Source organism: Xanthomonas sp. WHRI 7065 (genome assembly GCF_040203115.2).
GTDB classification, from domain to species: domain Bacteria; phylum Pseudomonadota; class Gammaproteobacteria; order Xanthomonadales; family Xanthomonadaceae; genus Xanthomonas; species Xanthomonas arboricola.
Map to the genome: position 1 here is coordinate 4,912,501 of NZ_CP168194.1, position 57,671 is coordinate 4,970,171.

43 protein-coding genes and 3 pseudogenes (1 of these 46 running past the window's edge) are annotated in these 57,671 nt (G+C 66.2%); 21 read left to right on the forward strand and 25 right to left on the reverse strand.

Annotated features, from left to right (window positions below):
• Positions 1-69: 69 nt before the first annotated feature.
• Positions 70-1,245 (forward strand): benzoate/H(+) symporter BenE family transporter, encoded by a 1,176-nt coding sequence (locus ABQY64_RS20430; RefSeq protein ID WP_349779552.1) that lies wholly within the window; start codon positions 70-72, stop codon positions 1,243-1,245.
• A 172-nt stretch (positions 1,246-1,417) separates the two neighbouring features.
• Here ABQY64_RS20430 and bphP read toward each other — a convergent pair whose 3' ends face one another.
• The 6 genes from bphP to ABQY64_RS20460 form a co-directional block, all read right to left on the reverse strand.
• The gene (bphP, locus tag ABQY64_RS20435) at positions 1,418-3,319 is read right to left on the reverse strand and encodes a bacteriophytochrome BphP (RefSeq protein ID WP_349779553.1); all 1,902 of its coding nucleotides are present in this window, start codon (positions 3,317-3,319) and stop codon (positions 1,418-1,420) included.
• Positions 3,316-3,909, reverse strand: a complete 594-nt coding sequence (locus ABQY64_RS20440) for a biliverdin-producing heme oxygenase (RefSeq protein ID WP_016904736.1) — start codon at positions 3,907-3,909, stop codon at positions 3,316-3,318. The genes bphP and ABQY64_RS20440 overlap by 4 nt, the downstream gene beginning before the upstream one ends.
• Before the next feature lie 99 nt (positions 3,910-4,008).
• Positions 4,009-5,274, reverse strand: coding sequence for a TCR/Tet family MFS transporter (locus tag ABQY64_RS20445; RefSeq protein ID WP_349779554.1), 1,266 nt, complete (start codon positions 5,272-5,274; stop codon positions 4,009-4,011).
• Between the two features lie 380 nt (positions 5,275-5,654).
• A complete protein-coding gene (locus tag ABQY64_RS20450) occupies positions 5,655-7,814 on the reverse strand; it encodes a lytic murein transglycosylase (RefSeq protein WP_374151325.1) in 2,160 nt (719 codons plus the stop codon).
• Positions 7,815-8,129: 315 nt separating this feature from the next.
• Entirely contained in the window at positions 8,130-8,336 is a 207-nt protein-coding gene (locus tag ABQY64_RS20455) for a hypothetical protein (RefSeq protein ID WP_039518438.1), read from the reverse strand.
• Positions 8,337-8,600: 264 nt separating this feature from the next.
• Positions 8,601-9,473, reverse strand: a complete 873-nt coding sequence (locus tag ABQY64_RS20460) for a LysR family transcriptional regulator (RefSeq protein WP_102585275.1) — start codon at positions 9,471-9,473, stop codon at positions 8,601-8,603.
• A gap of 96 nt (positions 9,474-9,569) precedes the next feature.
• Between ABQY64_RS20460 and ABQY64_RS20465 the strand changes: the two genes are divergently transcribed.
• Positions 9,570-10,328: an SDR family oxidoreductase gene (locus ABQY64_RS20465; RefSeq protein ID WP_349779556.1), complete on the forward strand. Its 759-nt coding sequence runs from the start codon at positions 9,570-9,572 to the stop codon at positions 10,326-10,328.
• Between the two features lie 172 nt (positions 10,329-10,500).
• Here ABQY64_RS20465 and ABQY64_RS20470 read toward each other — a convergent pair whose 3' ends face one another.
• The gene (locus tag ABQY64_RS20470; protein ID WP_065033326.1) at positions 10,501-10,890 is read right to left on the reverse strand and encodes a YchJ family protein; all 390 of its coding nucleotides are present in this window, start codon (positions 10,888-10,890) and stop codon (positions 10,501-10,503) included.
• A 90-nt stretch (positions 10,891-10,980) separates the two neighbouring features.
• On the opposite strand from ABQY64_RS20470, the gene ABQY64_RS20475 reads away from it, so the two are divergent.
• Positions 10,981-11,760 carry a TSUP family transporter gene (locus ABQY64_RS20475; RefSeq protein ID WP_181098469.1) on the forward strand — a complete coding sequence of 260 codons (780 nt, stop codon included), beginning with the start codon at positions 10,981-10,983 and terminating at the stop codon, positions 11,758-11,760.
• Here ABQY64_RS20475 and ABQY64_RS20480 read toward each other — a convergent pair.
• From ABQY64_RS20480 to folE, 5 genes and pseudogenes are all read right to left on the reverse strand, one after another.
• Positions 11,757-13,817, reverse strand: a complete 2,061-nt coding sequence (locus ABQY64_RS20480) for a TonB-dependent siderophore receptor (RefSeq protein WP_349779557.1) — start codon at positions 13,815-13,817, stop codon at positions 11,757-11,759. The two genes, ABQY64_RS20475 and ABQY64_RS20480, sit on opposite strands and share 4 nt — an antisense overlap.
• An 822-nt stretch (positions 13,818-14,639) precedes the next feature.
• Positions 14,640-18,032 (reverse strand): annotated as a pseudogene (locus ABQY64_RS20485) (ATP-binding protein); the annotation flags it as partial.
• A gap of 387 nt (positions 18,033-18,419) precedes the next feature.
• Positions 18,420-19,121, reverse strand: a complete 702-nt coding sequence (locus ABQY64_RS20490; protein ID WP_016902175.1) for a DUF4194 domain-containing protein — start codon at positions 19,119-19,121, stop codon at positions 18,420-18,422.
• Positions 19,108-20,577 carry a DUF3375 domain-containing protein gene (locus ABQY64_RS20495; RefSeq protein ID WP_016902174.1) on the reverse strand — a complete coding sequence of 490 codons (1,470 nt, stop codon included), beginning with the start codon at positions 20,575-20,577 and terminating at the stop codon, positions 19,108-19,110. Before ABQY64_RS20495 ends, ABQY64_RS20490 begins: the two co-directional genes overlap by 14 nt.
• 19 nt (positions 20,578-20,596) lie before the next feature.
• A complete protein-coding gene (gene folE / locus ABQY64_RS20500) occupies positions 20,597-21,199 on the reverse strand; it encodes a GTP cyclohydrolase I FolE (RefSeq protein WP_016902173.1) in 603 nt (200 codons plus the stop codon).
• A 131-nt stretch (positions 21,200-21,330) separates the two neighbouring features.
• Here folE and ABQY64_RS20505 point away from each other — a divergent pair, with 131 nt between their 5' ends.
• From ABQY64_RS20505 to ABQY64_RS20525, 5 genes are all read left to right on the forward strand, one after another.
• Complete coding sequence (locus tag ABQY64_RS20505) at positions 21,331-21,786, forward strand: MarR family winged helix-turn-helix transcriptional regulator (RefSeq protein ID WP_047129764.1); 456 nt, start codon at positions 21,331-21,333, stop codon at positions 21,784-21,786.
• A 102-nt stretch (positions 21,787-21,888) separates the two neighbouring features.
• Positions 21,889-22,107 carry a DUF1656 domain-containing protein gene (locus ABQY64_RS20510; protein ID WP_024939640.1) on the forward strand — a complete coding sequence of 73 codons (219 nt, stop codon included), beginning with the start codon at positions 21,889-21,891 and terminating at the stop codon, positions 22,105-22,107.
• Entirely contained in the window at positions 22,104-23,024 is a 921-nt protein-coding gene (locus ABQY64_RS20515; RefSeq protein WP_349779559.1) for an efflux RND transporter periplasmic adaptor subunit, read from the forward strand. Before ABQY64_RS20510 ends, ABQY64_RS20515 begins: the two co-directional genes overlap by 4 nt.
• A complete protein-coding gene (locus ABQY64_RS20520) occupies positions 23,021-24,481 on the forward strand; it encodes an efflux transporter outer membrane subunit (RefSeq protein ID WP_349779560.1) in 1,461 nt (486 codons plus the stop codon). The genes ABQY64_RS20515 and ABQY64_RS20520 overlap by 4 nt, the downstream gene beginning before the upstream one ends.
• A complete protein-coding gene (locus tag ABQY64_RS20525) occupies positions 24,478-26,679 on the forward strand; it encodes an FUSC family protein (RefSeq protein ID WP_349779561.1) in 2,202 nt (733 codons plus the stop codon). The genes ABQY64_RS20520 and ABQY64_RS20525 overlap by 4 nt, the downstream gene beginning before the upstream one ends.
• A 234-nt stretch (positions 26,680-26,913) precedes the next feature.
• Here ABQY64_RS20525 and ABQY64_RS20530 read toward each other — a convergent pair whose 3' ends face one another.
• On the reverse strand, positions 26,914-28,275 hold the full coding sequence (locus ABQY64_RS20530) for an MFS transporter (RefSeq protein ID WP_024939637.1): 1,362 nt from the start codon (positions 28,273-28,275) through the stop codon (positions 26,914-26,916).
• 392 nt (positions 28,276-28,667) lie between these two features.
• Between ABQY64_RS20530 and ABQY64_RS20535 the strand changes: the two genes are divergently transcribed.
• Positions 28,668-29,216 (forward strand): RNA 2'-phosphotransferase, encoded by a 549-nt coding sequence (locus tag ABQY64_RS20535; protein ID WP_166769277.1) that lies wholly within the window; start codon positions 28,668-28,670, stop codon positions 29,214-29,216.
• Positions 29,217-29,394: 178 nt separating this feature from the next.
• Positions 29,395-30,660 carry a phosphatidylserine/phosphatidylglycerophosphate/cardiolipin synthase family protein gene (locus ABQY64_RS20540; protein WP_016902165.1) on the forward strand — a complete coding sequence of 422 codons (1,266 nt, stop codon included), beginning with the start codon at positions 29,395-29,397 and terminating at the stop codon, positions 30,658-30,660.
• Between the two features lie 64 nt (positions 30,661-30,724).
• Here the strand turns inward: ABQY64_RS20540 and ABQY64_RS20545 are convergent, their stop codons facing one another.
• Positions 30,725-31,231 carry a hypothetical protein gene (locus tag ABQY64_RS20545; protein ID WP_104599849.1) on the reverse strand — a complete coding sequence of 169 codons (507 nt, stop codon included), beginning with the start codon at positions 31,229-31,231 and terminating at the stop codon, positions 30,725-30,727.
• Positions 31,232-31,520: 289 nt separating this feature from the next.
• Here ABQY64_RS20545 and ABQY64_RS20550 point away from each other — a divergent pair, with 289 nt between their 5' ends.
• Positions 31,521-31,727, forward strand: coding sequence for a hypothetical protein (locus ABQY64_RS20550; protein ID WP_016902163.1), 207 nt, complete (start codon positions 31,521-31,523; stop codon positions 31,725-31,727).
• Positions 31,714-32,826, forward strand: coding sequence for a type II toxin-antitoxin system RelE/ParE family toxin (locus ABQY64_RS20555; protein WP_102582217.1), 1,113 nt, complete (start codon positions 31,714-31,716; stop codon positions 32,824-32,826). The genes ABQY64_RS20550 and ABQY64_RS20555 overlap by 14 nt, the downstream gene beginning before the upstream one ends.
• 272 nt (positions 32,827-33,098) lie before the next feature.
• Here ABQY64_RS20555 and ABQY64_RS20560 read toward each other — a convergent pair whose 3' ends face one another.
• Positions 33,099-33,659 (reverse strand): hypothetical protein, encoded by a 561-nt coding sequence (locus ABQY64_RS20560; protein WP_080715755.1) that lies wholly within the window; start codon positions 33,657-33,659, stop codon positions 33,099-33,101.
• Positions 33,660-33,850: 191 nt separating this feature from the next.
• On the opposite strand from ABQY64_RS20560, the gene ABQY64_RS20565 reads away from it, so the two are divergent.
• From ABQY64_RS20565 to ABQY64_RS20575, 3 genes are all read left to right on the forward strand, one after another.
• Complete coding sequence (locus ABQY64_RS20565) at positions 33,851-34,708, forward strand: DUF6393 family protein (RefSeq protein ID WP_349779562.1); 858 nt, start codon at positions 33,851-33,853, stop codon at positions 34,706-34,708.
• Between the two features lie 16 nt (positions 34,709-34,724).
• Positions 34,725-35,657 (forward strand): XVIPCD domain-containing protein, encoded by a 933-nt coding sequence (locus ABQY64_RS20570; RefSeq protein WP_349779563.1) that lies wholly within the window; start codon positions 34,725-34,727, stop codon positions 35,655-35,657.
• Between the two features lie 630 nt (positions 35,658-36,287).
• Complete coding sequence (locus ABQY64_RS20575) at positions 36,288-37,913, forward strand: alpha/beta hydrolase-fold protein (RefSeq protein ID WP_349779564.1); 1,626 nt, start codon at positions 36,288-36,290, stop codon at positions 37,911-37,913.
• Between the two features lie 69 nt (positions 37,914-37,982).
• Here ABQY64_RS20575 and ABQY64_RS20580 read toward each other — a convergent pair whose 3' ends face one another.
• A complete protein-coding gene (locus ABQY64_RS20580; protein WP_026064237.1) occupies positions 37,983-38,384 on the reverse strand; it encodes an antitoxin Xre/MbcA/ParS toxin-binding domain-containing protein in 402 nt (133 codons plus the stop codon).
• A 302-nt stretch (positions 38,385-38,686) separates the two neighbouring features.
• On the opposite strand from ABQY64_RS20580, the gene ABQY64_RS20585 reads away from it, so the two are divergent.
• Together ABQY64_RS20585 and ABQY64_RS20590 are read left to right on the forward strand one after the other, a co-directional pair.
• The gene (locus ABQY64_RS20585; RefSeq protein WP_024939627.1) at positions 38,687-39,142 is read left to right on the forward strand and encodes a hypothetical protein; all 456 of its coding nucleotides are present in this window, start codon (positions 38,687-38,689) and stop codon (positions 39,140-39,142) included.
• Between the two features lie 19 nt (positions 39,143-39,161).
• Positions 39,162-39,563, forward strand: a complete 402-nt coding sequence (locus tag ABQY64_RS20590) for a hypothetical protein (RefSeq protein ID WP_146011427.1) — start codon at positions 39,162-39,164, stop codon at positions 39,561-39,563.
• Positions 39,564-39,620: 57 nt separating this feature from the next.
• Here the strand turns inward: ABQY64_RS20590 and ABQY64_RS20595 are convergent.
• The 3 genes and pseudogenes from ABQY64_RS20595 to ABQY64_RS20605 all read right to left on the reverse strand — a co-directional run bounded on the left by ABQY64_RS20595 (position 39,621) and on the right by ABQY64_RS20605 (position 41,780).
• A pseudogene (locus ABQY64_RS20595) lies at positions 39,621-40,320 on the reverse strand (DUF2306 domain-containing protein).
• A gap of 115 nt (positions 40,321-40,435) precedes the next feature.
• Positions 40,436-40,765 carry a hypothetical protein gene (locus ABQY64_RS20600; protein WP_349779565.1) on the reverse strand — a complete coding sequence of 110 codons (330 nt, stop codon included), beginning with the start codon at positions 40,763-40,765 and terminating at the stop codon, positions 40,436-40,438.
• 118 nt (positions 40,766-40,883) lie between these two features.
• Positions 40,884-41,780: an RluA family pseudouridine synthase gene (locus ABQY64_RS20605; RefSeq protein WP_349779566.1), complete on the reverse strand. Its 897-nt coding sequence runs from the start codon at positions 41,778-41,780 to the stop codon at positions 40,884-40,886.
• 359 nt (positions 41,781-42,139) lie between these two features.
• Between ABQY64_RS20605 and ABQY64_RS20610 the strand changes: the two genes are divergently transcribed.
• A complete protein-coding gene (locus ABQY64_RS20610) occupies positions 42,140-42,976 on the forward strand; it encodes a restriction endonuclease (protein ID WP_349779567.1) in 837 nt (278 codons plus the stop codon).
• Between the two features lie 24 nt (positions 42,977-43,000).
• Here ABQY64_RS20610 and ABQY64_RS20615 read toward each other — a convergent pair whose 3' ends face one another.
• Positions 43,001-46,549: an SIR2 family protein gene (locus tag ABQY64_RS20615; RefSeq protein ID WP_349779568.1), complete on the reverse strand. Its 3,549-nt coding sequence runs from the start codon at positions 46,547-46,549 to the stop codon at positions 43,001-43,003.
• A gap of 260 nt (positions 46,550-46,809) precedes the next feature.
• Between ABQY64_RS20615 and ABQY64_RS20620 the strand changes: the two genes are divergently transcribed.
• The 3 genes and pseudogenes from ABQY64_RS20620 to ABQY64_RS20630 all read left to right on the forward strand — a co-directional run bounded on the left by ABQY64_RS20620 (position 46,810) and on the right by ABQY64_RS20630 (position 48,147).
• Positions 46,810-47,142, forward strand: coding sequence for a hypothetical protein (locus tag ABQY64_RS20620; protein WP_104599840.1), 333 nt, complete (start codon positions 46,810-46,812; stop codon positions 47,140-47,142).
• Positions 47,143-47,721: 579 nt separating this feature from the next.
• Positions 47,722-47,977 (forward strand): annotated as a pseudogene (locus ABQY64_RS20625) (antitoxin).
• Positions 47,977-48,147, forward strand: coding sequence for a type II toxin-antitoxin system RelE/ParE family toxin (locus tag ABQY64_RS20630; RefSeq protein ID WP_164741631.1), 171 nt, complete (start codon positions 47,977-47,979; stop codon positions 48,145-48,147). Before ABQY64_RS20625 ends, ABQY64_RS20630 begins: the two are co-directional and overlap by 1 nt.
• Here the strand turns inward: ABQY64_RS20630 and ABQY64_RS20635 are convergent.
• The 5 genes from ABQY64_RS20635 to recC all read right to left on the reverse strand — a co-directional run.
• Positions 48,085-48,459, reverse strand: coding sequence for a hypothetical protein (locus tag ABQY64_RS20635; RefSeq protein ID WP_225874229.1), 375 nt, complete (start codon positions 48,457-48,459; stop codon positions 48,085-48,087). The genes ABQY64_RS20630 and ABQY64_RS20635 overlap by 63 nt on opposite strands.
• A 351-nt stretch (positions 48,460-48,810) precedes the next feature.
• Positions 48,811-49,866 (reverse strand): virulence RhuM family protein, encoded by a 1,056-nt coding sequence (locus ABQY64_RS20640; RefSeq protein ID WP_047126549.1) that lies wholly within the window; start codon positions 49,864-49,866, stop codon positions 48,811-48,813.
• 138 nt (positions 49,867-50,004) lie between these two features.
• Positions 50,005-52,155, reverse strand: coding sequence for an exodeoxyribonuclease V subunit alpha (gene recD / locus ABQY64_RS20645; protein ID WP_349779569.1), 2,151 nt, complete (start codon positions 52,153-52,155; stop codon positions 50,005-50,007).
• Positions 52,156-52,508: 353 nt separating this feature from the next.
• Positions 52,509-56,573: an exodeoxyribonuclease V subunit beta gene (locus ABQY64_RS20650; protein ID WP_349779570.1), complete on the reverse strand. Its 4,065-nt coding sequence runs from the start codon at positions 56,571-56,573 to the stop codon at positions 52,509-52,511.
• Positions 56,570-57,671: the 3' end of an exodeoxyribonuclease V subunit gamma gene (recC, locus tag ABQY64_RS20655; RefSeq protein WP_349779571.1), read on the reverse strand. The gene runs 2,303 nt beyond the window's last position; only the last 1,102 of its 3,405 coding nucleotides appear in the window; its start codon lies beyond the right edge, outside the window; the stop codon is at positions 56,570-56,572. The genes ABQY64_RS20650 and recC overlap by 4 nt, the downstream gene beginning before the upstream one ends.

The window sequence follows — 57,671 nt, forward strand, 5'->3', positions numbered from 1 at the left end:
CGCAAGGTGCTGCGCTATCGATCATCGGCGCGCTCGGTAAGAATGCATGCACTAGATAGAGAGCTCCCGATGTCTCCTTCCCGCAGCCTGCTTCGCGATCTGTCCCTGCCTGCGATTGCTGCGGGCTTTGTCACGGTGCTGGTGGGCTTTGCCAGTTCTGCAGTGATCGTGTTCGAGGCGGCGCGTCACCTGGGCGCGGACCAGGCGCAGATCGCCTCGTGGATGTGGGCGCTCGGCATCGGCATGGGCGTGACCTGCATCGGCCTGTCGTTGCGCTACCGGGTGCCGGTGGTGACGGCCTGGTCCACGCCGGGTGCGGCGATGTTGATCGGCAGTGCGGCCGGGGTGCCGTTGCGCGAAGCGGTCGGCGCGTTTGTGCTGGCGGCGGTGCTTGGCATGCTGGCCGGCTTCTCGGGCTTGTTTGAGAAGGCGATGCGGCGCATTCCGATCTCGCTGGCCTCGGGCATGTTGGCCGGGGTGTTGTTGCATTTCGGGCTGGACCTATTCGTGGCGATGCAGAGCCAGGTGTGGCTGGCACTGGCGATGCTGGCGGCCTATCTGGCCGGGCGGCGCTGGTTTGCGCGCTATGCGGTGATCGCGACCTTGTTGGTCGGCGTGGCGATTGCGGCCGGCAGCGGGTTGATGCAGTGGAAGAGCGTGCAGCTTGAACTGGCCCGGCCGGTGCTGGTGGTGCCGTCGTTGTCGTGGGCGGCGTTGTTCGGGCTGGCGATTCCGTTGCTCGTGGTCACCATGGCCTCGCAGAACGTGCCGGGCGTGGCGGTGATCCGCGCTTCCGGCTACGCGGTACCGATCTCGCCGACGATCGGCTGGATCGGGGTGGTCAATACGCTGCTGGCACCGTTCGGTGGCTATGCCTTGAACCTGGCGGCCATCACCGCGGCGATCTGCATGGGCCGCGAGGCGCACGAGGATCCGGCGCGGCGTTACACCGCCGCGGTGAGCGCGGGCGTGTTCTATGTGCTGATCGGCGTGTTCGGCGCGACCGTGGCGGCGGTGTTTGCCGCCTTTCCGCGCGAGCTGGTGATGGCCATCGCCGGGATCGCCTTGCTGGGCACGATCGGCAACAGCCTGGCGGCCGCCTTGCAGCAGGACAGCGAGCGCGAAGCGGCCTTGATCACCTTCCTGGTGACCGCATCGGGACTGACGCTGGGCGGGATCGGCGCCTCGTTCTGGGGCCTGGTGGCCGGGACGATCACCTTGCTGGTGTTGCGACCGCGCGCCTAGGGCAGCGATCAAAACGACGGCGCGCACCGCCAGGCGGGCGCGGCCGATGCGCGGAGTCCTCAACACTGCGGTACTTCCGCTCCGTCCGCTCCGTCCGCACCCCGCTGGCGACTGCTCGCGACGTTTGCCAACCACTCCTGGCCGCGCCAGACGATTCGGTTGCGGGCCGCGCTTATTCCGGGTCGCGTAGCTGCAGCAGCCAATGGGCAGTGACGCCATTGGGGCTGGGCAGCGGTTCGAGGTGGAACTGGCGATAGACCGGCGCGCCCCCCTGCGAGCGCAGCGGCAGGGTGACATAGGCGGCGCGTCCTTGCCGCAGCGCGTCTTCGAGCAGCTCTACCTTGGACGGGGCGGCATCGCTGGCCAGCAGGGACAGGATGTCGCAACCGATCAGGTCGGCCACTTCGGTCTGGCTGAGTTCTGCGAAGGCCGGATTGACGAACATCAGCCGGTGCGCGTCCGCGCTGCCGCGTTCGATGATGGCCACGCCATCGCGCAGGCGCGAAAGCGAGGCTTCGAGCAAGGTGAAATCCTGCTGGAAGCGCTTGCGCTCCATCAGTTCGATCAGCACGCGCAGGCTGCGCGCCGATTCCAGGTGCAGCGGCGACCAGCGTCGCGCGCGACCGCGCACGGTTTCCTGCCACAGGTCGAAGCTCTTGCGTGGCGACAAGCGCGAATTGGGAATGTCCTGCAGCTTGGCCAGCTGCGGATTGCCGGCCCATTTGACCTGCTGAACCTGCTCGCGGCGGGTCCACAGCAAGGCGCTGCGCGACTGCGGCATCAGCGGCACGAAAATGAAACCGGCCGCCAGCGGGGCGAGGTCGGCCAGCTCGGGGAACACCTCGCCGATCGCATCCACATGCAGGGCGCCGACCGCATCTTCGCGCAGGGCATCGTGGTGTTCGGATTCGATGTGGTCGCGGATGCGGCGCAGCGCGGCCGCGTCCGGGGTGCTGCCATGCCGGCTGATCTCGCCGCCATGGAAGATCGCCACGCCGTCGGCGTCGACCACGTCCATCAGGTCGGGCGCCATGTCGGCGAGCATTTCCACGGTCATCTGGTCGGCGTCATTGAAGTCGGTGATCAGCTTCTCGCGCACGGTGAGCAGCACCGATTCCATGTGCGCACGCGCCACCGCCTGCAATCCGCCGATGCGCCCGGCCAGCGCGCGGGTCACCGCATCGGTGGCATCACGCATGGCGTGGCTGGTGAAGTGCGGGCTGTAGTGGTGGCAGGCGATCAGCCCCCACAGCGCGTCGTTGACAACAATCGAGGACACCAGCGTGGCGGTCACGCCCATGTTGGCCAGGTATTCCAGATGCACCGGCGAGACGCTGCGCAGGCTGACATCGCTCAGGTCCACCGGGGTGCCCAGGCGCGGATGCAGGGTGGGTTCGATCGGCGAGGCCCGATAGCCGACGTCGGCGATCTGGCGGACGCGGTTGCGCAGGTACAGCGCGCGCGCCTGGGCCGGGATGTCGGTGGCCGGGTAATGCAGGCCGAGATAGGCATCCAGCTCGGGCTGGCGCGCTTCGGCGATGATGTCGCCATTCCACTCTTCGTCGAAGCGGTACACCATCACCCGGTCGAAGCCGATCATGCTGCGCAGCCCCTTGGCGGCGCGCACGGCGGCTTCGGCGATGCCGGGATCGCGCTCGATGCTGCGCAGCAGCGGCAGCGCTTCGCGCAGGGTGACGTCCATCAGGCGTGCGTCGCGCGGCTCGATTTCCACCAGCCACTGCTCCGGATACAGATGCCAGGCGGCCACCCAGGGGTGGTCGGTGGGTGCTGCACGCAAGGGAAAGCGCACGTCGGCATGCAGCAGGTGCTGCGCCTGGTCCTCGACCGCGAATGGCTGCTCGCCGGGCAGTTCCAGCACGTGGGTGTAGACCATGCCCAGCAGCTCGGCCAGCGGCACGCCGAGCAGGTCGGCGGCGGTGGTGCTGGCCTGCACGATGCGGCCGTCGGCCGGCTCGATCACCAGCAGCACGCCGTACGGCTGGATCAGGCCGGGGATATGGATCGGCTCACGCGCACAGACATCCATATCCAGGGGTTCGGTGGGCTGATTCACGGGCGCGGCTCCGCTGCAAGACAGGTGTGGAAGTGGGCAAACATGCGCTGCGCACCGTCGATGGCGGCCTCGCGCGCGGAAGAGGTGTCCAGGCGTTGATCGAGCACGGCCTGGAAACGGCGCCAGCCGGCCGGGTCGTCGTTGGCCAGTTCGAAATAGCGCAAGGCATCAGCCAGCGCGGGCTGCTGCTTGCGCAAGGTGCGCGCGATCATCCGCCCGCCGAGTTGCGAGCCTTCGATGACGTAGAGCATGCCCCAGCGCGCGGCATCGTTGCCGGCGGCAGGCGCCGCGATGGGCGCCTGCGGCGGCTGCCCGAGCGTGTGCAGGTCCTCGCGCAGGGCCGGGACGCGGCGGCGATACTGCCAGCCGGTGCCGATCAGGGTGCTGAGCCAGTCGCTCAGTTGCGCTTCGAAGCCGGCCAGCAGCGCATGGTGCCGGCGCAGGATCAGCGCGTAGGCAGCGCGATCGACCTGCCCCTGCCCCAGCGCCTGCATCAGCGGAACCGTTTCGACCAGGCGGTGGGTGTCCTGCGTGGCATGGCGCAGCACGAGCGCGGCCGAGGGCGGAACAGCCAGGGTGTCAGGACACATAGGGAGTCGAGGCGGTGCCGCAGCACGGAGGACACCAGCCTAGCAGTGACTGCGCAAATCAGATAAATCGGGCGCGAGCACAAGCTGAATAGGTTGGCATCACCCCTGTGCCGCGGGGGCCATGCCGGCCCCCCGCCCCGCCCGGCGCCAGGCCATGACCCAGCCTGCGGCCAGCAGAAAACCCGCCAGCAACCAGGGTGCGCCGGGCAGATGCAGCGGTGCGCCCGTGCCGATAAACCAGGCGAACACATTGGCAAACAGCAGCGGACCGGCAATGCCGGCCAGACTGACCAGGCTGGTCAGCGCACCCTGCACGCGGCCCTGCGCATCGGCGCCGACCTCGCGGGTGATCAAGGCCTGCGCGGCCGGGGCGGCGATGGCCCAGAACGCGCTGATCGGCACGCCGATCAGGAACGTGGTGCCGCTGTCGGCCAGCCCGTAGATGACGAAACCGACCACCCCGCAACCCAGACCCAGCAGCAGCGCATGGCGTTCGCCCAGCCAGCGCACCAGCCGGCCGACCAGCAGCGCATTGACGATGATGCTGCACACGCCGACGCCGGCCAGCACCCAGCTCACCTCGCGCGGGCCCCAGTGGTATTGATAACCGGCGAACAGCACGAAGATGCTGGGATAGACGTAGTGCGCCAGGTTGGCCAGAAACACCACCGAGGCCAGGCCGAACACCTGCGGATAACGGCGCAGCAGTTTGAGCGCGCCGAGCGGGTTGGCATGCGACCAGTCCAAGCGTGGCGTGCGGCGTTCGGCAGGCAAGGATTCGGGCAGCACGAACCAGCCATACAGCACGTTCACCAGCGCCAGCCCGGCGGCAAACCAGAACGGCCAGCGCAGGCCGATGCTGCCCAGCCAGCCGCCGATCAACGGCCCGGCGACAAAGCCAATACCGAACGCGGCGCCAAGCATGCCGAACGCGCCGGCGCGTTTATCGGCCGGAGTGACGTCGGCGATGTAGGCGTTGGCGGTGGAAAAGCTGGCCGAGCACACCCCGGAGATCACCCGCGCCAGCAGCAGCATCGGCAGGGAATGGGCGACCGCCATCAGGATGAAGTCCAGGCCCAGCCCCAGGCAGGAAAGCAGGATCACCGGGCGGCGGCCGTAGCGGTCGGACAAGGTGCCCTGCAGCGGCGAGCAGACGAACTGGATGGCGGCAAACAAAAAGCCGAACCAGCCGATCCAGCCGGCGGCGATGGCGTAGTCGCCCCCGGTGAACTGGCGCACCAGATCCGGCAGCACCGGAATGATCACGCCGAACGACAGCACGTCGATCAGCACGGTGATGAAGATAAAGATCAGCGCGGCGCGGCGCCGGCCCGTGGCGGGAGCGGAATCTGCTGGGAGGGACATCGCGCTGCGCAGTGGGGCGAAGCGGCGAGTGTAGCGGTGGACTGGGTGGCGCAGTTGTGGGGATGAGCTGTCGCCTGATACGCCCAACGCCCCCATCACTCAAAGCCCCTCTCCTGCGGGGCGAGAAGGCATGGCTTGCGCGCCACTGGCGCGCGTGCCCTGAAGGGCCCGCGCCTCATGCGTGGGCCGGGGCGCCGAGCGCGGGTTGGGATGAGGGTATGGACGAAGCCACAGGAATTGTGAGGTGACACGAGGCTTCGCCCGCACCCTCGTCCGCCCCGCCGGGGCCCCTTCTCCCGGTGGGAGAAGGGAGCCGTGCTGCTTCTTTCCTGTTTTGGAAGGCAGCGCAGGATCTGGGCGATCCTGGTGCCAACTTGCGCTTACTCGACGCTGATGGTCTGGGTCAGCGTGTGGCTGGCACCGGGGGCGAGTTCGATGACGTCCGGGCCGGCGTTGGCCGCTTCCAGGCAGACGTAATCGCGCCAGCCCTCGCCCACGTCGGCCATCTTGGCGGCTGCCTCTTGGCCCGGGTTCCAGGCCACCAGCGAGCGGCTGCCCTGGGTGGCGATGACGATGCGGCGGCCGAGCACCGGGTCGGTCAGGGTGTAGCGGCCGCCGGCGTTGGTGTAGATGCGGTCGCTGCGGCCGGGGTCGCGTGGGTCGCGCAGGCTCCAGTCGCCCTGCTGGCGGTGGGCGGTGGCGTAGTTCTCGTACTTGTCGAGGTAGTCCAGCCCGTCCAGGCCCTGCACGCTGACGGTGAGCGCGTCGCCGACGCGGAAGTAGTTGTGCAGCGCCTGGGTGAAGCGCACCGGGGCCGGGCTGGTGTTTTCGGTGATCAGGCTTTGTTCAAGGGTGCGGCCAATGCGCAGGGTCATGCGCAGGCGCAGCGCCAGGTCGTCGAAGCTGGGCGGAGTCAGCGTGAGCACCAGGGTGCCGTCGTCCTCGCGCCGGCTCTCGGTGAGCTGCCAGGGCACGGTGCGCACGAAGCCATGCGCAGGGACCTCGCCGGTCTGGTCCTGGCGGCCGAAGTACGGCCAGCACACCGGCGCGCCGCCGCGGATCGGGGTGGGCGGCTGCTTGGCGGTGGGCGACAGCCACATCACGTCCTGCCCGCCCTTGGGCACGAACGACAGCAGTTGGCCGCCGAACAGGCTGATGGCCGCAGTGGAGAACGGGGTGTCGATCAACAGCGAGGGAAAGCCGTGGAAGTCGCCTGTGCGCAGGCCGGTGAGGTCGGACATGGGGGGTGCCTTCTGGACGATGGGGGATTGGACGAATGCGGGATAGGCGGCCGGCAGCTTGAACGCCGTGGCGCGGATGGCCGCCGCGCCGGCGACCGGCGGGGCGGCGCGCAGGGCGGTAAGGATGCGTTGGCCGGGGCGGCCGTCGGCCGGCTGCAGGCCCAGGCGGGTCTGCTCGACCTGGATGGCGCGCCGGCTGGCGGTGCCGATCATGCCGTCGGCCTCGCCGATCAGGTGGCCGCGGGCCAGCAGCAACTGCTGCAGTTCGCGCCGTTCGGGGCGGCCCAGGCCGGGGTCGTCGGTGGGCCAGGCGGCGACCAGGCCGGCGCCGCCGCGCAGCCGGTCGGCGAGCAGGGCGATCGACAGCGCGTAGCTTTCGGCGGCGTTGTAGGCGTAGATCGCGTCGTAGTTGCGGAACACCAGGAATGCCGGGCCGGTCGCACCGGCCGGCAGCAGCAGGGCGGCCGGGGTGTCGGCGGGCAGACCGGCCGGTGCCAGCGCCTTGCCGTCGGTGCCGAGCAGGCCGGCGTTTTGCCAGGCCTGCAGCGGTTGGCGCCGGGTGCGGCCGGCCTTGCTGGCATCGAAGCCGGCAGGCAGGCGGACTTCCATGCCCCAGGAGCGGGCGCGCTCCCAGCCGGCCTTGACCAGATAGTTGGCGGTGGAGGCCAGCGCGTCGGGAATGCTGGCGACCAGGTCGCGGCGGCCGTCGCCGTCGCCGTCCACCGCGATGCGGGCATAGGTCGAGGGCATGAACTGGGTCTGCCCGAAGGCGCCGGCCCAGGAGCCGGTCAAGCCATCCGGCGACAGATCGCCTTGCTGCAGCAGGCCGAGCAAGGCGAGAAATTCGCCACGGAAGAACGGCTGGCGGCGGCCCGCGCACGACAGCGTGGCCAGCGAGACCAGCAGCGGGCGCTTGCCGGTGACACGGCCGTAGTCGCTCTCCACGCCCCAGACCGCCACGATGGTGGCCGGATCGACCCCGGTCTGTTCGGACAGGCGGGTAAGCAAATCGCGGTGGGTGGCCAGCATGGCTTGGCCGTCGGCGACACGCTGGCTGTCGACCAGGCTGGCGAGGTAGTCCCAGATCGGGGTGGTGAACTCGGGCTGGGCATCGAGCAGCGGCAACACGCTGGGATCGGGCGCCAGGCCGGCGGTGAAGCGCTGGAAGTCGGCGGCCCCCACGCCCTTGGCGGCGGCCTGGGTCTGCAGGCCGGCCAGGCAGCGGTCGAAGGCCGGATCGGCGCAGGCGATCAGCGGCGCCAGCGCCAACAGCGCAGGCAGAACGCGCCGGGTCGGCATCACGGCACGATGGCCGGCGTGTGGACGGAGGTCATGCGGTGGAGCGCTCCTGCGGCAGGTCGAGCCGCCGAGGATAGCCAACCTGGCTGGTTGCAGGCGTGCAGGTCGTGATGTCGCGACGGTATCGTGCGCTGCGGTGGTCGGCAGCGACACGCAGGGGTGACTGTGCGGTACGCGCGCTTTTCAGAGGGGTGAGTGCGGCGCAGAGGCCATGTAGCGCCAGTCAAAGGGTGATGTTGCGCGCCAATGGAGTGGCGTTGGTCCGGCCCGCTTGGTGAGGACGCCGCGGCAACCCAGCCGCGTCGATCGCCGCGCCTAGCTGCCGTCGCCGGTGATGCCGGTCAGCAGCGACAGCGCCGGGCTGGAGGGGCTGGTGTCGGACATACGTCGGGCGCGCGCCCTGCGCGGGGCGTCGTGGCGGGGGCCGAACCAGATCAGTGCCGTGGCCAGGCACGCCGGCAGCACGATCGCGAACACCACGATGGCCACAAGCACCCACTGCCAGAGATTGAAGGTTGCCATCATCGTGTCCGCCCCGCGGCGAGCTCCGCCGAGGCGGCAAGCTTCCGGGATCGGCTGCGAACGTGGCGTCGAGAAAGCACGGCCTTGCCTGCCGTTCGTCGGACGAACGGGGGTGCCGGCTATCGCGTCAGCTCACGCGGGCGATGGAGACAGCTCGCGTGATTGCAGCAGCAACGCGGCGCATTGATCGCCCCGCACGCTCGCCGTTCCAGCCAGGCTCCGGCAACGCGCGTTGCCACGGGGTCCGTCTGACGCCCGGCGGCTTCAGGCAAACCGCTCCAGCAGGAAATCGACGAAGCTGCGTACCGTGACCGAGCGCCAGCGGGTTTGGGGATAGAGCACACTTAGTGGACGGTGCAGCTCCCGGTCCTGAAACAGCCGCACCAGCCGGCCCGCTTCCACGTCGGCACGCAACAGGAACGCCGGCTGCAGCACGATGCCCAGGCCCTGCAAGGCCGCCAGGTGCAAGGCCGGGCCGCTGGTGAGATGCAACTGCGCGCGCGACAGCGGGCCGATTCGCTCGCCGGTGTAGTCCTGCCACTGGCCGAGCGCCTTGGCATCCATCCCCAGGCATTGGTGCCCGGCCAGCTCGGCAAGCCGTTGCGGGGTACCGTTGCGGTGCAGATAGGCCGGCGTCGCGCAGCACCACAGGCGATAAGGCTGCAGCGCGCGCGCCACCAGCGAGGACTCGCCCAGCGCCCCGATGCGGACGGCTACATCGATGCCCTCGTCGACCAGATCCTGCACCCGATCGCTGAGCTGCAGATCCAGGCTCACCTGGGGATGGCGCTGCAGATACTCGCCAAGCACCGGCGTGAGCCCATAAGTTCCGAACGACACCGGTGCGGCGACCCGCAGCGGCCCGGCCGGTTCCAGGCGCTGACCGTCGGCCTGCACCTGTGTATCGGCGACCAGCTCAAGAATCTCCCGGCAACGCCCGTAGTAGGCCTCGCCAAACGCGGTCAATCGTTGCCGTCGCGTGGTCCGCACCAGCAACTGCAGACCGAGACGTTGCTCCAGGGCGCGCAGGTGGTTGCCAGCCATGGTCGGGGAAATGCCATGCGCTTGCGCCGCCGCGGCGAGGCTGCCGCCGTCCACCACGCGGACGAACACCTGCATGCTGTCCAGCAGATCCATTCAACACTCCTGGTTGCCAATCAATGCAGGATAACGGCGTTTATCGCGGCTCGATAACGGATCAGGCTGGGGCCCTCACTCAGACGGACGTTGTCGATGGATCTGCAATTGCGTGAACACACGGCACTGGTGACCGGCGCCAGCACCGGAATCGGCGCCGGCATCGCCCGCGTGCTGGCGGCCGAGGGGGTACAGCTGGCGATCACCGCGCGCCGCGCCGACAGGCTGGAACAGCTGGCCAGCGACATCGCGGCACAGGGTCACCCGCGCCCGCTGGTGATCCCCGGCGACATCACCAGCGCGACCGAGATCACGCGCATCGCCCGGGATGCCTGCCAAGCGCTGGGCCGGATCGAGATCCTGGTCAATACCGCCGGTGGCGCACGCCCTTTTGCGCTGGAGGCCAGCGATGCGGACTGGGACGAAGCCTTCGCGCTCAACTTCGGCAGTGCCCGGCGCATGACCCAGGCCCTGCTGCGCGGCATGCGCCACCGGCGCTGGGGCAGGATCATCAACTTCAGCGGCAGCATGGAGCCCCGCGAGGTCAACGGCGCCGGCGCGGCGAAGGCAGCGCTGCAGTTCTGGGCCAAGGGAATGGCCTCGCAGCTGGCGGCCGAGGGCATCACGGTTAATACCATCGCACCGGGACGCATCAACTCCGAACAAGTGCTGGACAAGCTCCATCCCACGCCGGAAGCGCGCCAGGCCTTCATCGCGCGCCATGTGCCGATCGGCTACTTCGGCGAACCCGACGACATCGCTCATCTGGTCGCCTATCTGGCCTCGCCCCTTGCACGCTATCTGACCGGTGAGGTGATTGCCGTGGACGGCGGCCTGCACGCCTTCGCCCACTAGTACGACCGACCACCGACGTTACCGAGGGCCGGTAGGGGCCCGGCAGGCCGATATCGGCCGCAGCGTCCAGGGCCGCGGCCGCAGCGGCGCGGTGCCCGCACGCAGGTGCCGACGAGCGTTAGACCCTGCCGCGTCCTGGTGGTGTCCCGGCAGCGACAGTGCCGGGCCGTGCTCAGCGCGCGTCGAGGTAATACCAGCGGCCGTCTTCGCGCACGAAGCGGCTGTGTTCGGTCATGCGCACCGCGCTGCCGCCGCCGATGCGGTAGCGGGCCAGGAACGCCACTTCGGCGGTGTCGGTACCGGTCTCGATGGCGCGTTGCACGGTCAGGCCGAGCCAGGTGGTGCGGCCGCCCTCGTCCAGCGACAGCTCGGGTGGGCGCGTGGACGGATGCCAGCTGGCGAGCAGGTACGCCACATCGCGGCGGACGTAGGCGCTGTAGCGCGCACGCATCAGGGTTTCGGCATCGGGCGCGGCAGCGCCGGCGTGGTAGTGCCCGCAGCACTGCGCGTAGGTGGCGGCGCGGCCGCAGGGACAGGGATCGGTGGGTATGGAAGTCGGCATCTGGTGATTGTGCGGGAATTGGGAAGCGGCGAAGTGGGAGTCGGAGTTTCTGCGCGTTTATGCTGTCGCCCCGTCGTGCGGAGCGCCGCCTTGCTGGAACTGATTCCCACCGAGTTGCCGTGGCTGCTGTGCATCGCTTTTGTCGCCGGGCTGGTGGATGCGGCGGTCGGCGGCGGTGGCCTGATCCAGTTGCCGGGATTGTTTGCCACCCTGCCGCAGCAGGCGCCGTCGCTGATCCTGGGCACCAACAAGTTCAGCGCGATGTTCGGCACCGGTGCCTCGGCATGGCGCTATGCGCGCACCGTGCGCTTTCCGTGGCGGCCGGTGCTGTACGCCACGGTGGCGGCGTTTACGTTTTCGTTTCTGGGCGCGACCGCGGTCAGCCTGATGCCCAAGCAGGCAGTGCGGCCGCTGATCCTGGTGCTGCTGATCGCGATGCTGGTCTACACGCTGATCAAAAAGGACTTCGGTGCGCTGCATCGGCCACGCCAGATCGGCCGGCGCGAACTGATTACTGCCTTGGCGATGGGCGCGGCGATCGGGTTCTACGACGGGTTCTTCGGGCCCGGTACCGGCAGTTTCCTGATCTTCCTGTTCATCCGCTTCTTCGGGCTGGACTTTCTGCGCGCCTCGGCCGCGGCCAAGGTGGTGAACCTGGCCACCAACCTGGCGGCGCTGTCGTTCTTCCTGCCCAGCGGCCAGGTGATGCTGGCGATCGGCATCCCGATGGCGGTGGCCAACGTGGCCGGTGCGGTCGCCGGCACGCGGATGGCGCTACGCGGCGGCACGCCGCTGATCCGCACCCTGTTCCTGGTGCTGGTTATCGTGCTGATCGGCAAGATGGGCTGGGATCTGCTGCACGGCGTTTAGAAATCCATACTCAGCGTCGCCGACAAGGTGCGCGGTGCGCCGGGATAATTGGTGGTCTGCGTCACCGGTTGCTCGATGTAGAAACGGTTGGCGACATTGCGCAGCATCAGCGCCAGTTGGTAACGGCCACCGAAGCGGTACGCCGCCGAGGCATCGAAGCGCGTGTAGCCGGCAATGCGATAGCTGTTGGCGAGATCTCCTTCGCGCTCGCCCACATGCACCGCGCCGGCGCCCAGGGTCAGGCCGTACAGCGGCCCGCTGGCGACGTGATAGGTGCTCCACAGACTGGCGCTGACCCGCGGTACGCCGCGCAGGCGGTTGCCGGCCGGGATGACGGTGTCGCGGGTGACCTGCGCATCCAGATAGCCGGCGCCCAGAATCAGCCGCCAGTTCCGGGTGAGCTCGCCGGTGATGTCCAGCTCCAGCCCGCGCACGCGTTGCTGGCCGGTGACCAGCACGAAGCCGCTGTTGTCCGGATCGCTGGTGGCGACGTTGTCCTTGGTGATCTGGAACGCGGCGGCGGTGGCGAGCACGCGGTTGTCGAACAGCGCGCTCTTCAGGCCGAGCTCGTACTGGCGGCCGGTCTCCGGTGGTGCACTGCCGCCGGAAAACAGCGTGGCGCTGCGCGGCCGGAACGACGTGGAGGTATTGGCGTACAACGACAGCTGCGGCGCCGCCTTCCACACCACGCCGATGCGCGGCGATGCACGCCGGCCGTCTTCGCGGGTGCGCGCGCCGTTGTCGATGGTGGTCTGCTGCACGTCATCCCAGCGCACGCCGGCCAGCACGTCCCAACGCTCGCCGATGCTGATCTGGTCCTGCACATACAGCGCGGCATAGCGCGCATCGACATCGATCTCGCGGGCCGGCACATAGCTGCCCGGCAAGGGGCCCTGCACCGGGTTGCGCACGCTGATGCGGGCCAGCGGTGCGCGCGCTTCGTCGGTGTGGCGATGCGCATCGACGTACTCGGCGCCGGCCAGCAGCTGATGGCCCAGCGGGCCGGTGGCGAAATGCGCCAGCGCTTCGGTCTGCGAGGTCGTTGCGCGCACCTGCTGGTCCTGGCGCACGGCGCGGCGCTGCAGGAAGGCGCGGTCGGCGCTGAAGCCGGTGAAGTCGGCCACGTCGCGGCCGCTGTCGCCGTCCTGGTGATTGAGGATCTGGCGCAGCGTCAGCCAGTCGTTGGCGTCATATTCGATGCGCCCGCGTGCGGTGCGCGAAGTGCCGTGATTGCGCGACCACGGCTCGCCGAAGCTGCGCTCCGCCGGGCCACGCACCACCCCGTCGATGGCGACCAACCCGCGATCGCCCGGGCTGGTCTGGCGGGTGTAGTCCAGATCCAGATCGGCGCGCAGCTGCGCGTTCGGCCGCCAGGCCAGCGAGGGCGACACGAACACGCGATCGCCATCGGCCTGCGCGGCGCGAAAGCTGCCGGTTTCCTGCGCGGCGGCGCTGAGCCGTGCCGACAGCGTCGGGCTCAGCGGGCCGGTGACGGTCGATTGCACGCGGCGCAGGCCATGTTCGGCCACCTGCACCGATGCGTTGCCGCCGAACACCGCATCCGGGCGCAGCGTGACCAGATTGATCACCCCGCCGGGTTCGCCGCGTCCGTACAGCACCGCGGCCGGGCCCTTGAGCACTTCCACCTGGGCGACATTGGCCAGATCGCGCACGGTCTCGGTGAAGTTCTGCGCCGGGTTGAGCAGGATGCCGTCGACCGCATACGAGGACGCTTCGAAGCCGCGGATGACGAAGGTTTCCGAGCGATTGCCCTGGGTGCCGCCGGGCTGCACGTTGGAGACATTGGCCACCACATCCACCAGCCGGGTGAGCTGCTGTTCGTCGATGACCGAACGCGGCACCACCTGGATCGCCTGCGGAATGCGCTCCACCGGCGTCTGCGTGCGGGTGGCACCGGCAGCCTTTTCCGGCCGGTACAGGGCGCGCTTTTCGCTGACCACGATGGCGTCGAGCAGGCTGGCCTCCTGGGCAGCGGCCGGCATGGCGGCAAACAGGGACGCGAACAACAGGTGGCGAGGCGCAGGCAGTGGGGTCATCGGGATCTTCAGCGGGACGATGTGCGCTAGCGGGCACATCTGGGCCGATAATGATAACGATTCTTATCTACGCGCGCCCACTTGCTGCGCTGCTGACCTGGACGCCTGCGACCGCAGCGCGGTGACGCAGGCATCCAGGTGGCGCGCTCAGCGTTTTCCGCGCGGCTTGCCTGCAGATCCGCGCGTGGACGCAGCCCGTGCCTTGGCCACGGGCTTGGCTGGCGCGGGCCTGGCCGCGCTGCGCGCCGCAGTTGCCCTGGTTGCCTTGGTTGCGCCACCCAGCGATGTGGTGGCGCGCCTGGTCGCTACCGTCGACTTGGCAGCGGGCTTTTTCGGCGCTGCCGCTGTTGTCGCGGCTTTGTTCGGCCTGGCAGTCGGTTTGACGGACGCGGTCGCGCGCCTGGATGCCGTCCCGGTGTTCGCTGGCGTTTTGGCCGGTTTGGTCGGCGTTGCCGGCTTGCGCGCTGTGCCCGCCGCAGGCGATGCACCCCTGGCTGATGCAGGTTTGGCTGGTGCAGTCTTGGCAGATGCGGCCTTGCCCGCTGCGGCCTTCGCCGCTGCCGACTTGCCTGATCCCGCACGTGCGCTGGCAGCGACTGTTTTTGATGGCTTCGGCGCGGCTTGAACGGCCGGCGTCGATGCCGGCGCGACCTTGCTGGCGCGCTTGCTCGCCCCGGCTGCTACGTCGTCCTGTGCAGGGACGTCCTGAAGTGCCGCGCCCTCAGCGCCAGAGACGGCACCGGTGCTGTCTATCCGCGTTTCACCCTGCGTCGAACGCGGTGCATCCTCGCGCTGCGCAGCACTCACCGCCTGTTCCGTCAACGCTGCAGCGGCCTCGTCCCCGCGCGAGCGCTCGGGCAACTGGAGTCGCTGCGCCTGCTCGTCGTATTCGATCAGCAGCACGCCGGAGTTGTGCCGGCCGCTGATTTCCACAAAGCAGGCACCGCCGATGAACGGCTCCAGCGTCATCACCGATTTCAGCGGCGTGGCCACCACCATCTGGAAACCGAAGTTCTCGAAGATGTTCATCGCCAGCGCGGTGAATTCGTTGTCGGCCTTGTCGAAGGCTTCGTCCAGCACCACCGCGCAGTAGCGCGGCAGTTCGCCGTCTTCGCCACCGAGCTGGTAGCGCAATGCGGCCGCCAGGCAGGTGGTTGCCAGCTTCTGGCGCTGACCGCCGGATTTGCCGGCGCCGCTGCGGTAGATCTCCACCTGCGCGCGGGTCTGCGCATCCAATTCGACACCGATGAATTCCACATGCTGGCGCACGTCCAGCACCTGCTCGCGCCAGCGGCGTGCGTCCGGTTCCTGCGCGCCCAGGCGTGCCACTAACTCCCGCAGGGTGGAAAACTGCGCTTCGGCCAGTGCGCGGTCTTCGGTCTGTTGATGCGACAGCACCGCGCGCAGCTGTTGCTGGAATTCCTGCACCTCGCCCAGGCGACGGTCGCTGACCTCGATGGTCAGCAGCGTGCCGCGATTGAACGGCACCTGCTCCAGACTGGCGTTGACCTCGTCCATGCGCTGCTTGATGCCCTTGTGGGCCTCGGCGGTGTGGCGCTGCAGGGCCAGCAGGTTGTTCTTGCTCTGGGTCTGCAGCAGATCGAAGAAGCGGTGCTCGTGGCGCGGCAGGCCATCGCTCTCCAGGCGATCCAGGCGCGCGAGAAAATCGTCGGCACTGGCCAGGCTCACGGTGAAATCGCCGCTGTCCTCCGGCCATTGCTGGCAGTACTTGCGGAAGCAGTCGAGCAGCTGCGCGCTGAGCCGGCTGTCGCGGCCCTGGCTCTCGGCCAGTTGCTCGGCCAGGCCACGCTCGACCACGCGGAAATGCGCCTCCAGATTGTCCAGCGACAGCGGTGCCAACGCCGCCAGGCGCTCGCGCAGGCCCTGCAGCTGGGTGGGCGTGAGCGCGGCGGTGCCGGCACGGCTGGCACAGGCAGCGTGCTGCTGTTCCAGCCGGACCCGCTCGCGTGCCAGCTGCGCGCGCTCCAGCCGCACGTCCTCGTAGGTGCGCTTGGCCTGGTCGCGCAAGGTGCGTGCAGTCTCGATCGCCTGGCCGAGCGCGCGCAGGCCGCTGTTGCCTTCGCGCAGCTGCTGCAGCTGTTCGTCGATATCGCTCAGGCGCTGCAGCTTGGGGCCGACATCAATCTCGTCCCAGTCGCGCTCGACCAGCGTGTGCGCGGCCAGCTGCCGTTCCTGGTCCTGCTCGCGTTGCTTGCGCAGCGCGGCCACGTCGGCATCGCAGCTGGCGATGCGCTGGGCAAGCGTCTGCGCTTCGCGCTCGAACACCTTGAGCTTGTCGCGGTTGTCGTGGCCCAGCAACCAGCGCTTGCGGTCGTTGACCGCATGGCGGTCGTCCTTTTCATAACGGTCGCCGGGATGCTTGACCTGCCCTTCGCGGGTGATGGCGCGGTCGGCATTGCGCAGCGCGGCGGCGTTGTCGACGCATTCGTAGTCGAAGCGACGCATCAACTCGTTGCGCAGCCACTCGGTGAAGGCATGCTCGCGCAGCTGCAGCTTGCCCGGCAATGCACGCGCATCCGGCGTGCGCGCATGCAGCGCATCGTTGCGGCGCACCCGGAAATACACCAGCCGCGTGCCGAGCTGGGTGCGGTTGACCCATTCGCTGACCTGCGCGTAATGGCGGTCGTCCACCAGCAGCGACTGCGCAAAACCGCTCAGCACGCGCTCGATCGCACCGCGCCAGGCAGATTGATCCTCGCGCACCTGCACCAGTTCGCCGACGAACGGCAACGCCGCTTCGGCAATGCCGGTGTCCTCGCACAGGCGCGCGCGCAAGGCCTGCATCGGTGCCGGCATGCTGGACGGCGCGCGCTTCAACGCATCCAGTTCGGCGCGGATCTCGGCAAAGCGCCGCTCATCGTCGCGGCGCGCACCCATGCGCTCGGCGATCGCCTCATCCAGCGCGCTGGCGTCGTGCTTGCCGTTCTCGAGCACGGTCTGCGCGTACGCGATCTGCTCGGCAAAGCCGCTGGCGCCTGCGGCCAGGGCGGTGCCGAGCTGGCGGCAGGCCTGTTCGATCTGCACGCGCCGCCGCAGGCGCTCGTCGCGCTCGCGCTCGACCCGGGCGCGCTCGCGTTCGAGTTCCTCGATCTGCTCGCCACCGGCGGCGCGTTGTTCGCGTTCCAGCCCGGCGAGCTTCTGTTCGTGATTGTCCAGCGACTCACGCCGCTGGCCTTCTTCACCGGCCAACCCGCGGTCCTGGCTGTCGAGTTCTTGCAGGCGCGTCTCCAGCAAGGCCAGACGCTGCTGTTCGCGGTAGCTGTCCACGCCCAGCTGCAGCTCGCGCAACTCGCCGACGCTGTGGCGCAGGGCCATCAGCGCCGCATGGTGCTCGCGTGCCGGGCTGAGTGTTTCCACCTGCCGGCGTGCGGTGACCACCGCATGGTGTGCGCCATCGAGTTCGGCGAAGTCCTCCACCAGCCGGTCGGCCGCCTCGAACGTGCGCGGCTCGTCCAGCATGAAGCCGCGCAGGAACACATTGAGATCGCCCAGGTTCTTGGCCGACTGGGTCTTGTGCAGCAACCGCAACGCCATCTCGTTGCCGATGCCCAGCGCATGCCGAAAGCGCTCTGCGTAGCCGGCAAAGCCGTCGAAATGCGCGACCTCCTCCCCAAGACGTGCCTTGAGCCTGCGCAGATCCAGATCGAAGCCATCCAGCTCGCTGGCCACATCGAAGCTGCGCGGCGCGACCATGTAATGGCGGCGCACATCGGCCGCGGCATTGCCGCTGCCGGCGATCCAGAACAGGCGAATCAGGCTGACCGTCTCGCCGTGCGCGTTGCGGTATTCCAGCACCAGCGCCGACCAGGTGGCGCCCTTGCGCAGGTATTGGGTGGCGATCTCGCCCGAGGCGCTGTCCTGCTGATCGGCCCAGGCACCGCGCACATACGACACCAGGCTGCGATCGCGCCCGCTGCGCTCGGCCTCGCGTGCGGCGGCGTTGAAGTCGACGATGCTGGGCGGGGTCAGCAACGCCGACATCGCATCCAGCAGGGTCGACTTGCCCGACCCGGAGCGCCCGACGAACAGGAAGCCCTTCTCGGCGATCGGCACCTCGGTCAAGCCGTTGAACGTGCCCCAGTTGTGCACCTGCAACCGCCGCATGCGGAACTGCTGCGCGCGCTGCTCGGCAAGCGAATCAGTGAACAGGGACGCGCCCGGCTGCGCCGGCGACAGGTTGGACTGGGAATTCATGGCTCACTCACCAAAACGGGATGACGGGTAACGCTGAAGACGACTCACATCAGGACTGTTTGTAGCGGGGTGTTGCGTGTTGCTGGGCTGGTGGCGGTGCTGTGGTCTGGGAGCGATTCGGTACGGCCCCTTCGCGGCCGGGGCCGCTCCTACGGGTGCGGTGGTCTGCGTTGACGTGGGGCGGCGGCGGCGGCGGATAAGGGAGCTGGATGCCTTGCTGCAGCCCGTGGAAAAGTGATCGCGTTTGATCGGGCGTGAGAGCCGACATCCGTCGCACAACGCACGACTACACAAACTCCGCGCATCCCGGGCGCCATACATCGGGCATTGCGATCGGCCGTCCGCTCATCCGCGCTTCGGGCAGCTTCTCCCGAGGGGAGAAGGCACTTAGTCGAGCGCAACGTCACCCTCGCGCAAGCCGCGATACGCCACCACCAGGGCCTGCACGTCTTCGGCCGAGAACAGCAACTTCAGCACCGGCGAGACCTCGTAGCGCTCCTCGCTGCCGCGCAGCCGCGACAGCAACTGGTTCTCGCGCATCTTGCCGATCGCCGTCAGCACCCGTCGCGCGAATCCGGCGCGGTCGGTGGACACGTTCTTCTCGTAGACCGACAAGGCCTCCACCAACTGCGCCTCGTCCACCACCGCACGCTCGCCGCGCGTATCGGCTTCGGCCAGTTGCTGGCGCAGGAACAGCAGCAGCACCGACTCGATGAAGGTCAGCGGGGCGCTGCGCAGCAGGGTCGGCGATTCCAGCTCGGCGGTGTCGGCCTGCCGGGTGAAGGCCACCCCGCCCTCGCGGTCCAGCACCAGCTCCAGGAACAGCTCGCACAACACCTGGCGGATCGCCGCCTCGTTGCGCAGCAGCGCAGGCCACAACGCGCCGTGGCGTTGCGCATCGATGCTGGGGCCGGCCAACAGCTGGCACAGCGCGCGCCGCGCGTCGAACGGCAGCGTGCCGGTGTCGCCCAGGAACAGTTCGCCGCGCGGCTGTGCAGGCGATGTCTCCGTCAGCGGCGTGCGGCCGGCATCGACCGACGCGCCGCTGTCCTCGTCCGCATCCAGGCGGGTGTCCTCAGTCCAGTTCATTGCGTTTCTCCCGGGTGAACCACACCAGCGGAATGCGTGCGCGCCGCAGGGCGCCGTCGCCGCCTTCCCATTGCACCGTTTCCATCTGTCCATCGATCACCACGCCGTGGCGCGTGCCCAGCGACAGGTAGCCGATCACGCTGCCCAGGCCCTGCGCGGCCGGACGCTGCTGCAGCGCATCGCCGATGGTCAGGCGCGGGCGTTGGCCGAGCAGCTCGTGCAGGTCGCGGCGCAGGCTGCGCACGTCGATTTCCGATTGCGCGACCAGATCGCCCACGCTGTCGAGCGAGATGTCTGCCGCATCGGCGGCCTGCACGCGGCCATCGACCTGGGTCAGGCGCGGGTCGTGCAGGCGCCATTGCGACAGCGAACGCAGGCGGGCCGCGCTCAACGCCTGGGTGTAACCGGTGGCGGTGGTGGCGTGCAGGCTGTCGCGCAGCTGTAAGGCTTCGCCCTGCGCCTGCTTGAGCAATTGATTGAGCCGGCGCTGCTCCAGATAGCCGCGGCTCTGCACGAAACCGCGCAGGCTGCGGGCGAAGTGCTGCATCACCGTGTGCACCTCGCCGCCGCGCTCCAGCAGCGTGCCGGTCAACCCGCGCAGGAAGGCGCGCTCGCGCCGGTCCAGCTTGCGCGCGAAACCGCGTGCCAGCAGCGCATCCAGCGCCTGATCGAGCTGGCTGCTTTGCTGGGTGTCGTTGAGCAGGCTCCAGAACGCCTCGAAGGTGCGCCCGGCCTCGCTGTCGGCGATCACGTCCACGCCGTTGAACAGCTGCTCCAGCACGTCGCCGCGCGCGCCTTCGTCGTCGATGATGCGTTCGCGGAACTGGCGGTTGAGCTGTTCGAAATCGTCGCGCACGCGATGGAAATCTTCGGCCAGCTCGTCGGAGAGATGGATCAGGTCGCGGGCACGCTCCAGCGCGCGCTTGCCATCCAGCGCGGCCACGCGGCCGGAGGCCACGCGTTCGATCTCGGCATCGATGCGCGCGCGTTCTTCGCGCAGGGCGGCCAGGCGCAGCTCCGGGTCGGCTTCGGTCTGGCCCGCCAGCTGCACCAGCTGCTGGATCACCAGCGACAGGCGGCTTTCGGTGGCGCTGCTGCTGCTCTCGCGCAGGCCGACGATGAAGCGGATGGCCTGGGTGGCCGCGCGCGACAGCTCGTATTCTTCTTCGGCCGCGCCCTCGGGCAGGCGGCGTTCCAGCCAGCCCTGCGCCAGCCAATGCGCCAGATAGGCCTGCGCGGTGCGTGGCAACTCGCGCGAGAGTTCGTCGGCGCGCAGCGCGTCGAGCTGGCGTTGCAGGCGCTCGTGCAGCACGGCCGAGGGCAGGCGGCGTTCGCCGTCCAGCAACACCGTCTGCAGCAGGCCGATCAGCTCCGGCGCGTGGTCGGCGGCCAGCAGTTTCCACACCGGCTGCTCGCGCAATTGGCGATAGCCGGCGATACGTGCCTGGTGCTTCATGGCGACGGCAACGGCTGCCTCAACGCTTGCCGCCCACTTCGATGAACTGCAGGAACTCGGCGCGGGTGCGCGCGTCCTCGCGGAAGCTGCCCAGCATCTTGGAGGTCACCATGCTGACGCCGCGCTTGTGGATGCCGCGGGTGGTCATGCATTCGTGCGAGCCTTCCACCACCACGCCGACGCCGCGCGGCTGCAGCACATCCTGGATGCACTGGGCGATCTGCGCGGTCATCTTTTCCTGCACCTGGAAGCGCCGCGCATAGCTTTCCACCACGCGCGCCAGCTTGCTGATGCCGACCACCTTGCCGCGCGGCAGATAGCCCACGTGCACCTTGCCGATGATCGGCGCCATGTGGTGCTCGCAATGGCTTTCGTAGGAGATGTCGCGCAGCACGATCAGCTCGTCGTAGCCGGCCACTTCCTCGAAGGTGCGTTCCAGGTATTCGCGCGGTTCCTCGCGGTACCCGCTGAACCAGTCGCCATAGGCTTCGGCAACCCGGCGCGGGGTATCCAGCAGGCCTTCGCGGGCCGGGTCTTCGCCGGCCCAGCGCAGCAGGGTGCGCACGGCATCTTCGGCCTGGGCCTGGGTGACGGGGGAATCGGGCTGGTCGGACTGGCTCATGCGCAGGGTGCACCCAAAGGGGGCGAGCATGGTACCCGAGGACGGGCCGGCGGCCCCAGTGGCGGTTGCGCCGGCTTGCCCGGGTTCAGTGACTATTGATTCATTGTTGAATTGATAGCATCCTATCTATTATGACGAACAGCGTTCTCTCTCCCCGCGCCCAGCTCAGCTCCGGCCTGCTGGTCGCCGCCCGCCAGTGGCAGCGGCTGGCCGACCAGGCATTTGCCGAATTCGGGCTGTCCAGCGCCTGCACCGGGCCGTTGTTGATGATCGGCCGCTCCGGCGGCGGCATCCGCCAGGTGGCGCTGGCCCAGCAACTGGGCATGGAAGGCCCCTCCCTGGTGCGGCTGCTGGACAAGTTGTGCGCGCAGGCGCTGGTGCGCCGCGAGGCCGACAGCAGCGACCGCCGCGCCAACCAGCTGTGGCTCACCGACGCAGGCCAGGCGCTGGTCGGGCGTATCGAGATCCGCCTGGATGCGCTGCGCGCGGAGGTGTTTGGCGCGCTCAGCGAGGCGCAGGTGCAGGTGGTGCTGACCTTGTGGGAGCAGATCGCGCAGGCGCACGCGCGGCTGAGTCAGTCCGACTGAGCCCGCTGTCGGGCGTCGCGCTGCGACGCCGGTTGTGATGTTCCGGATGGCCCGGTGCGCATTGCGCACGGCGCCGGACGTGGTTGTTCCCCCTTGCCCAGGATGTGCCCGATGTACGGCGAATTCAGTCTCTACGGTGTGTTCGTTCCCACCTTGCTGGCGTTGATGACGCTGGCCTACCTGCTCAACAGCGCCATCGGCGCGCTGCTGACCCGGGCCGGTGCGTACCGGCATATCTGGCACCCGGCGCTGTTCAACCTGGCGCTGTACATCGCGCTGCTGGGCGGCCTGTTTTCCCTTACCCGTTGGATGCAATCGTGAAAAAGCTGATCAAGAACGCGGGGCCGGCGCTGTTGACCCTGGCAATGGTGGTGGTGGCGGCCGTGGTGCTGCAGCACCTGTGGCGTTATTACATGGAAGCGCCGTGGACGCGCGATGCGCACGTGGGCGCCGATGTGGTGCAGGTGGCGCCGGATGTGTCCGGGCTGGTGGAGGACGTGGCGGTGGCCGACAACCAGGCGGTGCGGCGCGGGCAGTTGCTGTTCGTGGTGGACCGCGCACGCTATGCGATCGCGCTGGAACAGGCGCGCGCCGCGCTGGCCGAGCGCCAGGCCACCTTGAGCCAGTTGCGCCGCGAGATCGCGCGCGACCGCAGCCTGCAGGACCTGGTGGCTGCCGAAGATGCCGAGGTACGCCGCTCCAATGTGCAGAAAGCGCAGGCGGCGGTGGCCACCGCGCAATCGGCGGTGGACCTGGCCCAGCTCAACCTGGACCGCACGCAGGTGCGCAGCCCGGCCGACGGCCATGTCAGCGACCGCACCGTGCGCGTGGGCGATTACGTCAGCGCCGGGCACCCGGTGGTGGCGGTGCTGGATACCGGCTCGTTCCGCGTCGACGGCTATTTCGAAGAGACCCGCCTGCAGGGCGTGCATGCCGGCCAGCGCGTGGACGTGCACCTGATGGGCGAGCCGGCCACCTTGCACGGGCATGTGCAGAGCATCGCCGCCGGTATCGAGGACCGTTACCGCAGCGGCAGCGCCGGCGCGTTGCCCAACGTCACCCCGGCATTCGACTGGGTGCGGCTGGCGCAGCGCATCCCGGTGCGCATCGTGCTGGATCGGGTGCCGGCGCATGTGCAGCTGATCGCCGGGCGCACCGCCACCGTGACCATCCTGCCGGACGCCGTGCGCGACGCCGCCACCCCGCCTGCCCGCGTGCAGGCCAAGGCCGCGCCATGAACCGCACCGTATTGCGTCCCCTGGGACTGGCCACGCTGCTGGCCGCATTGAGCGCCTGCACCACGGTCGGCCCGAACTACGCGGTGCCGGCGGAGTCGGCCTACCAGCGCCCGGCCGCCAATGCCGCGTTTGGCGACACCGGCAACGACCAGGTGCAGGCCGGCGCGCCGCTGCCGGCACGCTGGTGGGCGCTGTACCAGGACCCGATGCTGGATGGCCTGATCGAACAGGCCTTGCGCGACAACGTCGAGCTGAAGGTGGCCGGTGCCAACCTGCGCCGCGCCGCCGCGGTGTACGAACAGGCGCTGGACGCGGGCGGTTTCGATTACGAGGTGGAGGCCGGCGTCAGCCGCGCGCAGGTCTCGGCCGAGGCCTTCCTGCAGCAGGAAAAACTGCCGGTGTTCAACCTGGCCGACGGCAAGTTCGGGGTGTCGTATCAGTTCGATCTGTTCGGCAAGCTGCAACGCGGTGCCGAGGCCGCGCAGGCCGACACGCAGGTCGCCCAGGCCGCGATCGACCTGGCGCGCGTCAACGTGGCCGCGCAGGTGGCCGGCAGCTACGTGGAGATCTGCCACGCCAACCACGAGCTGCACGTGGCCGAGCATTCGCTGCAGTTGCAGCAGCGCAGCCGCGACATCACTCAGCGCCTGATCGCTGCCGGCCGCGGCACCCCGCCCGATCTGGCCCGCGCCACCGCGCAGGTGGCAATGCTGGAAGCGGCGCTGCCGCCGCTGCGCGCGCGCCGCCAGGCCGCCGGTTACCAACTGGCCGCGCTGCTCGGCAAGATGCCCGGCGAGGTGCCGGCCGGCGTGGACGACTGTGCGCACGCGCCGGCCCTGCAGCGCCCGATTCCGATCGGCGACGGCCGCGCGCTGCTGGCGCGTCGCCCGGATGTGCGCCAGGCCGAACGCCGGCTGGCGGCAGCCACCGCGCGCATCGGCGTGGCCACCGCCGAGCTGTATCCGGATATCCGTCTGGGCGGCTCGATCGGTGCCACCGGCCTGCTGGCCGACTTCGGTGAGCCGGCCACGCATGCCTGGTCGTTCGGCCCGCTGATCTCGTGGACGCTGCCATCCGGCGGTGCGCGTGCGCGCGTGCGCGCCACCGAAGCCGGCGCGGACGCGGCGCTGGCGCAGTTCGACAACACCGTGCTGCAGGCGCTGCGCGAGGTGCAGACCGCCTTGTCGCGTTACGCGCAGGATCTGGACCGCCTGCATCTGCTGGAACAGGCGCAGCAACAGGCCGACCTGGCGTCGGCGCAGAACCGGCGCTTGTACCAGGGCGGGCGCACGCCGTATCTGTCCAGCCTGGATGCCGAGCGCACGCTGGCCACCGCCGACATGACGCTGGCCAATGCGCAGGCGCAGGTCTCGCAGGATCAACTGCAGCTGTTCCTGGCGCTGGGCGGCGGCTGGGAAGCAGCCGCCGGCCGCACCGACCCGACTACCGCGCGATGAGTGCGCTGCTCCGCGATCGCCAGGCCTGGCTGTTTTCGGCCAAGACCTTCGCCGCCTCGATCGCGGCGTTGTACGTGGGGCTGGCCGGCAACCTGTCGCGGCCGTACTGGGCGATGGCCACGGTCTACATCGTCTCCCAGCCGCTGCTCGGCCCTACCCGCGCCAAGGGCGTGTACCGCGTGCTCGGCACCTTGCTGGCCGGCGCGGCCACCCTGGTGATGCTGCCGAACCTGGTGGAGACGCCGCTGCTGCTCAGTGCGGCGATGGCGTTATGGCTGTCGGCCTGCCTGTTCCTGGCGCTGCTCAATCGCGGCCCGCGCGGTTATGCGTTTTTGCTGGCCGGCTACACCACCGCCTTCATCGGCTTCCCGGCGGTGACCGCGCCGGAGGGCATCTTCGACACCGTGGTGGCGCGCAGCGAGGAGATCATCCTGGGCACGGTGATGGCGGTGCTGTTCGCCGCACTGGTCTTCCCCGCCTCGGTCAAGCCGATGCTCACCGCGCGCATCGGCAACTGGATGCAGGACGCCGCGCAATGGTGCCGGCAGGTGCTGCAGCGCGGCCCGTCGCAGGCACCGCGCAATCGGCTGGCCGCCGATCTGGTGCAGTTCGAGGCCTTGATTGCCTTCGTCCGCCACGACGACCCACGCCATGCCGGTGCCGTCCCCACGCTGGAACAACTGCGCGCACGCATGCTGATGCTGCTGCCGGTGCTGTCGTCGATGGCCGATCGGCTGGATGCGTTGCAGCGCGATGGGTCTGCGTTGCCGCTCGCCACCGCCGCGCTGCTGGAGGACGTCGCAGCCTGGGTGGACCAGGGCGAGGACGCACCCAGCGATGCGGACGTCGGCGCCTTGCGCGCACGCATCGCCGCACTGCGCCCGGTGGTGGATCAGGACATCGAGCATCTGCTGCTGGCCAGCCTGCTGCTGCGGCTGGAAGAGCTGCTCGACCTGTGGCAGGACTGCCGCGCGCTGCAGCAGGCGGTGGTGCACGGCACGGCGACGCCGGTGCTGCGCGCGATGCCGGCTGCGGCGAGACAAGCTGCAACGGTGGAATCATCCGAACGGGCTGACACTGAACAAAGCGAAGCTGCTGTGCGTTCGCGCACGCAATCCTCGTTGCTGCAGCGCCTGACCTGGTCACCGCGCAACACAACCGACGCACCGGCAGCTGCCAGTACCCCCCGCCATATCGATTACGGCATGGCCGCGTTTTCCGCCCTGAGCGCGGGCTTTGCGTTGATGGCGTACTGCGTGCTGTGGATCGGCATCGGCTGGGAAGGCGGCGGCAACGGCGCGATGATGGCGGCGGTGACTGCCGCATTCTTCGCCGCGCAGGACGACCCGGCGCCGAGCATGCTGTCGTTCCTGACCTGGGCGGTGGTGGCCAGCGTGGTCGCCGGCATCTATCTGTTCGGCATCTTCCCGGCCATCCACGATTTCCCGATGCTGGTGTTGGTACTGGCGGCGGTATTCCTGCCGATCGGCGCGTTGCTGCATCGCCCCAAGACCATGCTGATCGCGCTGCCGCTGGTGGTGAACCTCACCGCGCTGCTGAGCCTGCAGAACACCTACAACGCCAATATCCAGAGCTTCGTCAACGCGGCGGTGGCGATGGTGCTGGGGATTGGATTTGCCGTGGTGCTGACGCGCTTGTTCCGCTCGGTGGGCGCCGAATGGAGCGCGCGCCGGCTGGTGCGCCAGGGCTGGCGCACGCTGGCCGATGCCGCCGAAGGCCGCGGCGCGCAGGACCGGCAGCACTTTGCCGCCCGCATGCTGGACCTGCTCGGCCTGCTCGCGCCCCGGCTGGCATTGACACCGGAAGGCAGCGAGCTGGCCTCGGTGGATATGCTCAACGAAGTCCGCGTGGGCTTGAACATCCTGCAACTGCGCAGCGCGCGGCATGGTTTGCCGCAGCCGAGCGTTGAGGCGGTGAACGCGATCCTGGCCGATGTTGCCGCGCACTACCGGCAACAGATCGCGCACAGGCGCCCGCTGCCTGCGCCGGACACACTACGTGCGCGGCTGGATGCGTCGCTGGCGCGCGTCGGCAAGGTGCCGGCGGGTGCACATCGCGATGAAGCGCTGCTGGGGTTGATCGGCTTGCGTTACAGCGTGTTTGCGCAGACGGCGCCGCATTCCCAGGCAAACGCCGGTACTCGTCCGCCCTTGGCCCCTCTCCCTGCGGGGCGATAAGGCACTGCCTGCGCGCCACTGGCGCGCGTGCCTTGGAGCGCCCCCGCTGCTGGCGCGGGCCGGGGCGCGGTGCGGGTTGGGGTGAGGGGTCGTGTACCAATCCACGACCGCAGGATCGATGCTTCACCTTGCGGCGCGTGGCGACGCGCTCACCACAGTCGGCGTGCCAGTCACCGGAGGCGCCCCGCATCCGCCCCTTCGGGGCCCTTCTCCCGACGGGAGAAGGGCAGAGCATCAGCGCTTGCGCTGATGCATCGCCGCTTCGTCGTCCAGCCAGTTGCTGCCCTTGTTGGTCAGGAAGAACATGTAGACCACCAACGACACCGCGATCACCGCTGTCGCGTAGATCACGAACTCGCTGACGTGACCGGTCTTCAACGAGGCCTGGTACAACAGCGGCGCGGTGCCGCCAAAGGCGGAGTTCGCCAACGCATAGCCCAGGCCCACGCCCAGCGCGCGCACATGGGTGGGGAACAGTTCCGCCTTCACCACCGCATTGATCGAGGTATAGCCGGTCAGGATCACAAAGCCCACGGTGAGGATGGCGAACGCGGTCAGCCAGTCGGTCTGCTTGGGCAGCTCCATCACCAGGAACCAGGTGTAGAGCACCCCGCCGATGCCGAAGAACACCAGCAGGCTCTTGCGCCCGACGATGTCCGACAACCAGCCGCCAACCGGCTGCATCAGCATCAGCACCGTCAGCGCGACCAGGTTGATGATGGTGCCGGCCATCACGTCGCCACCGGCGAACGCGGTCTGGATCATCTTCGGCCCGGTGACCGAATAGGTGTAGAACGCGATCGTGCCGCCGGCGGTGATCAGGAAGCACAGCAGCAGCGGGCGCCACTGATTGACGAACAGCTCGCGCATCGAGCCCGACGCCTTGGCCTTGCCGGTGCGCGAATCGGCGATGGATTCGGAGCTCAGCGACTCGTCCATGGTCTGGCGCAGCCAGAACACCACCAATGCACCGATGCCGCCCAGGCCGAATGCCACGCGCCAGCCCCACTCGGACACCTGCGGCGCATCGAAGAAATGCAGCATCACCAGCAACGTGGTCTGCGCCAGCACGTGCCCGCCAACCAGCGTGACGTAATGGAACGAAGACAGGAACCCGCGCCGGCCGGGAATCGCCGCCTCGGACATGTAGGTGGCGCTGGTGCCGTACTCGCCGCCGGTGGCAAAGCCCTGCAGCAGGCGCGCCAGCAACAGGATGATCGGCGCGGCGATGCCGATCGTGGCCACCGTCGGCGTCACCGCGATGACGAACGAGCACAGCGCCATCATCGACACCGAGATGGTCAGCGCCAGCCGGCGGCCGTAGCGGTCGGCGAAGCGGCCGAAGTACCACGCACCGATCGGGCGCATCAAAAAGGTCATCGCAAAGATCGCCCACACGAACATCGTGGCGTTCTTATCTTCCTTGGAGAAGAACTGCGATTCGAAGTAGGTGGCAAACACCGAGTAGACGTAGACGTCGTACCACTCGACCAGATTGCCGGCCGATCCCTTGAGCGTGTTGGACACCGAACGGCGAAGGCTACCGGGGGCTGCGCCAGAACCGGCGGCGATCGGAGACGTTGGGGGTGCGCTCATGCAGTCAGAACCTTGTGGGTGGGACACCCCGGAAGTATAGGTGCGTGCTTGTGTGACGCATGTAAGCATTTCGGCGCATACACAGGCCTGGCAACGGCCGGCAGCGGCGCGCGCTTCAGCCCGCTTCCGGCAGTCGTCGGTGTGGTGCTTGCGGCCGCGGGCAACAGCGCAACTGCTGGTTTCTGCCAGTGACGCCCGGCACTCGCTACGGCAGCACCTGCCTGAGCGTCTCGATGAATGCACGCAGCCCGGGGGAATCTGCCGATGCCCCGGGTCACATAGCACCAGTCCCGGCACCGCCGGGCACCACGGCTCAAGCACGCGCGTTGGCCCCCTGGATGCGTCAAAATTGCCGGCATCACTGGCCGCAAGGACGCTTTGGGCGCCGCCGCATGAGCAAGCACCACACCGACATCAGCAAGTTCCTCAGTTTCGTGCTGCGCCACGAGCCGCAGGCGATCGGACTCACGCTCGACTCGGAGGGCTGGGCCGAACTGGACGCGTTGATTGCCGGCGCCCGGGCCCACGGCACCGCGCTCGATCTGGAGCTGATCCAGGCGGTGGTCGCCGGCAGCGACAAGAAACGCTTTGCGCTGTCTGCCGATGGGCAGCGGATCCGCGCAGTGCAGGGGCATTCCACGCCAACCGTGGCCTTGCAGCTCGAAGCCAGGGTGCCGCCCGAGGTGCTGTATCACGGCACCGCCACGCGCTTTCTCGAAGCGATCATGGCCGAGGGTTTGCGCCCCGGCCAGCGTCACCATGTGCATCTGTCCGACAACCCGCAGACCGCCGCATCGGTGGGGCAGCGCTACGGCGAGCCGGTGGTGTTGCAGGTCGACGCCGGGCGCATGCATCGCGACGGCCTGCGGTTCTTCCAGGCCGACAACGGCGTCTGGCTCACCGCGCAGGTTCCGGCAGCATTCCTGACCCGCCCGCGCTGAGCTGAGGCACGCCGCAGGCCTGCCACCGGTATCGGTGCGCGGTGCCGGCCAGCACCTGGGCCGGCACGGACACGCGCAGACGCCGGACGCATCCCCCTTCACGGCCCCCATGCCGCCCGCCTTGCCAGAATGCCGGCCGCTTGGGGCTGTCGATGGCAGGGGAACCGGAGTTGGATGCATGACATGGATCATCGTGGCCACGGTCGTCACCACGCTGGTGGTGGGGCTGCTGCTGCTCAACTTCGCCACGCCCGAGAAAAAGCTCGAGCACATTCCCAGCCATTGCTACGACGTCGCCGACCCGCAGTTCAAACGCGAGATGTCGGTGTTGCTGGGTCCGGCGATCCTGCCCGGCAACAAGATCCAGGTGCTGCACAACGGCAGCGAGATCTTCCCGGCGATGCTGGCCGCCATCCGCAGCGCGCAACGCACCATCACCTTCGAAACCTATATCTACTGGTCGGGCGAGATCGGCCGCGAGTTCAGCCAGGCGCTGTCCGAGCGCGCGCGTGCCGGGGTCAAGGTGCGCGTCACCATCGACTGGGGCGGCAGCCTGAAGATGGATGCCTCGCTGGTGCAGGACATGACCGACGCCGGGGTGGAGGTGCATCGCTACCGCCCGCTGACCTGGTACAACCTGCACCGCGTCAATAACCGCACCCATCGCAAGCTGCTGGTGATCGATGGCCGCATCGGCTTCACCGGCGGCGTTGGCGTGGCCGACCAGTGGATGGGCGATGCGCAGGACCCGGAGCACTGGCGCGACTCGCATTACCGCATCGAAGGCCCGGTGGTGGCGCAGGTGCAGGCCGCCTTCAACGACAACTGGATCAAGACAACCGGCCGCGTGCTCAACGGCGCCGAGTACTACCCCGAGCTGGCACCGGCCGGCGACAGCGACGCGCAGCTGTTCGTGGCTTCGCCGGCCGGCGGCAGCGAGAGCATGCACCTGATGTACCTGATCGCCATTGCCGCGGCGCGCAGCTCCATCGACCTGGCCGCCGCCTACTTCGTGCCGGATGCGCTGATCACCCGTTCGCTGCTGGAAGCGCGTGCGCGCGGCGTGCGCATCCGCGTGCTGCTGCCGGGCAAGCATATCGATGCGGTCTCGGTGCGGCTGGCCTCCAAGGCCAGCTGGGAGCCGCTGCTGCAGGCCGGCATCGCCATCCACGAATTCCTGCCCACCATGCTGCACACCAAGCTGCTGATCATCGACGGCCTGCTGGTCTCGGTGGGCTCGACCAATTTCGACATCCGCTCGTTCCGCCTCAACGACGAGGCCAGCCTGAATGTCTACGACCGTGACCTGGCCGCGCAGATGACCGAGGTGTTCGAGCGCGACCTGCAACGGGCCGAGCTGTACACGCTGGAGCGCTGGCGCAAGCGGCCGCTGCGGCAGAAGCTGGGCGAGAAGCTGGTGGTCCCGTTCCGCTCGCAGGTGTAGGCGACGGCCTTCCCCCACCTGGCAGTAAGCGCACCCGCTCAGCGCTGCACACTCGAGCAGGCGCTCACGCCTGCAGCCGCAGCTGGCGCAGCCGCCACCACAGCCCGCCAACGTGCACCAGCGAGTACAGCACCAGCGCTGCGGCAATGCCCAGCGTCAACGGGCTGGCCTGCGAGCCGGCCGCCGCCGCGCCCGCGCTGAAGGCGCCATCGGCCCAGCGCCAGGCCAGGCGCCCGAGCAGTACCAGCGTCAGGCCGCCGCCGATCCATGGATTGGGCGTATACCAGCCGCGCCCTTCCACCCATTCGGCATGCGTGTAGCGCAGCGACAGCGCGCCCAGCCCGATGCCGACCAGCGTTCCCACGGCAATCCCCAGCCGAACCTGCGGCAAGCCATACACCGCAAACGCCAGCGCTGCCGCCGCAATGAGCAGCACCACCGCACGCACAGCAGTGCCAACCGGCTTCCATTGCTGGCGGCCGAAGCTGCGCCGGATGCGCCGGTAGTAGAGGAAGGCGATGGCCGCCATCGACAGATATGGCGTCAGCGGTGCGATGGCAGCAGCGGGCATGGCGATTCCTTTGCGGGGTGAGGTGACCGACGCAGAATGAAACCGGCCCCCGCAGCGAACAAGGTGCCAAGTGTCACTTTCTGCGCGCACAGGCGGGTTCTGCGCGCACAGGCGGGTTGCCCGGGCGAACACCGCCGCGCGCGGCAATCGCGACAGGCAACCGACCTTCGCGCAGGACCGGCCTGCCGGCCACCGCCGGTGAACGCCCCAGTCGCGCGCCTGCCATTGCCACACGCGAAGCGGAGCCGCACGGGTAGACTTGCCGGCAGAGTTCCCCCACCGCAGTGCCATGTCCGCCATCAAGCAAGAAGCCCGCACGCTGATCGACACGCTGCCCGAGACGGCAGGATGGGACGACGTGGTTCGCGTCGTGGACGCCGCCAGCTTCGAGGCCGCCGTGCTGGACGGCATGGCCGCAGCGGATCAGGGCGCCTTTGCCGCGCCGGCACAGGTGAGCGCACTGTTCGCCAGATGGGGCGTTGATGTTGCGGCGTGACTGGACCGTCCCGGCCGCCAGGCAACTCGCACACGCCCAGGATCACTACCACGCGCTCAACCCGACCGCCGCCGCCGCGATGGCGCGGCAGGTGCTGGAAGCCACCCGCACCCTGGCCGAGCAACCCGGCCGCGGCCGCGCCGGCCGCGTTGCCGGCACCCGCGAATGGGTGGTCAAGCAAACGCCCTACGTGCTGGTCTACCGCGTGCGCGACGACGCGCTGCAGCTGCTGCACGTCCGCCTGGAGACGCAGGACTGGCTGCCGCGCACCGAGCCGCTGATCGAACGCATCGAACCCTGGATCGCCGCGCTAATCAGCGCTCTGCTGCACGTGCTGATGCTGCTGATCCTGCTGTCGGCCTCCACGCCCACCATGACCCCGCCGCAGGGCTCGGCCAGCGGCGGCCGCACCAAGGTGGATTTTGTCGGCGACACCGCCACGCCCGAGCAACCCACGCCCTCGCCGACCCCGACTCCGCCGTCGCAAACGCCCGCACCCGTGCAACCGCCGCCGGCCGCCTCGCCGGTGCAGTCCACCCTGGTCAAGACCGCCAAGAACCCGATCCCGCCGGCAGGCAACACCCGCCGCGGCGGCCTGGTCGAGCAGCGCCAGACGCAACCGGTGCAGCGCCCCACCCCGCCGCAGCCGCCGGCAGAACCCTCGTCGCCGCCGCAGCGCCGCCCCGAAACCTGGACCGGCCGCCCACCGGGCATGCTCGAAGAACAAGCCGATGCCGCCGAAGACGGCATGTCCAACACGCCCACCATCAGCGAAGGCCGCCGCCGCGATCGCAACAACGCCCAACCCAGCATGGATGTGGGCGGCTACCAGGTCTATTACGAAGTGCGCAGCGAAACCCAGCTGCGCAACTGGCGCGACCAGGGCATGAAGGAAGTGGCCATCATCCTGCCCGGCACCCAGTACCGGATGGTCTGCCCGCTGGAAGTCGCGCTCAAGCGCGGCTCCAGCAAATGCCGCCTGCTGCCGCCGGACTCGCCGGAGCTCAAAGACATCGGCGATGCCCGCGAGGTCATCAACATGATGGAGGTCTACAAGCAAGGCGAGCCGGTATGGCGCGGGCCCGGGCCGTATCGGTGAGTGGTGGGGCCAGGTTGGCCCCGGATTTCACTTATTGCTGGTGCGGGGATGACTGCAATAGCAGCCGCGCAAGGCCTGACCGTTGCAACTCGCGACACGGCACCGTTCGCAGCGATGGCGTTGGAGGTCATCGACCCGTGGAGTTGATCTGGAGCGTGCGGTGCTAAACCGCCATTTCGCCCGACCCCTCTAAGGTGCTGCTTTGAAAACAGCAGTCGAACGAGCCGAAGCTGCCTTCGGCGCGTTCACCGATTACCCGGCGGTTGCAGACATCAGCGGCCCTGGTCTTTGCCCAACTTGGTACCCAGGGCTCCCTTGAACGGCGCCGGATTGCTGGTCACCAGGCAGTTGTAGGTCTTGTCGCTGTTGAGAACCAGCACGGACGACTGCGGCCCCTTGAAGTCCAGCCCGACCGAGAACAGCACATAGGTGTTGGGCAGCGCGCTCGGCCGAAACGCACCGAAGGCATACTCCCCGGACAAGCCCAACGGTGACAGCGGTATCGTCACCGTCATCGGCTGCGTGCCCCCAGGCGATGGAAGCGACGAGGACGCAGACATCATCTTGGACTGCACGTCGATGGAGTACTTGGTGGTGACCGCCGAGCCCAGGTACTTGGAACCCGGTGCGGAAACCTGCTTGCGACAGGCCGCAATGTCTTCGGGCTTCTGATCTTGCTGGCCCGTCTGCAGCGTGGCAAAGACATAGCTCAGCGTGACCGTATCCGCCCCGGTGACCGGTGCGGCAACGGCAGCGTCCATGCACAACGCGGCCACGACGAGTGAGAGGCCACAGGCCGCAAGCGCACCGCGATAGCTGGTTTTACGTTTCATTTCGATCGTTCCCTGGTGTGATGCAAGGTGTCGGCAGCGGCTGCCGCTTGCGCCTTGAATGGACATTCGCAACGGCACCTGTGCATAACGCCAAGCGGCAGATGATCGATTGCGTACGATGACGACATGCGTGTGTGTGGCAGCACCACACCTACGCCAACCAGCTGGCCACGCCGCTGGTGGGTTCATCGTTGAAGACCAAGACCTTGCAAACCCGGCAAATCGTCTCAACGACGCCGTTGCGTGATGCAGTTTGGAATTCGGGAGCGAACACCGCGCTGTCCACGGCTCACGTCAAGCATCAGTCGAGGCAAAGCGGCTATTTGAAGCGCTTAGGACTTGCAACTTCCAGTAACGCCAGTAGAAGTGTGGTCGCCTACTTGAAGAGGCGTGGATTGCAGGAATATCTCAATGCATACATTTGGATGTGGCACAAAATGGATCGCCTGGGCAGCCCTGACGATCCAACTCAGCTATTCATCAACCATGGGAAGCTTGTAGTACGCTGGTATCGTCTGCACGGAAGGAGTGTTGATGTACCAGCCTGCCTGGTAAGGCTCAGGACCGCGCGGACATTCTATTCAAGTGATTGGTTGTATCAGGAGATCGCCATGCCACGCATCGTGCTAAACGGGTGGGCCGCAACGCTTGCACTTACCGGGCTTGCGGTGCTCCCGCTTTCATCCTGCGCCAATGCAGATACTGCACGTACCGCTTCGACACAGGAAGACACCATGAAATCAGGAGCCAGCCCAATGCTTGAAGAGATTTATGCATCAAAAAAGCCCGTTCGATTCGAACAGGTCGACGTTAGTAGCATCGTTGCCAAGTACGTTCCTCTGGGAACAACAAAGTTGGTGGTGCTGGAGACGTTCAGCAAATCTCCAACGTCAAAGATTGTTGAAGACACCCCAGGCAAGGTGGTCGTCAGGGACAATAAGGGGCAGGCAATGCTTGATCCAGATGCACGTTCCGTTGTGATGACTTTTTCTTTGGATGCCGACGGCAAGGTGACACACGTCGACGCCGTCCACATCAAGAATCAGTAAGCCAACGGAGACCATCATGGACGAGAAGATTGAAGTTGGATATCGCAACATCGGGTCTGCGCTGGGCAAGGAGTACCATCACAAATTCCTTCTCTACACAGATAAAGAGGGCAACCAGCACACCATCAGCGGCTGGACCGGCGATGAGCAACCTGGATTGCCGTATGGCCGGATGCATGTTGAGACTAATCTGCCCTACAACCGGGCCAACCCCGATCATCGCGACAATCCGAATGCGGTTGGACAAAAGCAATATCGCGAAGAGATCACACACGGTGCGGACTTGTCGGGAACCTGGGCACGCATGGTCGCCAATGCCAAGAGCAAGGATGACAAGTATCCCTACGATCCCCAGTTGCAAAACTCCAACACTCTGGCCGATAGCGTTCTGCGAGATGTACGCCTTCCGGAACCAAAGAACGATGGCGTTTTCGGCCACTGGGCGCCTGCATCGGGACGACAGCTTGACGAATCGATCCAGCCCTCGGTGCCAGGATTAGGTAACTCAGGACATACCTTCAGCGCAGGCGGAGCACCCCTCGATCCGCATCAGGAAGCGCGGCTACGCGATGACCCATTGTTCAAGCAAGCCTTGGCGGGGCTCGATAAGCTCGGCCCGGATGCAGGCGTCTACACCAATCAGCAAGACAAGGAACGCATTGCCGGTGCTCTGGCGGTCCAGGCCAAACTCAATCGCCCGCCGCTGCCCGAGATCCAGGACGTTATTCCGAATCACACAAACGGCAATATTTTCGCGACGTACAAGAATCCAGGAAATGACATGGATGTATTACGCACGCACGTAGATAAAGCCGAAGCCGTCAAGCAGCCCTTGGCCGAGAACCTGCAGAAGCTCGAAGTTGCCAATCAACAGACCATGCAAGCGTCTACGCAGGAGGCATCACGCGCAGTGGACCAACCAAGTCATGGTGCGCTTGGAATGCGGTGAACAGAAATTGGGAATGCAGTCGTATCGCCTTGCTCCCGCAGCTCGCCGCCGCGGCGCTCTCCCAGCCACAGTTCCAGGCTGCGTGGCGCATCGGCGCTGATCACTTGGATCGCTCATCTACCGGGTCCGGCAGGTCTGGCCGGACCTGGATGCCCAATTGCCGCAACAGCTCGGACATCCGGCCTAGTTGCACAGCGACCTGGCCGCCTGCCGCAAGCCTTCCGCATTGCGGACTGGGCGGATATAGGCGTCGATGTCGGATGCTCGGTCGATTGGGATGCGCATGGCAGTGATCGAATCTAAAGCGGGCTTTAGATTATTCCGGCAGTCAACAGGTACAAGCGAAACCTGAAGCCGACATTAGATTAGCTATCGATTAGGCAGTTACCTGGTTGAAACTGACGCTGGCTTTCGTTTTGGTTACTTGGGGCCGGCCCAGCTTCATGCCGTGGCTCGCGATGCCGGCCGGAGTCTGTGTCGCGTCCGGTTGATGATGTGAGCGCTGGAGCGGGCAGATCGGATACGGTGACCAGACCTCGCGTTGGTGGCGCACGGCCGGCCGGGAACTGGCTACAGTCTGCACAGGGCCGTGTGCGCCCCCTCCATCCACCTGCGTTCCCAAGGATCTGCATGTCTCTGCATCGTTTTGCCCCTCGCCTGGGTCTGGCCGTTGGCCTGTTGTGCGCCTGCTGCACGCACGCCGCCGCACCGGCAGCGGCCCATCGCCTGCTGCGCGTCACGCTGGACGGGGCGAGCGACCAGCCCGTGTCCGGCCGCCTGCTGGTCTTCGCCACCCTGGCCAAGGACGCCCAGGCCGCGGCCAAGGATGGCAAGGACGGCAAAGCCGGCAAGGTGGAGGAAGTGAGCGTGAACCCGTTCCGCCCAACCGCGGTGGCGGTGGCGGCGCAGGAGGTGACCGCGCTTGCCCCCGGTGCCAGCGTCGAGATCGACCTGGACAACATCGCCTTCCCCAGCGGCTTTTCCGCGCTGCCGGCCGGCGAGTACCTGTTCCAGGCCGTGCTGGATCCGGACCACAGTTACAGCTATGCCGGCCGCGATGGCGGCGACCTGTTGAGCGAGGTCACTACGGTGATGCAGGGCAAGGGCAAGCCGTTGCCCACGCTGACACTCAGCAAGCAGGTGCCCGCGTCTGACGACCCGTGGCAGGTGTCGCCGCGGGCGCCGCAGGCGATCCGCGACGCCATCCCGGAGGCCAGGCTGCACAGCGCGGACGCCTCGCTGGTCAGCCCGTCGCTGAGCGCGTTCTGGGGCCGGCCGGTGTCGCTGCGCGCCCGCGTGCTCACCCCGCCCGGCTATGACGCCAAGGCCGCCACCCGCTATCCCACCGTGTATGTCACCCACGGCTTCGGCGGCAATTACAACCGCTTTGCCGGCAGCATCGCCGCCACCTGGAGCGCGATGGCGGCCAAGCAGATGCCGCCGATGATCTGGGTGTTCCTGGACCAGTCCACGCCCACCGGCACCCACGAGTTCGCCGACTCGGTCAACAACGGCCCCTGGGGCACCGCGCTGACCGAAGAGCTGATCCCCGCGCTCGAACGGCAGTACAAGATGGACGGCAACGCCAAGGGCCGGTTCCTCAACGGGCATTCGTCCGGCGGCTGGGCCACGCTGTGGCTGCAGACGCGCTACCCCAAGCTGTTCGGCGGTACCTGGTCCACCTCGCCCGATTCGAGCGACTTCCACGACTTCACCGGGCCGGATCTGTACGCGCCCAATGCCAACGTCTACCGGCGCCCGGACGGCAGCCAGTTCCCGCTGATCCGCGACCAGGGCAAGGTGGTGGCCGACCTGGAAACCTTCGCCAAGCTCGAACGCGTGTTAGGCCCCTACGGCGGCCAGATGACATCGTTCGACTGGGTATTCTCGCCGCGCGGGCCCGACGGCCGCCCGGTGCCGATGTTCGACCGCGACACCGGCAAGGTGGACCCGGCCGTGGTGGCCTACTGGCGCACGCACTACGACATCGCCGCGCGCGTGGCCGCGCAGTGGCCCACGCTCAAGCCGGATCTGGACGGCAAGATCCACCTGATCGTCGGCACCGCCGACACGTTCTACCTGGATGGGGCCGCGCGCAAGTTCCAGGCCGTGCTGGACGGCCTGGGCGCAAAAAGCGACTTCCGCTACCTGGAAGGCCGCACCCACTTCGACCTGTACAAGGAAGGCGAGGACAGCAACGCCTTGATGAAGAAGATTGCCTGGGAGATGTACGCCGTGGCGCGACCCAAACAGTAACGCGCCGGCGCTGCCGATCGGCGTGCCGGCCACCGGCACGCCAGGGCGCGGCGTCACCGGCCCCGATGCTCAGGCCGAGCGCTTGGGCAATTCCCACTCCAGCTGCTGCCTGAGCACCAGCAGCAGCACCTTCAGGCTGCCGCTGCGGACCAGGGCGGCCGGCGTCTGCCCGTCGAGCGCGTTCATGGGCTTGCGGAACCAGCCGATCAGCGCCTCGTTGTTGCCGCCGTTCAAGGCCCAGGCATGGCAGACGATCTCGCCCAGGTTCTCGATGCCGGTGCTGCCCAGCAGCTTGAGGTGCTCCGGCGTGAAGGCGAACAGCGACAGCACCAGCTCGGCGTCGGCGGCCTTGCCGTGGTCGACCGCCATCTGCTGGCTGTGTGCGGTGTTGTAGGCCGCCCCCTGCGCGCGGAAGTCTTCGGCACGCCGCATGCCGGTGAGCAGTGATGCAATGAGGTCGGCGCGTTCCATAAAGCAGTCCAACGGTGTGATAGCGCGCACGCTATCCGCGTCGCCGCCACTGCTCAATCAGGAGTCTCCTGACAGCGGCGCTGGGCGTCAGCGGCCGTTGCATTACGCGCCGGCCGGCCCGTGCGGGGTTGGCGGGCCGGCGGCGGCTTCGGTGGCCGAGTCCCGCTTGCGCGCCCGCCCGGAAGCGGCGCCAACCATTGGCAGCGCTTAACGCAGGGATTGCTAGCATCCGGGCGCGTCACTGGCAGCAGCCCGCCTGCAGGGCTACCGTATTGGAGTGTCATCTCATGAGGAGTTGTCAGATGCCCTGGAAATCCGCCCTCGCCGTGCTTGCCCTGTCCACCGCCGCCCTGCCGGCCTTGGCCCAGTCCGACCGCCAGGTGGTCGAGGACATGCTCACCCGCTCGGCCAATGTCTGCCCCGGCCACAGCACCGACCGCACCGCGCCCACCGTCAAGGCCGTGCCCGTGGGCGCACTACGGGTGATGCTGGAACGCGGCCTGGTCATGTGCCCGGACCGCCGCCTGGATGCCGCCGCGCCTGCGGTGTTCTACGGCCGCCTGGGCGTGTTCGCCTGGAACCCGGAAGTGCCCGCCGGCAAGACGGTGATCGTCAAGCAGATCGACACCATGACTCGCAACGAGGAATACCCCGCCGAAACGCTGGTGTGGGACGCCAAGGGCACCGCGCTCAAGCAGCAGACCGTGCCGATGTTCGAGCCCAAGCCAGGTGCGGCGGTGTTGTACAAGGTGCGTTGAGCGCAGGCACACGCCACCGATGCGCGACCCATTGCAACCAAACACCCTGCGCCCGCGCGATCGCGCAAGGCGACGCAGGCGCAGGGTGTGGCTAGGCATCGGTATCGTCCTGCTGCTGGTCGCACTGGGCGGCTACCGCTGCACGGCAAGCCCGGCCGAGCAACGGCAGCAGACGTACTGGCGCGACAAAGCCGAGCGGGAACTGACACCAGGCATGTCGCAAACGCAGGTACTGGCCTGGGCGGAGCGCAATGCGCTGCGCACCGCCATGGGCATGGGTCCCACGCTCATGGCCGCCCCCGTGCGAACGCGGTGGCCGCATTTTCCCTGCGCAACCACGTTCACCATGATTTCGCTGACGTTCGATGCACAGGGAACGCTGGTTTCCTTCCGAGTCGGTCGAGGGGGCACCTGTCTGTAGAGCGGCAGTTGCCGCCTGGTCCACGACGCGCGCTGCATTGGCTGGTTGCGCTGCGTGTCAGGCCTCAGCGAGCGTCGATTCCGACGCCGGCACCCGCCGGGGCTGCGGAAAGCCGCACGTGCCGGCGCGCGGCGTTGGCGATTGCGCTCCCCACCATGTGGATCAGCAACGGCACCGCCCAACTGGCCCATAGCAGCACCGCGATCGTATCGGGCGATGGCGCCACCCCGGCCCCGACCGCTGCGTAGAGCACCACACGGAACACGACCGGCGCCAAGGTCACCAGATACGCCCGCACCATCCAGCGTCGGTGCCGGCCAACCCGCCCGCGACGGATGGCCACCAGGCCCACGGACGCCACCACCAGCCACGCCGCTTCCGTCGCTGCGAAGGCCACGCGGATCGCCATCGGCGCAGGCGAGGTGGCGATCAACCCGGTGGCGCCAAGCATCGCCACCAACATGCCAACGAAATACGCACGCCCAACCCAGCGGTGCACCCATGCGTGCCTGCGCCAGCCTTGCGTGGCGAACTGCAGCGTGCCGAGGGCGATGCCGGCGGCGCCGCCACCGAGGTGCAGCCACAGCCAGCCACGCCGGGTAAGGAACATGGCGTATGCCGGCGACTCCAGCGCGGCGTACTTCAGGTACACGTGGCGCACGAACTCGGCCGCGAGCGCGGCCAGCGCAAGCCACAACAACGCCCACGCCACACGGGCAAACGGCCTGCTACCTGCTACCTCGACACCTTCGCGCATCGGATCGACCCGCATGCCCCGCTCCTTCGGCCAGCCTGCTCTCGGCAGCGGAACGCTAGCATGGACATGCAGCAGGAGCGTGGGCGCGATCGTAGGTGCGGCGCGGAGGGAAGACTTACGCCTGGCGCTGCATTGCGTGCGATACCGGATCAACACCGTCGCTACCGAGCCGCTGCTCGTAGATCTCGTCGACCACGCCGCGTACCGCGCGGGCGGCATTGAAGATGCTCTCGCCCAGAACCGACAGACTGGTGGCATCCAGCGACTTGCCGCTGCACACCGCCACCATGTCGCTCTGCGCAGTGATCGTGCGCAGCAGCGTATGGAACTGGTCGATCTGCTGCAGGGTGACGCCGAAGGTGAAGGGCTCTGCGTGCGCTTCTATCTTGGCCGCTGGCCGCACGCGCTGCCGAGTATTGGTCGTAAGGGCTCTCGAAGTGCTCATGCCGTCTGTCCTCGACGTGAGCGGACGGGATGTCCGCAAAGCCACCGTAGCGCGCTTTTTCGGATATCTGAAAACCAGATATTTCGCCTGATTTTTTAGCAAAGCACAGGGTTGCGTCTCAAGCCGATTTTGTCGGTTCGATCGTCGCGGTGAAGCGCCGAGGCTCACCAGTAATCGGGTCATCGAATGCCAACGTGTGCGCGAACAATTGCAGTGGCCGCTCCGGATCATCGGGCCGCTGATCTTCCAGCTCTGGATAGAAGCGGTCATACAGGATCGGCGCGCCCAGCGCGGCCATATGCACGCGCAACTGGTGCTTACGCCCGGTGACCGGCTCCAATCGATACGTCCACGTGTCTGCGCCGCGCGCGACCACATCGATCACCGTCTCGCTGTTCGGCTCACCCACGCCCTCGCGCATACGGAAGAACGGCTCGCCCGGCTCCAGCCGGCTGCGATGCACATACGGAAACGTCAGCTCCGGCAGCGGTGGTGCGACTGCCAAGTAATGCTTGCGAATACGTCGCTCGCGGAACAGCGCCTGGTAGATCCCGCGCGATGACGGGTTGGCCGAGAACAACACAAACCCCGCAGTGTCGCGATCGATACGGTGCAGCGGCACCAACGCGGGGTTGTCGAAGCGCCGCGCCAAACGGGTCAAAAGCGTCTGGTGCACATAGGCACCGGCTGGCACCACGGGCAGGAAATGCGGCTTGCAGGCCGCGACAATATGCGCGTCGGCATGCAACACCGTTTCCATTGCCGTGATGATCGGCTCATCCGCGACTTCGCGGAAGTAATAGATCTCCGCACCAACCCGATACGGCGCAGCGATATCCAATGTCTGCTGCTGCGCATCCAGTATGCGCCCACGTGCGAAGCGATCACGCCACGTGTCAGCACCAACGACCGGAAAGCACGCACACAGCGCCTCCCACACCGTGTGCCACGGGCCGGACGGAAGATGGAACTGGCTGGCAGGAGTGCCATCGAGGGTCGGGCGGATAGCGGACATTGCGACAGCAAAAAGCGCACTCAAGCAGATGGGCTGGCATCGTACCTTGTCGCGTCGATTCTCTCCGCAGTGATGTAACAACTCTCAACCCGAGAGAGAGACTTTCGAGCGCTGCGCATTGCATGCATTACTGGGAAGCGCAGCGACCACTACCGCAGCCCGCTTCATCGCGTTGATTGGCATGCAGTTGCGCTAAACAACACGCAAGCGAACTCAAGCTTTGGCGTAAAGAACACACCTGTTTGCCTGCGCACGCGTCGTGCCGAGCGTTGATGAGCCATTGATCGCAACGGCGTGCATGGTCTGCTGACAAAACCCGTTTCAACGGCTATGTTCAAACCGGGAACGGGGGTTCTGGCATGGGACGCAGAAAGAAACAGGGTGGATTCGAAGCGCTAGCCGCATTGCCGTGGCCGGTTGGCTTCGTGATGGGAATCGCTGCGTATCTGGTGGTGCGCTATGGCATCGGCTGGTGGTTCTCTCACCAGGGTGGAATGCTGTCGCAGGGCTTCGCACAGCAATCGAGTGGAATGTTCGCGCCGTTAGCGTGGACGCTGCTCAGCGTCTGCTGGATTGCCGCGCTGTTCTCCTATCTGCGCACGCGCAGCCGGCGACGCTTGCTGGAGACACGCACAAGCCTGGAGAGCCTGGCCGCCGGCGGCTGGCGCCAGTTCGAACGACTGGTCGGCGAAGCCTTCCGCCGCCAGGGCTACAGCGTCGAAGAAACCGGCCTGGGCGGCGCCGACGGCGGCATCGACCTGATCCTGCGCAAGGACAGCCGCCGCACGCTGGTGCAATGCAAACAGTGGAAGCGCCAGCAGGTCGGCGTCAGCGTCGTGCGAGAGATGTACGGCCTGCTAGCCCATCACCAAGCCCACGCAGTAAAGATCGCCTGTATCGGTACCTACACGAAAGATGCCGAGCGCTTTGCCGAAGGCAAGCCGATTGAACTCATTGGGGGCGAGCAGTTGTTGGACATGATCCGAGCGATGCAACAGCAAGGGGCAACACAAATTGCTGCTTCACCAGTACGCATCGATCCTGTCTTTGCCTCAACTGAGCCCACTGTCTCCGCAACCGACACTGCCCTAGGCTGCCCACGCTGTGGCAGCGCGCTTGTGCAGCGACGAAACCGGCGCACCGGTGAGAACTTCCTAGGCTGCACCCAGTTCCCGAAGTGCAGAGGAACTGCATAAATGAACTTGGCCCTGTTTCGCTTCTCAATCCAACGCATACCTTACTTCGGGGAGCGGATCACTAGCAGCTTTACGGATTAACTCAGAGAGTAACACATCATGCTCGCAATTATTCTTTAATAGCAGATCCGCAATTCGAACACATTCCCGACGTACCAAAGGCGCAACTACAGCTTCATATGAAGCGTCATCGAGAATCTCATATCTATTTCCATGATATAGCTCAGGCAATACATCCGCGATTCTCTGCACATCAGATGGGTCGACATTTCCAGTTCTAATAGTTTCACGAAAGACCCCTAATAAGGCCGGCAATCTCGCTGGTACCCCAGCTTCAACCAAACTAACTAGACTGGACAGTAAGCTAGCCGCGTCTAGCGACTCCGAATCCTTCTTTATCCAAATCAAAATCGCTTGTGTCCCCGAAGAAAATGCTTTCACATCTTGACTGCGAAGAGCAACTCTAATCTCACGCTTTACTAGATCGTTTAAACGGGGATCCGCAGTCGCAAAGTAAGGAAGACCCGCAACAAAGCGTCCTCTTTGACCCTGTGAATTCATATCCAATAAAGCAGCAAAACGGGACGGTGTTAAGTTTTCTCTTTCGAGCGCCGGGATAAATACAGATGCCAAGGAATTTGCAAGCAGCTCTTCGGTTTTATCGACCCCTTCAAAGTTACGTGCGATCAAATCATCACTCTCCACTCGGCGCCATTTCACTAAGTGATCAAAAAAAGCGCATGCCTCTGCTTCAGTGGGATAGAATTCTGCGGAGCTTCGTGCCCCCAATATCTGGACAAGCCCAGCTGCATTACACATCTGACTCGGCTCTCTAGAAAAAAGATTACGTCTAATTGCTGCATTAACAGCTATTGGGTTTGCGCTCGGAATTCTTGATAGCGCTCTCCAGTAGAGCCCTGAACCAGGCAGAGGTTCATATTTTTCAGGGTCTCCCCAAACGACTTTTGCTAGCGCCGACTTTTCTTTCTCACTAAGGTATCCGGCATCCTGCAGTAAAAGCAGACGCTCTAGTACGTCGCCACGATCACGCTCATTAGATGATGCGAGGTCGATAAGCTTCAATATTCTCTCATCTATTATTTTATTACCAACTCTAGAGCCAGGAAATTCAACAACTGGGTTATATAAGTAAAAATCGCTGTGTGCGGAATATTCAGTTGAAACAGGAAATAGAAGTGCTTCCTCAACCAGAATAGGCCCATCAAACTTATTTATGCTCTCCAAAGAGAACTTAACCAAGTTGTTAAAAGGTCTAAATGTTCTGTAGTTAATCAACGAAGGGAACGACAATATTCTTCGTGAGAATTTGAAGATCTCCATAGCTTCTTCAGGCGAAGCACGTATACACATACGTGCAACGAACTCTAAAAACAGCTGAATTTTCTCAATGTAAAATCCTTTCGCGTCAGCATTAGAATTGAACCTTTCAATCCAGAATTCTAAAGCTAACTTACTAGATGCAAGTAACGAGCTTGCGTATTCCGAATCAAGTGACGCTACTTTTGTGCGTGACATCACTTTGTTAAGGATTTCATCCGAGTCATTCTTTGCAACTCTCACAACCAAAGAAAATCGAGAAGCGTCGTCGATATTCTTCAACTGTAGAATCGCTTTTGCGGGCTCACCTAGAAAGCTAACTCCTTGCGATCTCATCGGCAAACCTGTTCTGTTGCTAATTAATTCTAGAAAAACTAGCGGATGAATCTCATTACTCCATGTCACTTGTTGCGCCCGATCCCTAAAACTGCCAGTATCGAAGAGTGGCTCAATACCTATTTTTTTTCGCTCTTTCTCTAACATGCTGGTCGCAGCTTCACTTAGGCCCTGGATTTCATCCCAAGGACTACAGCGCTTGTCTTGGTAGATAGATGGAAAAGGCTCATAAATTTTCGGACTATAAATTTCCAGTCCACGCAGAAACCAATGTGCCCAGGCCAGTCTAGAAAATATTAGAATTGACCCAGGGTCATCTCTGTTCTGCCTTTGCAACTGCGAAAATGTACTTGATACTAAATCTTTGGCCTCTTCAAATCTGCCTAGATCGCAGAGAAGGCCAGCTTTCCGCAATTGCCAGATAGGGTCTATTGGATTAATTTTATCTGTGAAATCCTGCAACCTCACGTAATCCAATTCATCTCGCGCATTCTCAGCTTTGAAATAACATAGTTCGTTTGGTATTTCTTCCCAAAATTCTTTTTTTTCTTCAAGAAATCTTTGACTTTCCTCGGAAACAATTTCTCTGGAATTTTTATCGAGCCATCTACTTCCTCGGAGCACAAACAGCGCCATCTCACAAAGCTGTTTGACGGACATACCACTTCGCACATCCGCTTTACATGTTTCTAATATTAGAACAGAGAGCCACGTGGGAATCGGTATTCCGCTAACTTCGTACCTCCAACTAATCTCATATAGCATTTCCGACCTATCACGCACGCTCATAACAGACAATATCGCCTGCGAGGGATTGGGATCTGTGATCTGGTGACTCAACTGCCACCGCAGACCTTGCGGGCATATCAGCCATCCCGGATATGCCTTGCGATTTCTTGCCAACACTTCAAGCTGATCTTTTAGTCTTCTTGCCGGGATCGAAGCGTCTTCCCGCTCGCGCTTATCTTCGTCTTCGTCATAAATAGATCGATTCAAAGAAGTAATTTTCCATTCCCACGCCGGGATAGGTTTAAGTCGTCTAAGCTCATCCAAAAAAATTCGTATTGCCTCCAAATGGCGTCTGTCTTGGCTGTCCCAGCCACTTACTATGGGATAGAGGTCTATTGGCGCTACATTTAGGCTTTGGAGATATTTTCGCTTGGAACTTGTTAATTGAAGCGCACCGACCAAGTAAATCCTTCTCACATGATTGGATAGATGATCACGCACCCAACCCACCCATTGTAAAAAGTTAGGATCATCCCCAGAGAACCCCACGAGGCATAGTTCGTTTTCTATAAATACTTGCCTAGCGAAATTCACATAAGCCGCGCCACTCTGCGGGAATTTCCTGTAGTCCTCTTGAGTAAAAACTAAGCTATCCGTTATCCCCAACGTTCCATGAAGTTTAACAATGCGCGGGGATCGTGAACTAGACAACTGCTCTTGACGAGTCACGATGCTGTAAACTGGTGAGCTTACTTTCATGCTTGCGCGCTCAAGTAAAGTGTCCCAGTTAGTAGTTAGTATTTCGGTCCACGGAAGCTTTAAAATTTCCCGGTAAAGATCTCCTGGCTCCCACCGTTGATCATCAATCTCGCGACGCAATAAATCATTGAGCGATTGACGCCCAAAATATGCCTCATACTCCTCTGCGAGACGCAAAGGATCACCGTAGGGGCTAGTGTGCAGTTGGCTGGCCAATATTTTGGATAAGTCTGCCCAAAGTGGCAGCTTCCTATTAGGATCCCCAGTCTTTGCGGCGGACCGTCCGAAACCAGCTCCCACCATCACAGCTGCACCGTGGTAAGAGTTCGCTTCGCGCCACATGGCCTCGGCAAGCTTACGTAAGTTTGGATAATCCTCTAGAGAAGATACATCAATGACGCGCTCGGCCATGTTTTTCGCCTATCACTAGATGTGCAATCTTGCTTGAATTCTCCGGCATGTTCCATGGGGTTTAGGGGGCAGATTGGTTTTTCGATGTCATGATCAGTGCTAAGTAATTTTGCATCGCAGGAAACCGATGACCTTGGTGTTAAAGGGGCCATATTGCATGAGCATCGCTCGCTTTCGAGCCGCTATAGCGCGGCAACCTTGACCTCCCGTACATCCCCCACCCGCCATCCTCGCCGCAGCCTCAACTGGAGAAACACACGATGATGAAGTGGATGGGCACCGCGCTGGCCGCGGCACTGCTGGTGAGCGGTTGCGCCAAGGAGGAGGGCGAGAAGTTCGTCGGCCACTGGGTCAACGTGCAGACGCAGGAAGAGACGATGGACATCGAGCGCAATGGCGAGACCTTCATGGTCCGCAGCACCACGCCGAAGTTCTTCAGCCGCAAGCCCAAGACCGAGAGCTACCCGGCGGTGTACAAGGACGGCGCGCTGCAGGTCACCAACGATGGCGAGACGGTGAACTTCGCCATCGACGCGGCCAACGGCCACCTCAACACCGGTGGCGAGCAGTACCAGCGCGTGCCGGTCAAGTAAGACAGCCGCTGTCGCCAGCGCCCGCGTGTGGACCTTGCCGGCCACACGCGGGCGTTTGCGTTTGTGGCCCAGCCGGCCACGCCGAAGGGCTACTGGCGCACGCTGCGTCGCGCAGACGCCGGGCCGGACACACCGCCCGTCGCCCGGCCTTGCGTTGCCGCTGCCATTCCACCCCGCGCAAGCCTTACAGTGCGCAGGCACGCCAGGGTCATGGCGCTGCCCGACCGATCAATCCAGCAACTACGAGGGTGTCATGAGCAAGGGGATGGACCAGAAGAAGAGCCAGAAGAAAGAGCCGACCAAGACGCTGAAGGAAAAGCGCGCGGCCAAGCAGGAAAAGAAGGGCAAGTAAGCCGCCCGGCCTGCCAGACGGCGAACGGGGTCAGGCGGATCGCCTGACCTCGCGTTTTTTGGACGTTTCACTAGGGGCTGAGCGTTGGCTTGCGAACTCGGCCTGTCGGACTCTCCCACTCACCGCTGGCATGACCTGCGGTAGCACCCCAACGCTGCAGCAGACCGATCAACGACCCGGCCAAAGCTGCTGCACTAATGTGGGTTTGTGCGGATTTGGAGCTCGTCATGAGCCGTTTGACCATCGATCTGAACGATCAGCAGCACCAGAGCCTGAAGGCGCTGGCGGCTCTGCAGGGCAAGACCATCAAGCAAATACGCGCTTGAACGCCTGTTCCCTGGCGACCTAAACGCTGATCAGGCATGGCAGGAGTTGAAGACCCTCCTTGGGGGACGTGTCGAGCAAGGCCTTGCCGGCAAGGTTTCTACCAAGAGCATCAGCACCATCCTGGATGAAGAATTGGCCGGGGGCCGTCGCGGTTGATGCACGGCTACGTCCTCACCGATGCAGCCGAAGCCGATCTGCGCGGGATCATCCGCTACACCTCGGCACGCTGGGGCCAGGCGCAGGTTCGCCAGTACATCGCAGACCTATCGAGGCGTGATCTCGATGATGTTGGATGTAGCAGTCTTCAGCGACGTCATATCGGCTGAGGTGGTTTTACTCTTTGATTCCTGCTGCTCCCGATAACGTATAAGTGGGTGTACCCCGACCGAGTAATTGCGCCCAGGCATGATCTGGTAACTCAATGACAGATTGATCGTCCTGACGATTGACTGCCCCGGCTTCAGGACAAGAGATGGCGTGGAACCTCGGACGTTGTGCACATAGATGCCGCGATAGTCGACGGGGCTGCCGTCCTCTTGCAGGACCTTGAACAGATTGGTCTGCAACACCCCGCCTTTGTCTACGTCTGGAACATACGAGGCAGGTAGCTCGATGGGCTGGTCACCTGCGTTGGCCATCGTGACTGAGACGGATGCTCCAGCTGTCGCTGTATGCGCTGCCTGTCTGTTTTGGAGTCTGATCTCCAGCCTCCCAGCCGCAGTCGCGCTGGAGCAGGCTGACAGCGCGAGAATCCCAAGAACCCATATCGCCTTCATCATTCACCTCTTACGCGCAAGCGCTTCTTTGTCGTCAGTTCTCATGCCATCTCTCCGGCTTGGGGTACGAGCCCTGGACGGGCGGAACCACCGTGGCGGGCAACTCCTGGGCAGACGCTAGTCGCGATTCATCCTCGGAGCGATCTTTCAATCCAACGTGCACTATCGCGCGCGGTTGGGGACCTGACGCTTTGGCGCTTCCCACATCACCGTCTAGCGCAAGTCCTCGTCGGCACCGTCCACCCGGTCTCCTGCATCAAGCTGCTGCAACACGCGATCGAAATCGCTCACGAACAGCTGGTCCTGCACTATGCGGTACTTTTCGAACTCGCTTTCCGCATGCGCTTTGGCGATCTCGGCGGTGACGCGCCCTGCGTCCTGCAACACCTGCCGGTCGGTTGCTTCGATGAAACGATTCAGACGTGTTTCCCAATCCTGCATGGTCATCGGAATCTGCCGCAGTGCCATGTCCTCGGCCAGGTCCAGATAGGCCGATACGAGGCGTTGCAACTGCGCCATCTCGCCGGTGGTCAGGTAGTTCTTGGCAACCGCCACGTCGAACTTCTGGATCTTCCCGCGCGGTGCATCGGCCCAGGTGGTCAGGCCCATGTGCTGCTTGCCGGCATCGGCTCGGTGGTAGACGACTTCTGCTGCGGTTTGCCCGTGGATGGCCCAGTGCAGCTTGTTCTGCACTGTGGCGAAGAACCGCTGGGTTGCCTGCGCGGTGGCATCGTAGTCCAGGGCGGTGGCGTAGATGTCGGTGATCTTCTGGTAGAACTTGCGCTCGGAGAGACGGATCTCGCGGATGCGCTGCAACTGCTCTTCGAAGTAGCGCTTGCCGAGCACCGTGCCGTCATTCTTCAGGCGCTCATCGTCCATCGCGAAGCCCTTGATCGTGAAGGACTCGATGATGGTGGTGGCCCACTTGCGGAACTGCACCGCGCGCTCGGAATTGACCTTGTAGCCCACGGCAATGATGGCCGCAAGGTTGTAGTGCTTGGTGTCGTAGCTCTTGCTGTCGGCGGCAGTTATTCGAAAATTTCGAATAACTGCATCTGGCTGTAACTCGTTGTCAGCGAACACCTTTTTCAGGTGGTAGTTGATGGTGTGGGTTTCGACATCGTAGAGCTGGGCCAGCATCTTCTGCGTCAGCCAGACGTTTTCGTCGGCATACGCCGCCTGCACGCCGCCCTCGCCTGCGGCGGCCACGAAGGTCAGGTATTCGGCCGCCGACGAGCGGACGAGCGAAATTTCATGCTTTTTCGCCATTGATGCCTCCCATGCTGGCGATACCGCACAACCAGTTTTTCTTCGTCCATGATGCTATCCGGGCATGCCCGGTGATGGTGATAGGCGAACGTGCCGTTCTGCCGTAAGTGATGTTGCCATTGCGCCGGCTCGCGTCCATCAGAACAACGAACCCTGCACGGGCAACGCAGTAGCTGGTTCTGTTGCTGGCTTGGCGGGTGCCGCCTGCTGCTGCGCACCCAACCGCCACGCTAGGCCAGAGATGCGCGCGGCGTGCCGGGCCAGTGCGCTGCGGATGACCGCCTCGCTGCCGGCCAGGTGCAGGGCGCGGCGGGCGCGGGTGATGCCGGTGTAGAGCAGTTCACGGCTGAGCACGCGGGCGTCGCGGGTGGGCAGTTGCAGCCAGACGGTGTCGAATTCGCTGCCCTGGGCCTTGTGCACGGTCATGGCGAAGGCGCTTTCGTGTGCGGGCAGTGCGGCGGGGTGGAAGCCGCGCACCTGGCCGTCGCCGTCGCCTTCGAACCAGGCGACCAACGGGCCTTGGGCACGGCTGTCGGTGCCTGGGTTGTTGCGGCTGGCGGTGCCGCCGGGCTGGCCTGGCCCTGAAGAGGGGCCTTCGTCGCTGCGCCCGGGAGAGGGACTCGCTTCGCTTCGCAGGCAGATGCCGACGTCGCCGTTGAACAGGCCGTGGCGGTAGCTGTTTTCGGTGATCAGCAGCAGGCGGCCCTGGAACCAGGGCGAGGCGGCGCCGAGGCGGCGGGCGCCGGAGCCGGTTTCGGCCAGCAGTTGTTCGATACGGGCGTTGAGGCCGCGTGCGCCCTGCGGGCCGGCGCGCACGGCGGTGAGCAGGCGCAGGCGCGCGGCATCGCGCAGGGCGGCGGCCGGGTCGTGCGCGTCGGCCAGCGCGCGCCAGTGCGCGAGCAGTGCGTCGCGGCCCAGGGTGAGCGGGTCTTCGCCGTCTTCGTGGAAGTGCACGCCGGCCAGCTCGCCGCTGCGCAGCAGGGCCAGGGCGGTGTCGGCGTCGCCGGCGCGCACGGCGTCGGCCAATGGGGCCAGTGCAAAGTCGTCCGCCTGCCGGTAGCCGCGCAGCAGGTGGACGCGGTGGCCGGCCAGGCCGCCGCCGTGGCTGGCGGCGGGCGTGGTGTCGGCGGGCGCGTTGCCGAGCAGTGCTTGCAGCGCCTGTGCGTCCTGCGGCTGCAGGGCATCGCCGGGGCCGGCGGCCTGCAGGATGGCGGCAAGCACGTCGCCGGCTTCCACCGAGGGCAGCTGGTCGGCGTCGCCGAGCAGGATCAGCTGGGTGCCGTCGGCCACGGCTTCGACCAGCTTGCACATCAGCGGCAGGTCGACCATGGAGGCCTCGTCGACGACGATCAGGTCCAACGGCAGCGGGTTGTCGGCATGATGGCGGAAGTGCGGGGAATCCGGGATGACGCCGAGCAGGCGGTGCAGGGTGCTGGCGCCGCTGGGCAGGGCATCGGCCAGGGCCGGGTCGATGCCGCCAGCGATGGCGCGCGTGACCGCAAGGCGCAGGCTCTCGGCCATGCGCTCGGCGGCACGACCGGTGGGCGCGGCCAGGGCGATGCGCGGGGCCGGGGTGTTGGAGGCGTGTGCCTGGGCGATGCGCAGCAGCAGCAGGCGGGCGATGGTGGTGGTCTTGCCGGTGCCGGGGCCTCCGGTGACCAGCAGCAGGGTGCGGCGCAGCGCCAGGGCGGCGGCCTGGGCCTGGCGGTCTGGGTGGTGGGATGGGGCCGGTGGGGCCGCACCTTCCTGGTCGACGGATGGCTCTGGCAGGCCCGTGCCCTCACCCGCCCTTCGGGCACCCTCTCTCATCGGGAGAGAGGAAGCCTGGGGGAATAGCTGCGCGAACAGCGGTGCCAGCGTGGCGGCGTCGAAGGGCGGCGGCGACTGGGCGGCGATGCGTTGCAGGCCCAGCGCCAGGCGGCGCTCGTACTCGCGGTAGCGGCGCAGGTAAAGCAGGCCGTGTTCCAGGACCAGCGGGCAGTCGGCGGCGGCGGGGTCTTGCGGATTGGGTTGGTCGACCCAGCGCGAGGCGGCCAGGGTGCGTTGCCAGTCGCCTGGGTCCGGGAGTGCGGGCGCTGGGCCCTCGCGCGTGTCCAGCAGCATGCCGGCGCGGCTGGGGTCCAGCCCTGCGTGGCCGCTGGTGACGGCCAGCGAGGCGAGTGCGGCGCCGGCCAACACCTGGGGGTCGGTGTCCGGGGCCAGGCGTTGCAGGCTTTGGGCGAAGGCCAGATCCAGCGGGCGCAGCGCGTCGGCCTTGATCAGGGCGTTGAAGAGGGTTGGGTGGTTCATGCGCTGGACGCCTCCCGGGCGCAGGCGCCCTCACCCCAACCTCCGCTGCACGTCCCAGCCCGCGCGGCGTGGCGCAGACACTGCCAGGCACGCGCGCCAGTGCGCGCAAGCGGTGTCTGCCCGCCCCGAGGGGAGCGGGGCGTGCGCACAGCGCTGATCGGGCGTGCGGTCTGTTGGGTCATGGCTTGGATGCTTCGGCGGCGGACGTACCCTCACCCCAACCCCCGCTCCGCGCCCCAGCCCGCGCCAGCGGCGCGGGCGCTCCAAGGCACGCGCGCCAGTGGCGCGCAACCAGTGCCTTATCGCCCCGGGGGAAGCGGGGCTTTGGTGCGTCAGCGGTAAGGGGCTGTGCGCTAGCGGGCATCGGGCGTGCCTGGGTTGCTGAATGTCGGCTCCGGGGCGCTGCCGGCGAACAGGGCGTCCAGGGCTTGGACCAGCGCCGGGTCGAAGCGCCAGGCGTGGATGCCGGGTGCGGGCGTGGCGCGGTTGACGGCGTCGGAGTCGGCGTCAGAGTCGAAACCCGAATCGGAGATGGAGCTGGCGCCATTGACGGGGTCGGAATCGGAGGCGGCGCTGGCGCCATTGACGGAGCCGGAGCCGGAGTCGTAACCAGAACCGGAACCGGAACCGGGGATAGAACTAGAGTCGGCTGCGGGGTTGCGGGTGGCGTCCAGGCCGCGGCAGAACAGGTAGCGCACGCCGCCGAAGTCGCGGGCGTAGTCGTAGCCATCGCCCAGGCGGAAACGCAGCCAGCGGTGCAAGGCGACGGTGTAGATCAGCGCCTGCAATTCGTACTCGCTGTGCGCCATGGCGCGGGCCAGGGCGTCGGCGTCGTAGCTGGGCAGGCGGTTGGACTTGTAGTCGAGCACGTACCAGCGCCCGTCCACGGTGTAGGTGAGGTCGATCAGGCCGGTCATCAGGCCTTCCAGCCGCTGGCGTGCGCCGAAGGCCTGGCGGTCGCCGACCACGCCAAACCGGTGCAGCAACGCGAGCAGCGCATCGACGCGGGTGGGCCGCATGGCGAAGTGGAATTCCATCTCGTTGCGGCGCTGCGGCGCGGGCACGGCGGCCAGGGTGGTGCCTTCGGGCAGGGCCACAGTGAGGGTGTGGCCGATCAGCGCGGTGAGCATGGCCAGGCCGTCGTCCCATTCTTTCTCGACGTAGCCACCGCGTTGCAGCGCCTCGAGGATGGCGGCGGCCTGGCCCTCGGGTGCGGGCAAGCCGGGGCGCCAGGCCTGCCAGGCGGCGAAGTCGCAACGCTCGAATACGTCGTGCATCACCACGCCGAAGCGGTTGCCGGCAAAGCGCGGGTCGAAGGCGTCGACCTCGGCGGCCACCGCAACGGCCTCGCTGCCGGACGGCTCGTCGCTGCCGCCACTGCCGACCACCGTGGCGCTGGCCATCGGGTCGGTGGCGGCGCCGGCATCGGCGTTGGCCAGCTGGGTGAAGCTGTAGACCCACCAGTCCGGGGCGATATGCCGCTGTGGCGCGCGCGCGGGCGGCACCTGCGCTTCGACCGGCGGCGGCAGGCGCGGCAGGTTGGTGGGCGGCGTGGACATATCGACCACCACTGCGCCCTCGCCGGCCGCGCCCTGCAGTGCGTCCAGCGCGCGCAGCATGCCGGACAGTGCGGTGCGCTCGTGCTGGTGGAACGGGCCGCTGGCGATCCACAGCGCGTGCTCGGCACGGGTCAGGCCGACGTAGAGCAGGCGCGCGTCTTCGGCGCGTTGCTCCTGCTTCCAGGCCGCTTCGGCGGCGCTCCAGGTTGGGTCGTCTTTATCAGTCTTCCAGTGCAGCTGGCGGCCGAGCTCCGGCGCATGCACCACGCAATGGCGGCCGGCGCCCTTGTCGCTGCGGCCGATGCCGATGTACGGCAGGAACACCAGCGGATATTCCAGGCCCTTGCTCTTGTGCAGGGTGACGATCTGCACGCGGCGCGCGTCCGACTCCAGCCGCAGCTGCTGGGCTTCGTCGTTGTCGTCGGCATTGGCGATGCGGCGCGACAGCCAGTCGACCAGGCCGTGCGGGCCGAGTGCGCGGGCGTCGGCTTCCTGCAACAGCTCGGCCAGCTGCAGGTAGTTGGTGAGGCGGCGCTCGCCATCGACCAGGGCGAGCAGGCGTTGCCCGTGCGCGGCGCCCAGGTCGCCGATCAGGGCAAGCGGGCCGCCGCGCTGCCAGCGCTCGCGCCAGTCCAGCGCCTGCTGCTGCCAGCGGCGGTGACGCTCGCCATCGTGTGCAAGCGCGGCGATGGCGGCGGCGTCCGCGCCGATCAGCACGGTGGCCAGCGCGGCGCGCAGGCGGCTGTCGTCGCCCGGGTCGAGCAAGGCCTGCAGCAGGGCTAGCAGTTCCAGCGCTTCGTCGGTGGCGAACAGGCTCTGCTTGCCGGCCGCCACGGCGGGGATGCCCACCGCGCCCAGCGCCTGCTGCATGCGCGTGGCCTCGCCGTGGCTGCGCACCAGCACGGCGATATCGCCGGCCTGCACCGGGCGGCCATTGACGGTGCCGTCGCGGCCGCCGGCCAGCCAGCCGCGAATCGCCGCCACGCAGGCGGCGGTGGCCAGCTCGCGGGCGCGGTTGGCGCTCCAGGGTTTGGGCTTTCCTGCTTGCTTGGTTTTTGCCGCTGCCGCGGCAGGTGGCGGCGGCGGGTCCGGGGCGCGCCACAGCGTCAGCGCCGGGGCGGCGGCGCCATCGCGTTGCAGGTCGGCATCCAGCCGCTTGGTGCCGGGCCGCACCGGGTGGAAGGCGATGCCATCGGTGAGGAAGGCATCGGTGTAGCCGGCCTGTGCGTACAACGCGTCGATGGCCGCCAGCACGCCGGGGCGCGAGCGGAAGTTGTGGCTCAGCGGCGGGGCGAGTTCGGCAGTGACCGCGGCGGCCAGATAGGTGCGCACGTCGCCGCCACGGAAGCCGTAGATGGCCTGCTTGGGGTCGCCGATCAGAAACAGCGCCGGCTCCAGGCCGGCGTCGCGTGCGAGCGGGCCTTCGCCGAACACGTTGGAAAAGATCGCCCACTGGCGGTCATCGGTGTCCTGGAATTCGTCCACCAGCGCGATGGCGTATTGCGCGCGCAGCCGCGCGACCAGCGCCTGGGACTGCGCGCCTTCCAGCGCGTGCGCGACACCATCGACCAGGTCGTCGTAGGTCTGCACGCGGCGCTGGCGCTTGAGCAACGCCAGCCGCGCAATGGCGTCCTCGCGCAGGGCGTGCAGCAGGCAGATGCGGCGACGGCTGCGCCATGCTTCGACACCGGCCAGCGCGGTGAGATAGCCGTCGATCTCGTGACTCAGCGGCGAGGCCGGGGTGTGCTCGACGAACTTCTTGTTGGTGCCGGCGGCCAGTTCCGCAGCGGTGAGTTTGATCAGCTTGGCGTGCGGCGTTGTGTGCATCGATGGCGCGGCGGCGAAGCTGTCGAACCAATGCCACAGCGCTGCCAGCCATTCCGGCTTGTAGCTGACCTTGCTCAGGATGCCGCCATCGATGGCGGCCATGAGGGCTTCGAAAAACGCGGTGCCTTGCGCCTGGAATGCCGCGGCCAGTGCAGTACTGGCGTCCTGCACCGCTTGCAGCAGCGCAGCCGAATCGTCGTTTGTCGTGGCTGCCGCCGGCAGCAGTGTTGGATGGCGCACCAGCGCGCGCAGATCGCTGGCCAGTGCCTCCGGGCCGCCCGACCACAGCGCGATCAGGTCTTCGGCCATTGCCGCATCGGCGGCGCGCTGGCGCCATAGATCGGCGGCGACTTCGCCGAGCAGTTCGCGATCGTTGGCGAGCAGTTCCGGTGCGGCGAAGGCCTGACCGCTTTCCAGCGCATGTTCGCGCAGCACGCGCGCGCAGAAGCCGTGGATGGTGAACACGGCGGCCAGGTCGATTTCTTCCACCGCCTGTTGCAGGCGGCGGCGCAGGGCCGCGGGTGTTTCGGTGCCGGTGGCCAGGTGCGTGGCGAGGATGGCGCGCGTAAGCAGCACATCGGGCGCGTCCTGTAGGAGTGGACCTGGCCGCGACGAGTCGTCGGCGAAGTCGGTCGCGGCCCGGGCCGCTCCTACGGGGGCGGTGGGTGTTTCGGTGTCAGTGGCCAGGTGCGTGGCGACAAAGGCGTCGGGCACTTCGTGTAGGAGCGGACCTGGCCGCGACGAGTCGTCGGCGAGGTCGGTCGCGGCCTGGGCCGCTCCTACGGGGGCGTCGGGGACCAGGGTTGCGGCCAGCACCAGGCGCTCGCGGATGCGGCGGCGCAGTTCCTGGGTGGCGGCCTCGGTGAAGGTGACGGCGAGGATCTGGCCGATGCGCAGGCCACGCTCGACCACCAGCCGGGTGAACAGCGTGGCCAGGGTGAAGGTCTTGCCGGTGCCGGCGCTGGCCTCGATCAGGCGTACGCCCTGCAGCGGCAGGTGCAGATACGGGTCGGTGACCGGGCTGGCGCTCATTCGGCCTCTTCCTGCGCGCCATGCCAGTGGCGCCAGCTCTCGATCAGACGCTCCGGATCCAGCGTGGCATCGGCGTTGCCGCGCTCGAGCAGGTCGTACACGCGGTGGCTGGTGATGGCGAAATCGGCAAAGCGTTGTGCATCGGCGAACGGGTCGCGGCCGCGGTTGACCAGACGCAGTTCCGGGCTGTGCGATTCGCTCCAGCCGAAGCTGGATTGCCACTGCCCGGCGGCGTCCTTGATGGCCTTGTCCAGGTCGTCGCTGCGCGCGGCCTGGTGATACTTCCAGCTGCTGTAGGGCGCGAACGCCAGCGGCGTCTGCAAGCCCTGCCGGTACACCTGCAGCAGCGCAGCCAACGCGCCCTGCGCCTGCGTCTGCGACAGCGGTTCGGCATCGATGGGATGCGGGCCTAAACCGTCTTCGTCTTCGAAGAAGCGCACATACGGCGCGTGCTCGCCGGCGGCGCGCAGCAGCAGCCATTCCAGGCCGTGGCGGATCGCGCTGCGGCCGCTGAGCGCGCCGACCTGCACCCGCCCCACCCCGCTCGCATACCAGCCGGGCACACGGCCGTGCACCTCGGTCTGGCCGATCTGCACCTGCAACCGGCGCGACTGCGCCGGCGCTTCGCCACGCCAGTGCCGGAATGCCTCGGCGTACGGGCGCAGTTGCGCCACCCGCTCATCGAGCTGGCGTCGCCCCAGCGGCCCGGACGGCAGCAGCGCGCGCGCGCGCAGACGCTCGTAAAGCCGCTCGGTGTCGCCGGCCAGCGCGGCGTCGAACACATGCTGCTGCAGGCCGTATTGCTCCAGCCCGCGCGTGGGCGCGAGCAGCGGCTCCAGATCGCTGTCTTCGCCGGCCGGATCCGGCAAGCGCATTCCCAGGCGGTGGCGCAGGAACTGCCCGGCCGGGTCGGCGAACAGGCGGCGCAGCTCGTCGATCGACACATTCGTCGGCACTGCGATGTCATCGGCCGGCAATGCACCGGCCACCCACGGCGTCAGCGGCTGGCGCTGGCCGGTAAGGCTGTCCACCGCAGGCCGCCACTGCCGGCGATAGCTGAAACGGCGCGGGTCGGCGCCGTGATCGCCCGGCGCACCG

Bases quoted from the DNA above. Each gene is read 5' to 3' on its own strand.
- ABQY64_RS20560 (WP_080715755.1), bottom strand. From the start codon at position 33,659: ATGAAACGTAAAACCAGCTATCGCGGTGCGCTTGCGGCCTGTGGCCTC.
- ABQY64_RS20510 (WP_024939640.1), top strand. From the start codon at position 21,889: ATGTGCCCGATGTACGGCGAATTCAGTCTCTACGGTGTGTTCGTTCCC.
- ABQY64_RS20580 (WP_026064237.1), bottom strand. From the start codon at position 38,384: ATGGAACGCGCCGACCTCATTGCATCACTGCTCACCGGCATGCGGCGT.
- ABQY64_RS20635 (WP_225874229.1), bottom strand. From the start codon at position 48,459: ATGGCCAACGCAGGTGACCAGCCCATCGAGCTACCTGCCTCGTATGTT.
- ABQY64_RS20480 (WP_349779557.1), bottom strand. From the start codon at position 13,817: ATGACCCCACTGCCTGCGCCTCGCCACCTGTTGTTCGCGTCCCTGTTT.
- ABQY64_RS20530 (WP_024939637.1), bottom strand. From the start codon at position 28,275: ATGAGCGCACCCCCAACGTCTCCGATCGCCGCCGGTTCTGGCGCAGCC.
- ABQY64_RS20610 (WP_349779567.1), top strand. From the start codon at position 42,140: ATGGGACGCAGAAAGAAACAGGGTGGATTCGAAGCGCTAGCCGCATTG.
- ABQY64_RS20535 (WP_166769277.1), top strand. From the start codon at position 28,668: ATGAGCAAGCACCACACCGACATCAGCAAGTTCCTCAGTTTCGTGCTG.
- ABQY64_RS20525 (WP_349779561.1), top strand. From the start codon at position 24,478: ATGAGTGCGCTGCTCCGCGATCGCCAGGCCTGGCTGTTTTCGGCCAAG.
- ABQY64_RS20460 (WP_102585275.1), bottom strand. From the start codon at position 9,473: ATGGATCTGCTGGACAGCATGCAGGTGTTCGTCCGCGTGGTGGACGGC.
- ABQY64_RS20465 (WP_349779556.1), top strand. From the start codon at position 9,570: ATGGATCTGCAATTGCGTGAACACACGGCACTGGTGACCGGCGCCAGC.
- ABQY64_RS20650 (WP_349779570.1), bottom strand. From the start codon at position 56,573: ATGAGCGCCAGCCCGGTCACCGACCCGTATCTGCACCTGCCGCTGCAG.
- ABQY64_RS20495 (WP_016902174.1), bottom strand. From the start codon at position 20,577: ATGAAGCACCAGGCACGTATCGCCGGCTATCGCCAATTGCGCGAGCAG.
- ABQY64_RS20630 (WP_164741631.1), top strand. From the start codon at position 47,977: ATGCACGGCTACGTCCTCACCGATGCAGCCGAAGCCGATCTGCGCGGG.
- ABQY64_RS20520 (WP_349779560.1), top strand. From the start codon at position 23,021: ATGAACCGCACCGTATTGCGTCCCCTGGGACTGGCCACGCTGCTGGCC.
- ABQY64_RS20570 (WP_349779563.1), top strand. From the start codon at position 34,725: ATGGACGAGAAGATTGAAGTTGGATATCGCAACATCGGGTCTGCGCTG.
- ABQY64_RS20640 (WP_047126549.1), bottom strand. From the start codon at position 49,866: ATGGCGAAAAAGCATGAAATTTCGCTCGTCCGCTCGTCGGCGGCCGAA.
- ABQY64_RS20455 (WP_039518438.1), bottom strand. From the start codon at position 8,336: ATGGCAACCTTCAATCTCTGGCAGTGGGTGCTTGTGGCCATCGTGGTG.
- ABQY64_RS20575 (WP_349779564.1), top strand. From the start codon at position 36,288: ATGTCTCTGCATCGTTTTGCCCCTCGCCTGGGTCTGGCCGTTGGCCTG.
- ABQY64_RS20620 (WP_104599840.1), top strand. From the start codon at position 46,810: ATGATGAAGTGGATGGGCACCGCGCTGGCCGCGGCACTGCTGGTGAGC.
- ABQY64_RS20490 (WP_016902175.1), bottom strand. From the start codon at position 19,121: ATGAACTGGACTGAGGACACCCGCCTGGATGCGGACGAGGACAGCGGC.
- ABQY64_RS20540 (WP_016902165.1), top strand. From the start codon at position 29,395: ATGACATGGATCATCGTGGCCACGGTCGTCACCACGCTGGTGGTGGGG.
- ABQY64_RS20545 (WP_104599849.1), bottom strand. From the start codon at position 31,231: ATGCCCGCTGCTGCCATCGCACCGCTGACGCCATATCTGTCGATGGCG.
- ABQY64_RS20555 (WP_102582217.1), top strand. From the start codon at position 31,714: ATGTTGCGGCGTGACTGGACCGTCCCGGCCGCCAGGCAACTCGCACAC.
- ABQY64_RS20470 (WP_065033326.1), bottom strand. From the start codon at position 10,890: ATGCCGACTTCCATACCCACCGATCCCTGTCCCTGCGGCCGCGCCGCC.
- ABQY64_RS20600 (WP_349779565.1), bottom strand. From the start codon at position 40,765: ATGAGCACTTCGAGAGCCCTTACGACCAATACTCGGCAGCGCGTGCGG.
- ABQY64_RS20450 (WP_374151325.1), bottom strand. From the start codon at position 7,814: ATGCCGACCCGGCGCGTTCTGCCTGCGCTGTTGGCGCTGGCGCCGCTG.
- ABQY64_RS20430 (WP_349779552.1), top strand. From the start codon at position 70: ATGTCTCCTTCCCGCAGCCTGCTTCGCGATCTGTCCCTGCCTGCGATT.
- recD (WP_349779569.1), bottom strand. From the start codon at position 52,155: ATGAACCACCCAACCCTCTTCAACGCCCTGATCAAGGCCGACGCGCTG.
- ABQY64_RS20585 (WP_024939627.1), top strand. From the start codon at position 38,687: ATGCCCTGGAAATCCGCCCTCGCCGTGCTTGCCCTGTCCACCGCCGCC.
- ABQY64_RS20505 (WP_047129764.1), top strand. From the start codon at position 21,331: ATGACGAACAGCGTTCTCTCTCCCCGCGCCCAGCTCAGCTCCGGCCTG.
- ABQY64_RS20550 (WP_016902163.1), top strand. From the start codon at position 31,521: ATGTCCGCCATCAAGCAAGAAGCCCGCACGCTGATCGACACGCTGCCC.
- ABQY64_RS20615 (WP_349779568.1), bottom strand. From the start codon at position 46,549: ATGGCCGAGCGCGTCATTGATGTATCTTCTCTAGAGGATTATCCAAAC.
- ABQY64_RS20590 (WP_146011427.1), top strand. From the start codon at position 39,162: ATGCGCGACCCATTGCAACCAAACACCCTGCGCCCGCGCGATCGCGCA.
- ABQY64_RS20440 (WP_016904736.1), bottom strand. From the start codon at position 3,909: ATGTGTCCTGACACCCTGGCTGTTCCGCCCTCGGCCGCGCTCGTGCTG.
- folE (WP_016902173.1), bottom strand. From the start codon at position 21,199: ATGAGCCAGTCCGACCAGCCCGATTCCCCCGTCACCCAGGCCCAGGCC.
- ABQY64_RS20605 (WP_349779566.1), bottom strand. From the start codon at position 41,780: ATGTCCGCTATCCGCCCGACCCTCGATGGCACTCCTGCCAGCCAGTTC.
- ABQY64_RS20445 (WP_349779554.1), bottom strand. From the start codon at position 5,274: ATGTCCCTCCCAGCAGATTCCGCTCCCGCCACGGGCCGGCGCCGCGCC.